This window comes from Pseudanabaena sp. SR411 (assembly GCF_002251945.1).
Classification (GTDB): Bacteria; Cyanobacteriota; Cyanobacteriia; order Pseudanabaenales; family Pseudanabaenaceae; genus Pseudanabaena.
Genome location: NZ_NDHW01000202.1, coordinates 1 through 57,671, shown reverse-complemented (window position 1 = coordinate 57,671; position 57,671 = coordinate 1). Strand labels below are relative to the sequence as shown.

The window sequence follows — 57,671 nt, the reverse complement described above, 5'->3', positions numbered from 1 at the left end:
TATATCAATTCCGCTGGTTTAAAATGAATTCAGCGATCGCTAAATCTTGCGGTGTAGTCACTTTGAGATTAGTTTCTTCACCCGTAACGATCTGTACTGCTAAGCCAACTTTTTCTAATAAAGCCGCATCATCGGTGACTTCCCATCCTAGTTCCAAGGCGGTGAGATGAGCATTTTTGATTACATCTAGTTGGAAACCTTGAGGAGTTTGCGCCGCCCAAAGATGATCACGGTTGGGGGTATCGACAATGGTTAAGCCATCGACGACTTTAATCGTATCTTTGACTGGCACAGCCGCAATAAAACCTTGCATCTTTTGCAAAGCCACATCGCAACGATCAAATAGTTCAGGTGTCACCAAGCATCTCGCACCATCATGGATTAAGACGCGATCACAATCTATCGGCAAAGCTTTTAAACCATTGAATACCGAAGCTTGACGAGTTGCTCCACCTTGAATCAGTCGAATTGGCTTAAGTTGACTGATCTCATTAAAAATCTTTTGAAACTCTGGATAGTCATGGGGTTGTCCCATTACGCCAATCCAAGCGATCGCCTCAGAAGCGATCGCTGCTTCTAGAGTCCATTGCAAAATTGGCTTGCCGAGTAAAGGTAATAGCAACTTGTTGCAATCGGCTCCCATGCGTTTGCCGCTACCCGCCGCAGGAATTAGTAGATGACAGGTCATAGATTAATCGGCAAGATGCCACCAACCAAATGCGGGACCAATAAACCGAATCGTCACCCAGATTAAGGCGGTTGCACCAATGCCATACCAAGCCGCTTGGGTAGAAACTTCGACAAATTTATTAGCCTTGTCTTTGGTTAAGAAAGGTATCCAAGATGCGATCGGCTCAGTCTTACCATAATCATCACCTAAGACCTGCTTACGGCGTTTTGATTCGCCCATAAAATATATGCTCCTAAACTAACAATTGCTCTAAAGGATCAATAATTGCTGTGATAAAGAATCATCTTTTTTGTTGCTTGGCTTTGCCAAGCAACAAAAAAGATGATTCTTTATTTTAACTGAGCGTCCCTAAATAATATCAGTAGCCAACAAAACTCAACCTAAGAACAACTTATAGACTGGATTTTGGCTTTCACCCCAGTAGCGATAACCGAGAGTATCGAGAAATGCTTGCCACTCTTCCATTTCTGATGGTGGTACTTGCACGCCCACAACAATCCTTCCATAATCTGCACCATTGTTTCGATAATGAAATAGGCTAATATTCCAGTTAGGACTCATGGAGCCGACGAACTTCATCAAAGCTCCTGGACGCTCAGGAAACTCAAAGCGATAGAGTAGCTCATTATTTGCAAGAGGAGATCGCCCGCCGACCATATGGCGTAGATGCAGTTTCGTGAGTTCATCATCCGTAATCTCGATCGCGGTAAATCCATTCTCAGCAAAAGTGGTTGCTAGATTTGCGGCATCAGCGCGATTAACAATCTGCACACCAATAAAAATATGAGCAATTTCTTGATCAGCAATCCGATAGCTAAATTCAGTTAAGTTCCGCTTACCCAACAGTTCGCAAAATTTCCGCAAACTCCCTGACTGTTCAGGAATAGTTACCGCAAAAATAGCTTCGCGGTTTTCACCTAATTCGGCACGTTCGGCAACAAACCGCAAGCGATCAAAGTTCATATTCGCACCACAGGCGATCGCTACTAGGGTTTGTCCTGCGATGCCCTCACGTTCAACATAAGCCTTTGCCCCTGCGATCGCCAAGGCTCCAGCAGGCTCTAAAATTGAACGTGTATCTTCAAAAACGTCCTTAATCGCTGCACAGGTATTATCAGTATCAACCAGCAAAATTTCATCGACATATTGCTGACAAAGCCGAAATGTCTCTTTACCAACTTCTCGCACCGCCACTCCATCAGCAAACAAACCAACTTGATCGAGGCGCACTCGATGCCCAGCCTGTAGCGATCGCGACATCGCATCAGAGTCAACAGGTTCCACACCAATAATTTTAATCTCAGGACGTAGCCGCTTCACATAGGCGGCCACACCTGAAATCAATCCACCACCACCGATCGCCACAAAAATCGCATGGATTGGCTTCTGATATTGGCGCAAAATCTCCATACCAATCGTTCCCTGTCCCGCAATTACATCAGGATCATCAAAGGGATGAATAAAAGTTAAATTCTTTTCCGCTTCCAGTTGACGGGCATAGGCATAGGCATCGTCATAGGTATCGCCATGCAAGACCACTTCACCACCGCGCATTTTTACCGCGTTTACTTTCACCTGTGGTGTAGTCACAGGCATGACAATAATCGCTTTTGTACCTAACTCGCGAGCGCTAAGAGCCACACCCTGAGCATGATTGCCTGCTGACGCAGCGATTACACCTTTCATGAGCAAATCATGGGGCAATTGCGCCATTTTGTTATAAGCACCACGTAACTTAAAGGAGAAAACCGATTGCATATCTTCTCTTTTAAGTAATAGTCGATTATTTAATCTTGCCGATAGATTGGGAGCCAATTCTAAGGAAGATTCTTGCGCGACATCATACACGCGAGCTTTGAGAATTCGTTCTAAATAGTCAGACTGCACAACGATATCAACTCAATTATTGATTTTTATAGGTTGCTGTGCCGTGAGTACTCCAACCTATAAAAATTTGTTTAGCAATCTACAATTTTACTCTCTTTTTCGCATTTTAAAGCACGAACTTACACCAAAACAGAAAATGGCTACGCCATTTTCTGTTTTAAAACCCTTACTGGGTTTGGTTATTAACTCACAAAAGTGTGGTCACTCTTTCGTGAATTAGTACTAGAATCTCTGCTAAATAGAGAACCAAATTTTTGTAGCGCGGCTCTGCCGCGCTACAAAAATTTGGTTTCTTACTATGCGTCCCTAAGCACGCACTTCAGCAAAAATCTTATTGAGAATTTCTTGAGCGCCCTTAGATTTTAAGTCGTCAGCAAGTTCTGCACCGATCGCTTCAGGATTAGTCAGATCGCCTGTTACTTCACCCCTAACGAGAGTCTTCCCATCAAGGCTCGAGACAATTCCTTTTAAAGTGAGTTTATCAGCAGTAATGGAAGTATTCACTCCAATGGGAACTTGACAACCACCTTCAAGTTCACGCAAGAAAGCACGCTCAGCGAGGCAGCGTTGTGTGGTGGGATAGTGGATAATTGGTGTAAACAAAGCCAAGATATCGGGGTCTTCAGCACGGCACTCAATTCCTAACGCACCCTGTCCAACCGCGTGAAGTGAAATTTCTCCATCAATTACCTCATGTACGCGATCGCCCATTCCCAAACGACGCAAACCTGCGGCTGCAAGAATTAGCGCATCGTACTCACCAGAATCAAGCTTTTGCAAGCGTGTATTCAGGTTACCGCGTACATCCTTAAAGGTGAGGTGAGGATAGTAATGACGTAACTGAGCTAAGCGGCGCAGTGAAGATGTACCAACTACAGTACCTGATGGCAGAGTTGCGAGGGTTTTATCCTTCAACTTTTCATGAACAACTAAGGCATCGGCAGGATCTTCACGTTCAGTTACTGCACCAAGGATTAGCCCCTCTGGTAAATGAGTTGGTAAATCTTTAAGACTATGTACTGCTAGGTCTGACTCTTTAGTCAGCATTGAGACTTCTAATTCTTTGGTAAATAAGCCCTTATCACCAATTTTGGCTAACGCTACGTCAAGGATTTTATCGCCCTGTGTACTCATGGTGACGACATCAAACTGGCGATCGGGATGTGCTTTGCTTAGTTCCGCTTGTACCCAATGCGTTTGTACCAGTGCTAGCTGACTTTTGCGAGAACTAATGCGAACTGTTGAGGATGCAACCATAGGACAGAGGGTGGATAGTAAAAAGATTAATTAAGGTGGAATTTGTAAGGTGAGATTTTTAAGACAAAAAGAAATTATAAAAATCGAAATAAAAGCACCATTTTCTATTCAAACAGGTTTTGCTGCTATTTCTATGCGATCACCTAAATATAAAATGTAAAGAATTCTTACAGCTTAAAATCTACAAGCATTCAGCCCTGCAAAGCGCCGCCATACTTTCTTAGTTTTTAGCTTTTAAATTGCCACAGGTAAATTGTCAACACTATTCTGCAATTTGCAAATGGCTTTCAAAATAGTGTTGACAATACTTGCAGCAATTTTTCTGAGGAATCAGGTTCCATCAGATGAAGTGATGGCAAGGGTTGATAAGTTGGAGATGAAGCATTTTGAGGATTTTGCTGAATATAGGAAAACTCGTAATACACTCCATTGGTAGTTAATCCCCAAACGGATTTTTGTTGTTCTAAACTTTTATAGGCGTAAGTAAGTAATTGCGGTAAACCTTCCGATGCACTGATACTGGTATTTTTTGCTTCGATCGCTAAAATCCAAAAAGCAATATCGTTAACCGCAGGACGATTCTTATTAATACAAATCAGGGCTAATCTGCCTGTGATACTAATATCTTCATCTTCAATATTAATCATTAATCCGATCTATTTCCTGTTCCATTCGCATTTTGATCGGAGCGCGATAGAAACCTGCTAGCCTAAATAATGGCATCATTGTCAGCGCCATCACCATGCCCTCTAGCACCTTCCCATCGTTAAGATAGTTTTTAAAGTCATTACGAATTTGGGTAAGTTCAGAAATCTCAAATTCTGATAATGGATCTAATTGAAGCAAAGATTTGAACGCGCCATAGGATATCTCCTGAAATTTGAGGTATTGATAAACTTGATCTACTTGATCTAAATGTCAAGGTGCTAGCGTTAAGGACAGGCATAATTTTATTTCGGCAGTCTTTTGTAAATTATATGAGATTATTCTATAACTAAAAAAATCACCGCCGAGAGGCGGTGATTTTTTTAGTTAATTGCGGACAGCTTCGATTAGACGAGAGAAATAAAATGAGGTGGCAGTAAATTCCTTACGCTTAATCGTGAAGCCTAGCTTCTGAAGAACACGGCGCACATCAGACTCTTTGTGCAGATAAGCGCGAGTTGCTTTGCTAGGACCTGGAACCATATCGCCCACTTTTTTCATCAGCAAATAGTAAGGATTTTGAGGAGCAAAACTGAGAATCAATCGGGATTTAGCAAGGGATGCGAGATGTTCGATCATCAATTCAGAATCGCGATCGGGATAGTGGATCAATACATCTAGACAAATTACAGTGTCATATTCCCCAGATAAGGCGGCTAAATCCTTGACTTCAAAGATAGGATTTTCAGGATCGGCGGCGCGTTCTTTGGCTTCACCCACCATCTTTTCGGAAATATCGCTGGCATATACTTTTGCACCCATTGCCGCGAGGGGAATGCTCAAACTACCAGTACCACAACCTGCATCACAGACCGTTTGACCTATGGCATTCTTGTCATTTTTAAACCAGTTCAAAACATAATCAACAGTTTGTTGATGTCCAGTACGGATATCGCGTTGCACTCGATTGACATCACCACCTTCGCCATAAATCCGTCGCCAGCGATCAAAACCAGTGGAATTAAAATAATCGCGAACTATTTCTTTATCTTTGGGAGATGCTTTAGCTGAGGGATTGTTGAGTGCTTTATTAGCCATGATTGTGAAGAAAGCTTACAAAAAAGCTGTTTAAATTAGTAGTTTTGTTACAGATGATGATTTTACCCCAGAAAGTATAGGCGACACGATGCACTACCTCTACTTTCTGGGTTTTATACTAAACTAAAGCAGCCGCCACAAAAATTTCCTATGCAACTTAATCGCATCATTGCTCTCGTCTTAGTCGCAATTTGTTTCATATCGGCAACTTTTGGCATCCAGCGTCGCCAAATGGATGAAGAGTTAAGTTTAAAGAAAGTACTCGATCGAGATCGCCTTGAACTAGTTTCGCTAGATGGAGTGATTACAGGAGCAAGGGCTTCAGCATCAGGGGCAATGGCAGTACGCGATCGCCTTCGTGAATTAATTGAAGACGAATCTGTCAAAGGCGTATTGCTATCGATTAACAGCCCTGGGGGAACCGTAGGCGCAAGCAAAGAACTCTACCAAGCCGTTAAGGACTTAAGTGAAGCAAAACCCGTTGTTGTAAGTATGCTCGATCAAGCGACCAGTGGCGGCTACTATGCCGCAAGTTCAGCAACTAAGATTTATGCGAATGCTGGTACATTAACAGGCAGTATCGGCGTGATTTTAAGCGGTTTCAATGCTAAGGAATTATTAGATCGGGTAGGTATTCAACCACAAACGATCAAAACTGGCCCCTACAAAGACATGTTCTCACCATTTCGTGAACTAGGTGATCCTGAGCGCCAACTCCTGCAAGATCTCCTACAAAGTACTTATCAGGAATTTATCACTGATGTTTCTAAAGGTCGAAAATTGGACTTAGATGTAGTCCGAAAGCTAGCGGATGGGCGGCTTTATACAGGACAACAGGCTAAAGATAATAAGCTGGTTGATGCTCTAGGAACATTAGATGTGGCGATCGCTGATTTGCGGAGTTTATCTAGAAAAAAATTCAATTTGCCTGAAGAAAGAGAATTACCTATTCGTAAATCTCCAGCTTCCTTTGAAAGACTATTAGATCAATTACTCAGTCAAGCTAATGTCAGCATTGCTTTGCCATTTTTTGATATTGCTGGTACTAACAGGATTTCTGGGGTGATCGCTGATCAGCTAACGTCAAAACTAACTAGTCGCAATATGCAAACAAGTAGTTACGATCCACCTATTTTATTAATGCCAAGCTGGTTTCATTAAAAAAAGGTTCTTTGCGCCTTTTTCTATGACTATGGTTTAGCTAATTTTTGCTTGACTTTGGATATGATCCCGCTAGCGATCGCACCAGCCATAACGATACCTAGCACGGGTTGAATCAATGGCTCCCATAGTTGTCTCCATAGCTCTAAGCCAAGATTTATTTTCAGGGTTTCGCCGCCGAGGGCAACCAACAACCACGCAAAAAAGAAAAATACTAAGAACAAATTGAACATCAAAAATTTGTTCGTCCAGCGACCAATGGTTTCCATAGTTCATTAAAAATAATAAATTTTTTGCTTGAAAGCGCTTTGAGAAAATCTTTCATAGCAATTCTCATTATGAAACCAATTTTGGTATTTCCAGCGCCTTCGGCGCTGGAAATACCAAAATCGTTTTTTTGAAAGCCCGCCGACGGCGGGCTTTCAAAAAAACGATTTTAATAATGAGAATTGCTGAATCTTTCAAGCGTTTTCAAAACAATCGGGGTAACGTTGCCGCTACCCCGATCGCTTATATCGTTTTTGTTTTATAAATGAGACAGTACAAACGTACAGGACGTACTTAAAAGTTTTTTATAAGTTTTTGTGATTAAGTCAAGACTTAAAATTGAAACCTATTTGAAACCAACTGCTGCTTGCCACACAAAAGCGAGTAGCAAGAAAAATACAGGAATAACGGGAAGAACGTTTACCAGTGGATCGAAAATTCTATACGCTTCAGGTAACGTTGCAATCAATAGACTAAGTGGCATTAAAAATAGACCTCCTTCAAGAGCTAAGATGAATTTTACCACGTCAAAGAAGCCATTCTTTTGTCTGAAAATTTTTTATCCAAAGGTTTATAAAATAGGTTTATTTATGGCGATCGCAAAGACTAAAAACATAAAAAAACTCCTACAGGCTTTCAATGTTGCCGTTTTATCTCTCCTACTCTGTATTTGTACCTTTGCCTTTAGCGCTGATGCTTGGGCAACTGTGCAGATAAAGCTGACTAATGTTACTTACGAAGCATGTACAGGTGATGCAGGTAAAAATATGGTGCTGGGCGGCGGCATCATGTCGGCAAAGTGTTACATGATCAAGGGAAATGCCGACAACCCATCGGGCAAAGTTGTGTACAATGCCGACATTTTTGGCCGAATCTATGATGCGAATGGTAATGATGCTATGCCTGAGAGAGCGCGATTAGGTGCAGTTGATGAGATTCCTACTGGCAAAAGTGACTTTCAAATTATGGTAGCAATTCCCGCCGAACAGCCTGAGCCTCTTGAGCTTAAGCAATTTAAAGCTTCAGGATTTGCTGGCAAAGTCAGACGTTAATCGCACTCAAGTTAAAATATATATAAACCCAATCATATAGAGGCGGCGCTTTGCGCCGCCTCTATATGATTGGGTAAAATCTAATTATAAAGTCCTCTGAATTGATATTGATCCAAAAATATGGCTGTTAAAGTTTTAATTCCCACTCCACTGCAACAATTGACCAATAATCAAGCCACTGTCGAGTGTACTGGTGATTCTGTTCAAGCAATTATTGATTCTCTCGAAACTAGTTGCCCAGGGATCAAAGCCCGCATTTGTGATGAGAAAGGTAATCTTCGTCGCTTTGTTAATTTTTATGTCAACAGCGAAGATATTCGCTTTCTTGATGGGGCTAATACAGCCCTCAGTGATGGTGATGAAGTAAGTATCATTCCTGCGATCGCGGGGGGCTAATCACCATAAAAGGGGATGCAAAGCATCCCCTTTTATTTCATGGGTTAATCAAGGCGATCGCTATTTCCATCACCCAAATTACTGATTGTTTTTTAGGATCTGGATCAACTTTGCCCTTGTCCCCCCAATTCTGGAGCCATTTTCCTAAGCCGCCCATGGAGTCACCCATCCATTGACCTACTTGGGCAAAAATTTGCTGGGGACCAACACCAGTTAATACTTGAATTGCAAAAATCACTGCAACTATCAAAAATGCAGTTTTGAAGCTAGCTTTAATGACGCTCAGCAACCACCACAACAGTAATAAAGAGACTATTAATGCGCCGATCACTAGGGGCAAATTCATAGATTTTCTAATCCCATCTCAAGTTCAAAAAGTTTATATCAAATCACAAAAGTGTGACTACACTTTTGTGATTTGAAAACCAAACCCAGTAAGTTTTTTTAAGCAAAGCAAAAAATGGCTGCTCCATTTTTTGCTTTGCTATTATTAGATTTTGGCACGATCGCGCCATTGTCAATTGGTCATCATGTCTCACGACTTACAACTTTATCAAGCTAGGCTAGATATTTCGCAAACTGAATGCGATCGCCTCTGGCAGATCCTTTCAGAGGATGAGCGATCGCGTGCTGACCGCTTCAAACGTGAATATCTCAAGCGCAATTTTGTCGCGGCAAGAGGGAATTTACGAGAAATTCTAGCGTTAAGTCTAGGCTGTGAACCAAGAACAATTCAGTTTGGTTATAGCGATCGCGGCAAACCTTACATTCAAAATTTCAACGGGCTTCATTTTAATCTATCGCATTCCCAAGATTTAGCAATCTATGCAGTGTGTAGTGATTATGAGATAGGTATAGATTTGGAATTTATTAATTTCCACTGTGATGTTGATAGTATTGCTGAGCGTTATTTCTTACCTTCAGAGCAGAAAGTTATTAGCAACTTATGCGATCGGGACAAATACTTAGCTTTTTATCGAGCATGGACTCTCAAAGAAGCCTATGGTAAAGCAACAGGGGAAGGTATTGCTAATATTCTTGATCAAGTGGATGTGTCTCCATTACTAGAGAATCCTATGGGTGAGACTTTGCGAATTCAAGACTGGAATCTAAAACTAATTGCCTCAGAATTCCATATAGATTTAAATTATTCTGCGGCTTTGTGTTTTGCTTAAAAAGAGTAATGGCGGCGCTTTGCGCCACCATTACTCTTTTGGATTGCTCGAACCTAATTCTCAATAGAAACTTCGACTTTGTCAATATCAGAGACAATTTCAGGAACTGGTAGAACTAAGCGATCGCTACACATTGATCGCAACTTATCGACAAACATTGAAGACTCAGCAAGTAAAGTCATATTTTCATAAGCGGAGCGATAAACTTCAGAATACTCAGATTCTGAAGTTGGAGGATAAACTTTTGCGGGGGCTGTCATTCCCGAAGGTGTGGTAAGCCGACTAGGATATTTTTGAGGTTTAGGATCGGCACTTTGAGGAGCAACTTTAGCAGTCTTTGCAATTCCCATCATTGAGCGTCGAGGAAATGGAAGTGGTGAATTCGATTTTTCGGTAGCTGTAAATGGAGGGATTTCAGCGATCGCCGTTTCTCGATTGGAAGTATGTGGAGGCGTATAAAAAATCCGATCTTCATAAATTACAGCCACATCACCACAGACCAAACGCTCGAATTCTCGGTTGTAGCGACAATTTGGTTCACCTTTGCGTTCCCATAGATGCAAGATTTGATCCACTGAAACCGCTTTATATCTTCCTTGAAACAGTGATTCGATGACAGCTTGGCGCACCCATTCAGATTTAAAATTTCCCCATGCACGAGTCAAGTCTCTAATGGTATAACCACCAAGATCAAAACTGTAATGCTGCAATAGGGCGATCGCAATTTCCATGAGGGCGACTTTGGAAAAAATTATGTATCATCATTCTACATTAAAACCCTAAACTTGAGTTGCTAGACTTGCGATTACAGCAATTCTAATTATAAAAATCGGTTTTTTGAAAGCCCGCCGTTGGCGGGCTTTCAAAAAACCGATTTTGGTGCTTCCAGCGCCTTCGGCGCTGGAAGCACCAAAATCGGTTTCATAATGAGAATTGTTGTTGCGATTACCTCAAGTTTAGGGCTTTATATAGCGCTCCTAAATGAGTTGTAAGATTTGGAGAGTTGTGAGAGTGCGCCCCTTCGGGACGCACTCTCACAACCCATCTAGGATTGCTATATTTGATGTGAAAACCAGATTGCAGCTTCAGTATTAGTTTTGGTAGTTAGCTGTTCCAAAGTTTTTTCTAATAATGAGACCGCTAAATTTGGTAAGACTTGAGAAAATTCACATTGTTTATAAACTCCACTTTCATCTAATTGGAACGCAAATAGTCGATAAGCGCGGACATCAATCACCCAATATTCAGAAATACCTAGTTCAGCATACACTCGCTTCTTTTCGTCCAAATCGATCGCTAAAGTCGTATCCGCAATCTCCCCTACGAGATCAGGCGATCGCCACTGCTCTAAATTAATGAAACGTGATTGTCCAGCTTTCCAAGTTGGAATGTTTTCCCCAACATATAAAACTATATCTGGTGCTGCTGCTCGAAATCCTTGTTTCTCAATCTGGCATCCGCGAAACGAAGCAATACGGCAATGAGGATTTTGCATTGCCCAAATTGCAAATATCATTTCAAACAATGCACTAAACTGTGAGTGATGAATTCCTTCTGCGCCCATTTTTATCCACAAGTGTTCCTTATAAAAAAATAATTTATAGCGATCGCCGTTATCGTCATCGCGCAGCATTACATAATCATCCCAAGTTGCTTGCTGCCATTTTTGTTGAGGTTTTATTGCCGCAATCATTGTCTAGCCCTCGTGGTGTATAGAAATCAAACCAAAACACAAAATGGCATAGCCATTTTGTGTTTTGGTATTACTTAATAGAGAAAAGGAGCGCTTAGCGCTCCTTTTCTTTTGGTAAGAAAAAACAGGCTAGTCAAAGATATGACTAGCCTGTTAATTTGCATAATTAACTCGCAAGATTGGACACCTTACTGCAAAACGAGTTTTACATTGGCATTGCTCAGTCCAGGACGCTTAACTTCAGTTAGAGCCTTGTTTACAGCATACTTCTGGTTGATCGAATTGATCAGCTCAGTCTGATTGTGCTTTTTGGCGACACCCCAAAGATCAGCAATTAGATCAAATGAGCCGTCAGCATTACGCGACCAACCCAAATCATAATCACCTTCAAGAGTTGCCACAATGTCGGCACGGATGCGTTGGCTGTTATAGCCGCGAACATCAGCTTCAGTCTTAACACTGATACCCAGATCGCGCAAAGACGACTTGAGGACTTCGGCATCAGTAATTTTTGTGCGAAGTGTGCTGAAATGAGACATAATAGTTTTGCTCCTGTAAATAAATGTGAACTTGACTGTTAACTCGAACGGGAGACATAAGAGTGTTGGTGGTTCTTACTCCTATGTTAGCTGCTAGATCGATTGTCTTTTGATAAGACATTCTTTAGAATCTAGCCTTAAACCTGCTGACTACGAAACAGCAGGATAAGCTTTTCAAAACTCCATACGCTGATATTCAGCGACTGAAGTAGCAGCGGGTCTAGCCCGCATTCTTGCCCAGTCACGCAAAGCAGCAACCTGCTCAGTCATCGTGCGTGATAAGGGAGTCGTGGATTTCACAGCCGAAATTATATCTAGCTGCGTAAACTCCCGATCTTGGGCAAAAGCCTCATACATGGCAGCAATTACTGCCTGTTCGATTTCCGCCCCCGAAAAACCATCGCTTACTTTCGATAGTTGCTCAAAATCGAACCTGTCTAATTTTTCAACATCTGGACGACGCTTACACAGATGAATTTTGAAAATATCTCTGCGTTCTTCACCGTTAGGTAAATCAACGAAGAAAAGCTCGTCAAAACGTCCCTTGCGGAGAAATTCCCCTGGTAACTTTTCGATACGATTGGCGGTTGCCATCACGAATACAGGTGATTTTTTCTCCTGCATCCATGTTAAGAATGTACCGAAGATCCGTGATGACGTACCACCATCGGAATCCGCTGAACCTGCTCCCCCAGCAAATGCTTTGTCAAGCTCGTCAATGAATAGGATCATTGGTGAAATTGATTCAGCAACTTTGAGAGCATTGCGTAAATTTGCCTCTGACTTGCCAACCGTTGAGCCATCATAAACACGTCCCATATCAAGGCGTATTAATGGTAATGACCATAACCTAGCAGTTGTCTTGGCGATTAAGGACTTTCCACAACCAGGAACACCAAGAATCAGCATCCCTTTGGGTTGAGGTAATCCATAATTTCTAGCTCTCTGACTAAAGGCATTTGAGCGCTGTTGCAACCAATGCTTTAGTTCTTCGAGTCCCCCGACAGCATCTAAATCTTCTTCATCTTCGATATATTCGAGGATGCCATTGCGGCGAATTAGTTGTTGCTTTTCTGAAAGTACAATATCGACTTCTTCTTCAGTTAGCTTGCCATTAGTGACCTGAGCTTTGCGATAAACTTTTTCTGCTTCATCTTGAGTTAAACCCAAGGTAGCTCTAACTAGCTTTTCGCGAGTTTCAGATGATACTTTTTTAGTGCGAACTTGTCCAAGTTGTTGATCGAGTACTTCTTCGATCGCCTTCATATCTGGTAGAGGAAAATCAAGTACGACGATTTCCTTTTCTAACTCAACAGGGATCACTTGAATCGGCGACATCAAAATAATTGTTTTCTGAGTGCCTTTGAAGTTAGCGATCGCATCACGCAAACAACGAACAGTTACAGGATGATCTAAGAAAGGATGCATATCCTTAAAAATATAGATAGCAGGATCTTTCTGATCAGCACGAGTAATCCATTTCAAAGCTGCTTCCGCAGATTCGGTATTGTGTTGCGCTGCCCCTGTGGTTTGTCCATACTCAACGATGCCGTGGGTCACAGTCCATGTGAACATGCGACGTACTGGCTTCAGTTCAGAGATGTTTGAAATCGCCCTTTCTGCTCTTTCTTCCTCTGGTGTATTGAGGTAGATCAAGGGATATTGGGCTTGAATTAAAATGCTAAGTTGCTCTTGCATATAGTAATACCGAGGTTTATGCCTCTGTCCTCACCTTGTCTACAGAAAAAATTCTAGGAAGTGCAGATGATTGATTTAGCTAATTGAAACTAGCTCCTCATCTGGACTGTCAGCTTTGCCAACAGTAACAGGTAAAGCTTGGATGCGATTGCCCCCGATTGCCAGCAGTTCACCATCACGGATTACAACAGTTTGAGAACAGCTCGGACAGTTGTAGGTTTGATGGGTATGCCCGATACCTGAAGATTCGACAATATCAGCATGGGCGAGGTAAAAGCTAATCGCTTTTTCGGCTAAGTCTGACATCGAATCACCATCAATAGCAGAACGAATCTTAAGCTGCTGATGTAGTCGTTCGGGGAGATAAAAAGTTACCTTTTGCTTGTCTTGCATAGTGGTTAAGAACAGTGAATACCCGGGTATGCAATCAAGTTACAGGTAGAATCTTGTGCTGTCAAGGTGTTATGCTGTTATGACAGCAATATCTTAATGTTTCTTTACACAAATGGATCGGTTTGGGAAAGGTTTAGTGTCACTCAAAAATTATTAAGTAGATGAGCATAATTAATTACAAACCCAAACCCGTAAAGTTGCGACCTGTAGGGTTCGCAACTTTACGGGTTTGGGTAATTTATTTTGTGCAAGTACTTACTCGCTAATTTTGGATTTTTGATTGTTTAGCAAAGTCGAAAAGCGCTATAAACTTGTTTTTAGGAACAAAATCAGCATCAGTCTGGTCATAATATCTAAATAAAAATGAATCCCAAATAATGCATCTAAACTAATGCATCCCACATGGAGTCAGGTATGAACGTTTCTAAGATTGGGTATTCCAATATCCTTAAGCTAGGTTGGGGAACCTTTGCAACTATTGCGGCTTTAGCGATCGCAGCTCCTAGTTTTGCTCAAAGCGCTATTTCGTTGGGGCGAAATTTTCGACCTGATCCAGCAACTTTGGCTGGAAATGGGGGTGGTAATATCAGTATTGCGAGCATTGCAGGAATTGCTGATAATTGTCGTGGGTTTGCTACCGCTCAGCCCAATCACACAATTACTTTGACTGAAACCTTTCCTGTGATGGATCTTTTGGTTTATACCGATAATATCAATGATGATCCAACTATGTTAGTTAAAGGCCCAAACGGCATTGTTATCTGTGCTGACGATGAGTCGGGTGGACGCAATCCACAAGCTAATCGCCGTATGCCTAAAGGGACTTACCAAGTTTGGGTTGCTTCTAAAAATATTAATCAATCTTTCCGCTATACGCTGTCTTTGAGTGAAATACGTCAAAAATGAAATTCTTGAAACTGCCAATTGCTTTACTGGGATTTGCTCTAGTACCAATGTTTTTGGCGGTATCGCCAACCTTGAGCCAAGAGGTACTGAAGCCAATCGCACCCAAATTTACCCCTGATCCTCAAGTCTATGCTGGTAGTGCGGGTGGAGATATTCCTTTGGCATCTATTGCTACTAGTAAAGCTAATGGACAATGCCAAGGATTGACAAAGCAAACACCAAACCATACTTTGACGGTACAGAAAAACTTTGGTTTTTTAGCATTAAGAGTATCTGGAAATCGCAATTTATCACTATTAGTTAAAGGTCCTGATGGTATTTATTGTCGTAGTGGTGATAGTCCTGAACTATCAGGCGCTTGGATTGCGGGGAAGTATGAAATTTGGGTTAGTACGTCCGATGGCGATCGCGCATCTTATCGTCTAACGATTAGTGAGACTAGCCAGTAATTACAACACTAGATAAATCATTGAAAGCACCGCTTCGCGGTGCTTTCAATATAATAATTAAGGAGCGCTTGACGCTCCTTAATTATTATTTGGAAATATTCCAGTAAGGAAGTTGTTGGTTCGGTTCGATTTTGACTCCCTGTAAACCTCTTTGAGCAAAGGCGTATTCTTTATTTTGCCAGAGCGGAATAAAGGGTACATCCTCAGCCAAGATTTCTTGGATTTTTTGAAGTATTTGCGATCGCTTAACCTCATCGCGCTCTTTACGCTGTTTGGCAATTAATTCATTCATCTCTGGATTGTTATAAAAGGAGCCTTGGAATTGACTACTACCTTTTGTACAGCGATCGCCTTCTGCTTCTTCACATTCTAAAAATGGCTTGATGTAGTTGTCGGGGTCGAGAATATCGGGAACCCAATCAAGTAAATAGGCCGGATATACACCTTTATCCAAAAAAGCATAACCAACGGTATTTTCGACACGCTCAGTTTTGATCTGCAAAATTTTACCGACGTTTTTTTGAATTGACGCACGCATCGTACTGGCGATTAAGTCACCATTGCCACCATATTTTGGAGAATACCAAATGGTAACTTGAGCAGGTTTATCGTCAGAATATCCTGCTGATTCCAGCAATTGCCGCGCTAGTTTACCGTTACCATCCCCATATTTCTGTTCAAATACAGGCTTAGATTCTTTAAAAGCACTAGGAATTAAGCTATACAGTGGCGCACGTTGATTGAAAAATATACGTGATTCTAGAAGCGGTCGATCAATCGCCGCAGATAAAGCTTGACGCACACGCACGTCATTTAGTGGAGCTTGGTGAGTGTTTAGAACCATATACAAAATGGTTGCACCTTGACCTGAGGCGATCGTCCAGCCATTTTGTTTCGCATTAGTTTCTACATTCTTGATCTGAGTGGGTGTCAGGGTCTGAAATGCAATATCCACTGCACCCGTTTTAAAGGCATTGAGCAAGTTGGAATTAGAAGAGAAAAACTGAATATCAAGCCCTTTATTGGCAGGCTTTTTACCCCAATAATCGGGAAATGTATCTAAGCGCAAGTAACTACCTTCAACAAACTGGGTAACTTGATAGGGACCAGTTCCGACTAATTTATCGGGTAAGAATAATAGCTTGCCTGTCTTTTCATCTTTAATGTGTTTGTAAACCTGTGGTGAAATCGCTGCTGCGCCTGTAAAAGCTAAGAACTTGGGGAAAAATTGTAAAGGTTGCTTGAGCTTAAAAATTAGTTCAGTTTCGCTCGGTGCAGAAATAGCTTCGATAACATCACCCAAGATATATGCTGGCGCACCTTTGGAATTTATGAAGCGTTCCAAGGCAAATTTCATCGTATAGGCGTTAAAGTTGGTGCGATCGTGAAATTTGATGCCTGTTCTTACAGGTACGGTATAAGTTAAGCCATCATCGCTAACCTTGGGCATATCCGCCGCTAATTGTGGAATTACCTCGTTGGAGCCTTCTTTGTAGGTGTAAAGGCGTTCGAGCGTATTGTAGAAAATATTACTTATAAAAAATTCGTTGGCATCGGCAGGATCAAGAGTGCGAATTTTGCTGGTTGTGCCTAAAACGATACGCTCATTAGTGCGATCGCTAATTCCCAGCCTATTAACGTTATTAGTAACTTTGCCATTGGTGCAGGCAAATAATGTGGTTAGTGTGATTATGGCGATCGCAAACCAAGCCAAAAAGCGACGCAGCAAATATCTCATTGATCTATTTATTGATTTATTAGCCGAAAACATAACTGGATTCCTTAATGCTAAATCTTCTCATAATGTCGGGTTTATGTAACGTTGTAAGCGATCGCCCGATTACGCCCCTGATCTTTAGCTGTATAAAGAGCTTTGTCCGCGTAGGAAATCAGAATTTCTATACTTTGCTCTACTGTAGGAATTAGACTCGCAACGCCCATACTTAAAGTAACGCAATCACTTACATCCGAGTTTTGATGATCAATGTTGATTTCTGCAATTGTCGCTTGGATCGTATTCGCTAATTTTAATGCTCCATCGGTCTCTGTATTGCTCAAAATCACCGCAAACTCTTCACCACCATATCTTGTTACTAAATCAGTTGGGCGTTGGGGAACTTGAGCGATCGCTTGGGCAACACGCATTAAACAATATCGCCACCTTGATGACCATAACTATCGTTATAGCGTTTGAAATAATCTATATCGATCAAGATTAACGCGAGAGGATTTTGTTCGCGTTGATGGCGTTGCCATTCTAGTGCTAGGTAATCATCAAAGCGGCGACGATTAGCTATTTGGGTTAAACCATCTAAATTAGCGAGCAATTCCAATTGATGATTGGCAAGCACTAGCTCAGCAGTGCGCTCTTCTACACGATGTTCTAAAGTCTCAAATGACGTTTGCAAATCTGTTGCCATTTGATTAAAAGAGTCTGATAAGGTTGCTAATTCTGTAATATCTTGAAATCCTAAAAAGTCTGGTTTGAGTGCCGATTTTTGCCATTCTTGTTGCGCTAAAGTTTGACTGGCTTGACTTAATTTCTGGATAGGCTTAGTAATGCGATGTGCAGTCACAACACCTATTCCCATAGCGATCACCAAGGTGAAACTACATAGAACGATTGTCCATTGAGTATTTGCCTGAATTTCTGCCATAAAATCAGACTCAGGAATAATCACAACTGTTAACCAGTCCAAATCTACTTGATCTTGAAATGGAGAAACTTGAATAAAATATTTCTTGTTATCAATAACCAAGCTAAGATTTTGGCTATTTTGAATTTGGCGAAAATCAGTAAAATATTTTTTTAAATAAGTAGCTATTTTTTTGAATACCAAGTTATTGCTATTAAGAACATTTAAACGTTCTAGCTTAGTAAGCTTATTATCTAAGTTTTGTTTAGTATTATTTAAAGATAATCTTGGAGTCCAAGGAGTTTCACTAGTGGAGCTATCAATTAGTAATCCCTCTCGATCTATAATAAAAGCCTGACCAGTTTTGCCGATTTTTAGGCTTTTTAAAAAATCTCCAAGTTGTGTTAAAGAAACGGACGAACCAACAATTCCTTGAAAGACATTATTGCGATCATAAAAAGGGATAAAATTTAAAGCAACAAAAGGAGATGTGTCAGTTTTAATGCGTTCAACATTAATGATCCAAACTAAACGATTTGCTCTTTTTACTTTTTCATACCAAGGGGATTTAGGTGGATATTTATGGGTATCAAATTTGTTAGAGCTTCTAATCAGTTTAAGTCGGTTTCCTTGATTGTCAGTAAGATAACTATTGAAGAAGAAGTTAGTTGATTGATCTCTAATGCTAATTGTCTGAGAATTATCATCATTTTTTTGTAAAATCAAAAGTTCTTTTTGTTCATTAATAATACCCAAAGAGCCAATGCCATCAAAGGTTTGTAGCTGTTGCCGAAAATATTCCTCTAAACTAGAGAAGTCTTGCCAAGGAATTATATCAAGTTTAATGGCATTAGCATTGTTTTGGATGACTTCTGTCGGTTTACGAAAGTAGTTTCTTAAGTTTTCATGAATGCGGTTTCCAACCTCATTCATCAGAGAGCCAGAAATATTTTCTACCGCTTTTTGTCCACTCTGATAAGAAAGATAACCAACTAAACTCACTACACCAACAATTTGTAAGACAAATGGAACAACTAACAATAACTTCAGAGAGATTTGACGAGGCTTTTTAAGATTTATGGTGCGATCGCTGTTCATTTAGTTTAATTATTTTGCCAAGTTAATCATATATCTAAATATCTACAAATTCCCATTTTATTATTTTTCTAAAATCTTCAAGAATTAATAATATGATTGTTGACTTTTTACTTTTGTATTGGTATAGCTAGTTTCTAGATTTTAATTTTGAAGTAAGCTAAACTTTATCGATATAAACAACAAACAGCTTAAGCAAAATGAAAAAACTCAAGTTGAAATTTCTTGGCTTTTCTAGCTTTCTATTATTTGGGTGTATGAGTTTATCTGCATATACAGCGATCGCTAATGCCGAAACTAGTCAAGATTCCCCTACACCGATTACTGTCACCCTAAAATCAAAAAAGCAACTAGCTAAAGAAATTCTAGTTGAATTGGGTATTGGTAAACAGTACGACCTATATTTTTGGAACAGTGTTGACATTTCTACTGGAAATGGTTCAAGAACTAAGTTTAGTTCTTGGTTGCAAAAAACTTTGGCACGAGTAGCTGGATGGAAGTATGTTGAATCTCAGTATGTGGCAAGATTAGAATCTGATTTTTCGGAAGTCGAACTACAGGAATTATTAGATTTAGCCAAGCATCCATTGATGAAAAAGTTATTGAGAGCAGAAATCCAAGCCTATGAGGAGACGGGAGAAAAAAGAGCAAGATTACTTTGGAAAGCATGGGATGACTACAATTCAGGCAAAATAAACGTACCTGCTCATCTATGGAAGTAATCGCACAAAACTCTATGTCACTATTAATTGATCCAGACTCCAAAGCGAATATATCTGGTGGCTGTCACTGTGGAACCGTGCGCTTTCGGGTGCATGTGAGAAAATATGAGGCGATCGCCTGTAACTGCTCAATGTGTCAAAAGAAAGGAATTTTGCATTTGATCGTTCCTCCCGAAGATTTTGAGCTGTTGCAAGGCGAAGAGAATCTCACCACTTACACTTTTAATACAGGAATTGCCAAGCATTATTTTTGTAAGACCTGTGGCATTCATCCTTTCTATCGTCCGCGATCGCATCCTGATGATTACGATGTGAATGTGCGCTGTCTAGATGATGACGCGATGGAGCGATTTACAATTGTGCCTTTTGATGGCAAACATTGGGAAGATAATATTCAGCAAATCACCTGACAAAAAAGAAGCCTCGCAATGCGAGACTTCTTTTTTGTCAGCGCAAAGCGCTGTAAATTAGCTACAAGCTACAGGTGCGCCAATCTCTTTGGGAGTAGCAAAGGAAGTTCCACAACTACAAGACTTGCTAGCATTAGGATTGCGGAAACGGAAGCCACCACCTAATAAATCTTCGGTGTAGTCAAGTTCTAAACCTTGCAACTGAGGCAAGTTACTGTTGTTGATCACAATTTTTACGCCGTTATATTCGTATTGATTGTCATCAGCTTCGAGTTGGTCAACAAAGTCCATCAAATAGGACAAACCAGAACAGCCACCTTGTTTAATGCCTAAACGCAAAGGTGCAGAAGTGGCGCGTTGGCTTTGGAGATTTCTTACGCGAGCGATCGCGGCATCAGTCAATGTAATCATCTGAAACTTTCCTATATATGAATCGTGCTAAGAGCAATATTAGTCTTCTAGTAAGACAAGCGCAATACTAGCTAGAGAAACATTGGTGTAGCCAGCAACTTTGGCGGCTTTATAAAACGGTTTGGTAAGAAAGCATTTATGTACACCAAATAGACGCACCCCTTGATCGAGAAGTAGCCCAGTTTTGAAATGAAAATTGCGATGTAGTTTGACGGCTTTGGCAAGGTTGGATTTTGTTTTACAGCAAACCATGAGTTTTCTTTGATAATTCAACAACTTACTCTATGTTATAGCAACCATGAAGGAGTTGTGAGGGTTCGTCCCTTTGGGGCGTATCTTCACAACTCCTTTTATCTTACAAATAACGCTAGTTCAGGTGAAAATAGGATGTGCAGTGCTTCGCACTGCACATCCTATTTTATATGTACTTGCTAAATCCTATGCAATTTGCCGATCGCCTTCAGCCGCTACAGTCTAATGTGTTTGCCGATATGGACATAGCCAAAAGTCAGGTCAAAGCATCTGGAATGGCAATAATTGACCTATCGCTTGGTTCCTCTGATTTGCCAACTGATGCATTTATTCTAGAAGCGATCGCCACCGCATTAAATGATCCAACTACTCACGGCTATTCGCTATTTGGTAGCACTCTGGACTTCCGCAAAACAGTAGCAGCATGGATACAAAAAAAATTTGGCGTAACGGTTGATCCTGAAACAGAAGTATTACCTCTGATTGGTTCACAGGAGGGAACAGCCCATTTGCCGCTTGCTTTACTTAATCCCAATGATTTTGCGCTCTTACAAGATCCTGGTTATCCATCGCACTATGGCGGCATTCATTTAGCTGGTGGTCAAGTGTATGGTATGCCCCTATTAGCTGAAAATGGCTTTTTACCAGTCTTTGCGGATATTCCTGAGACAGTGTTGGCGCAGTCAAAACTGATGGTGTTGAGCTATCCCCACAATCCTACGACGGCAACAGCAACTTTAGAATTTTTCCAAACTGCTGTCGAATTTTGTCAAAAATATAATCTGGCTTTAGTTCACGATTTTCCCTATGTCGATTTAGTATTTGACGGATCGACACCACCTTCGATGCTGCAAGCCGATCACGCTCTGAATGTCAGCATCGAATTTTTCACCATGTCTAAGTCCTACAACATGGGCGGCTTTCGAGTTGGGTTTGCAGTTGGCAATCGTGAACTAATTAAAGCGCTTCGCCAAATTAAAGCCGTCGTCGATTTCAATCAATATCAGGGCATCATGCGTGGTGCAATCAAAGCGCTCAATGGCGATCGCGCACCAATTGAACATGTAGTCGATACATTTCAAGCGCGGCGAGATGTGATGATCGAAGCCCTTAAAGCGATCGGCTGGGAAATCCCTAATCCCAACGCTACGATGTATCTCTGGGCAAAACTACCTGACCGATACGCCCATAATTCAGTGGGATTTTGTCTAGACTTAATTAAATCTACGGGAGTCGCATTAGCCCCTGGCTCAGGATTTGGCAAACATGGTGAAGGCTATGTCAGGTTTGCGCTGGTACATCCACCTGAAGTTTTACAAGAAGCAGCTACAAAAATTGGTGCATTTCTGCAAAACCCAAATTGAGGTTCTTCGCACCTACGGTGCGAGAAGAACCTCAATTTGGGTTTCCACAATGTGAACTGCCTACAGAAAGTGAAGTGTCAACTCTACTTTTGTAGATCTTGTTTGTTAAGATTAGCTTAAACTTTATATGCAATGAAATAATTAAAGCTTGCAAGAGTCTAGAATAAAACGCTTATTGCTATTGATTTAAGATTTGCTGATGAAAATCGTTATTTGTTAAAATCACACTAACGTTGTTGATAAGCTATGGTTTGAAATAACGTTAAATGTATCCAACTAAAATTGCGATCTAATTTTTAGAAAGCGCCTAGCGGTGCAAGCCCGAACATAATGCTGAGGATTGATTCATGGCTTCCAATAAAAATATCCCACAAAAAGGTCAAGGCGCTAACGAACCAGATAAGAAGGCTGATGCTGCTGATGTCGATTGGATGATTATATCGGATATTAGTACGCGAATTGGCGGATCTCCAGACAGCAAATCAGGATCAAATCAATCTCCAGTAAGCTCACCTTCCCAAGTATTTAGTAACCAAGCTGCTGAGAATGATCTTGAAGATTTAGAATGGTTGCGATCGCTAGGTTTAGATGAGCCAATTGAGCGCTCTATTTCTTCAAGGAATACATCCAATACCTCAAATAGTCAGGGCAGTATTCCTCCTAACAACAATGAAGTGGGCGATATTGATTGGTTGATTGTGTCTGATCTCAAGACAAGGATGGATGACTCAGATATCAAAGCCAAAGCTAACCCTTCATACCAAGATATTGGTCAATCTCAGACAACTCTTCAACCAAAGCCCGATAGTCTCAGTTTCGATGAAGAAGATCTGGGCTTAGATGGATTGGATTTTTTAGACAACTCGGATTTTGCCGATCTAGACTCTTTAGGGTTTGACACTTCAACCCCACTGAGTATTGATGGGCTACAAAGCGAGATCGATAATACCGAAGGTAAGATACAAGGACTAGCAGAACTGCTAGATGATAATGATGACTCAAGTTTCGATTTAAGTACTATTGAAAATGATAGTGACTGGGATAGTATTTCAGGAATATTAGAAGACAATTTTAATCAGCCATCTAGCGAACTCAGTCTCGATATTGTCAGTGGATCTTCTGAAACATCAACTCAAGTTTCAGAGGTTGTTGGAAATACTGTAGAGGAATTTGAAAGTATAGATCTAGTCTCTGATCAATTTGCTGAGATTAATTATTCAGATGGAATAGATGACTTATTAGTTAGTGATTTAGATCTGTCTGAAGAAATACAAGCTGAAGAAATACAATTTAATCAGCTTGTCGATGATTTTGAAATTCAAGATAATTTCCCAAGTGAGTTTCAGAATGAATTACAAAATTCACAAGATCAGGATCTACCTTTTGATGATTTTGAAGTTGGCAATCTGGGAGCAGAAGCTGCTAATACATTAGATGATGACTTTGTAGCGTCCCAGTATGAAGCATCCTTTAATCCAAACGTGATTGAAGATGAGATGTGGTCGAGTAATTCGTCAAACCTTGATTCTGCTCCCCTTGATGAATCAGTTGAAAATACATTCACTAATGATTGGGGTGAGGTTATCGAAAATGCGATCGATGATGCTGTGTGGGATAGCCCTTCTAGCATAGATAGCGAGTTGATATTATCTACTACATCTATCGATAATGCTTTTGGTACATCTGATGACTGGGCTAGTGGATCACAAGTAGACCTACCTGAAGCAGAAGAAAATATTGATTTTGAGTTAGCCAATACTCTTTATGAAGCAGAAGAATATGTTGATTTTGAGTTGGCTAATGCTACTTCTGAAGTAGAAGAAAATATTGACTTTGATCTGCCTAATCTAGAGTCTTCTGAAGCAGAAGAACCCGCTAACTTTGAGACAGCTAATGTGGATTCTAGGATAGAAGTTGTTGAGTCATTGTCTTTCGAGCCAGAGTTCGACCTTCAGACTGAAGCACCTTTTGAACAGACGTTTGAGCAAGCAAATTTTGAGCAAGCAAATAACGAACATGAAGACGCGGTTGACAATCAGAATTGGGGCGTAGAAATTGATTCTGAAGGCATAGATGTTCATAACATTAGTGCTGATGTCAGTTGGGAGGCATCGCCAGAAGATGAAATTAATTTCGATATTGGGCTTAGTGATGAAGCGAGTTGGAGTGAAAGCCTAGAAGCTGAAATTGGTATTGGCAATGAAACTGATTGGAGCGCAAGTCTAGAAGCTGAAATCAGTCGTGGTAATGATGTATGGCAGGAAGAGTTAGTCGAAACAGAAGACTATTTGTCCCCTTCAGATCAACCTTCGGAAATTTTTAATGATGATTTGCTAGGTGCAGTTGACAATAACTTCCTAGAGCAGCCTCTCAATGAAGACTTTGATTTTAGCAACAATCTTGATGAAGATGATTGGGCGATCGCTGATAATGTCAACGAACTAGCTGAAAGCGAAAGTATCAGTAATCCTGAAACTATTAATTCCGAGATTCCACAAATATATGATGATTTTAATGATATCTCAGGAAACCCAGATACCTTTGAGCAACTTCCCGACCAACAACAGTTTAACAATTTCAACGAATTTAATACTCCATCTCACGATGACATATATTCGAGTTTAGCAGACAAAGAATTTGACCATTCTGAGAACTATATTCCTCCATCGCCAGAATGGGAAAGCCTTGAATCTATGGCTGAACAAGCTACTGACTCTGACTTTGCCAATTATACAAATAGTTTAGCTGGAGAGGAATTTGCTGACTCAGGTTTAGATGATAATTTTGCTAATTATGCTGATAGTTTTAGCAATGATATAGTTCCACCAGTCAACTTTAGTTCAGAAGAATCTAATTGGAATACAAGTACTGCTCAATCAGTTGTTACAGATCCTAGTCATGCGGATGATGATTTAGAAAGTATGCTAGACGATAATTTCGATCTAGCTTCTTTTGATGAAGATAGCTTATTAGAACTTCCTGCTTCTGAGTTTAATCTTAGCAGTATTCCTACAACACTTACTCCAAGTCGTCCTGTTGCTGATTCATCCGTAGAAGATTCACTCTCTGCAGGATTCAGTCCTCATCATTCTGCTAGCAATTCTATAGATGGGTTGGAAGATAACTTAGCTGGAGCAAGTGATCCATTTGAGGAAGCTTTGGTAAATGATTTACTCAATGACAACTATTCAGAAGTAAATTTTCAGGAAGAAGCTTTAGCCCATGATTTACTCAATGGTTTTGTACCAGAAGCAGATGGTTTTAATGATTTCGTGTCAGTGAAAGATTCATCCCCCATGGCATCTCCCAATTCAAATTTAGCATCATCAAAGTTCGATCTAGATCCAAGCGATCATGACTTTTTAGATGATTTTGATCTAGATAGTTTTGACCCACTCTCTGACGATGGGTTTGTCTCTCCACAAATATCTACTGGGTTGACACCATCAGCACCACCGATCGCTCCCGCACCTCCAAGTCTTCCTCCTCTGAGCAAGCAAGAACCAACTTCTCCATCTATCAATAACCCACCACCACCACCTTTTCTTCCCCCATTACCACCAAAGCGCAATCCTACTCAAGGTAGTACGACTCCAGCCCCATCTCAGCCACATACTAGCTCTCAGCCACATACTAGCTCTCAGCCACAGCCCCAAAATAGAATGGGCAGAAAAAATGAAGATGATTTTGATCGATTTCACTCACAACCAGATCAACATAGGCAGCGTAAACCGATCACTTCAATTGATGAAGGCTGGTCAGAATTATTAGATGCTGATACGGTGCTTTCTGGAGGAAGAGCATCAACAGGATCTTCCTATGGTGATCTAACAATGCCCTCAAGTGCAGGAGCATCGGTCGGGAAAGTTCCACAAAATAGAGAACGGAAAGAGCGCAACTCTTCTAGTGTTCCTAAGCGCAAAGAAACTGGATTACCTGATTTTAACGATCTTGGCTTGGAAATTCATGATGACAATACAGATTGGTCAGGTTTACTAGATAGCGGTGATTTATCTGACAGTATCACCACGATCAGTCCTCAAAGTACACAATTACCTTCTAGGGTTAGAACTAATCCAACGGAATCTTTCCGATCTGATGTAACAGGCATAAGTGAGACTAGAGAAATTCCTCGAGATCGCCGTAAGCCAATGGCAAGTTTTGGTGATTCGACACAAGCACGTATGGGTACGCCCCCCGATCAAGTTGATTTTAATCGGTTTACTGAAGACAACTACGATGCGTATGGTGGCTATGAACAGCCAGTAGCACCACCGCCAAACACTTCTAGTAAGCCCAAGTTAACGATACCTACTGTCAGCTTAGAGTCGCTATGGCAAAATTATCTCAAACTTCCTGCGATCGGATTAGGGGTGATCGGCGGAGCTTTTCTACTTTATAGTCTTCTCAATAGACCTGTATTTGATTTAGGTTTGCGGTGGGGGCTATTTAAAGATGCCAGTGGTAAAGATTTCACAAATGCGGATTTCAAAGGAGCCAAGCTGGATAACGTTGACTTTAGCAAATCCATTCTTACGGGCGCAAAAATGCAAGATGCAAGTCTTGTTGGTGCAAATTTTCAGGAAGCAAACCTTGATGGAGTGAACTTTACTAATGCTAATTTGAGTCGAGCGAGATTAATCCAATCTAGTGTAATTTGGTCAGAGTTTAACAAGGCTCAAATGAATCTCGTTGATTTAGCGGGAGCCGATCTGACGCGCTCTAATTTTGTTGGGGCAAAAATGGAAGGCGCTAACTTGAAAGGTTCTAAAATTGGTGCTCAAGGAACAGAGAAAGCAACAAAATTTAGTGCCACAACTTTACTTGCATGGCAGATTGTCAATCAGCCTCGCGAAGGACGTAATTTAGCAAGCCAAGAGCTGTCAGGATTAAATTTGAGCTTTACCAGTCTTAAACGCGCTAATCTATCTAATGCCAAGCTCAACTATACTGACATGACTAATACAGACCTGAGTGGAGCTAATCTCACTGGTAGTCAGATCAATGGCGCTAACTGGAGTGGAGCCAAGCTTAATGGAATTAACCTTACCCGTGTTACCTTCGATAAGAACAAGCTGCCAAAAACAGATGAGGAAACAATCTGTCCTAATGGAGCGAAAGGTCCTTGTAAATTTCAATAAGCACTAAAAAACAATAGAGAACCGATTTTTTGTGGCGCGGCGAAGCCGCGCCACAAAAAATCGGTTCTCTATTAAATTTCAGAACCCTAACTTTTATGAACTATGTTGTGATTTATGACGGTAATTGTAATCTTTGTGCTAGCTTTGTCAGTCTGCTAGAAAGGTTCGATCGCGGGCATCAGTTTTGCTATATCCCCATGCAGGATGCACAGACATTAGAAATCTTTAATGTCACAACTGACGATTGTGAAATGGGTATGATCTTAATTGATCGCCAAGTTCCTACCCAAAGATGGCAAGGTAGTGAGGCTGCTGAAGAAATTACGCGCCTATTGCCTATGGGCAAAGCTTTGATATCGGCATATCGAGCGATCGCACCTCTTAAATCTCTTGGAGATTCGACCTATATTCAGATTAGAGACAATCGCTATAAACTATTTGGAAAACGCGATCGCACCTACCACACAGCTTATCCATTTGGTTGTGCGGCGAGAAAGTAGTGAGAATACTAAGCTCTCCCTCTACTTTGCTATATAATCATTTTTGCAATGTTACAAGGCAAAATTTGTGTATAAAGTTTCTTCTCAGCAAAAGCAATACCATACCTATATCTTGTCTGATGAGAGCGCAAATTCTCAAATAGAAGTTGTGCCAGAGCGCGGTGGCATTGTCACAAGTTGGCGGATCAACAACCAAGAAGTTTTCTACCTTGATACTGAACGCTTTACCCATCCTGATTTGAGCGTTAGAGGTGGCAATCCGATTTTATTTCCGCTCTGTGGTAACTTGCCCAATGATACTTACAATGTCGATGGAACTGACTACAAAATCAAACAGCATGGTTTTGCCCGTGAGTTACCTTGGACAGCAACATCACAAAGTAATGATGGTGGAGCAAGTGTAACCATTGAGCTAGGTAGCAATGAACAAACTAAAGCTGTCTATCCATTTGATTTCCATTTAGCTTTTACTTATACGTTGCGCGGCAATACCTTAGAGATTCGCCAAGAATATAAAAATCTCTCTTCTACACCGATGCCGTTCTCTTCAGGCTTCCATCCCTATTTTCTCTGCGGTGACAAAAATCAGATCGAATCCAATATTCCTTCTGGACGCTACGAGGATAATCGCACTAAGGAGAGTTTTGATTTTGATGGCAAGTTTAACTTCGATCAAGATGAGATTGACTCAGTATTTGGTAAGCTTTCCAGTCGTTCAACTTCAGTAAATGACAATGATCGCAAACTTAAAATTGCGATCGATTACGATGATTTTTATACCTATCTAGTGTTTTGGACGGTTAAGGGTAAAGATTTCTATTGTCTAGAGCCTTGGAGTGCAACTCGCAATTCTTTGAATACTAAGGAGTATTTAACTGTACTAGAACCCAATGCTAGCTGTAGTGCTACAGTAAGTATTACTGCAAACTTTTTCTAAGGAATTACAGTTCTAATAATATCAATAAGAGGAGTATTATCGTTAATTAACGATAATACTCCTCTTATTGATATTGGAATGTTAATTGCTGCTAATGGGAAGAGTTTATTTTGGAGATTACAGTTCTTACGCTACTTATGATTAAATCTGGTTGATCTACCCACACAAAATGGCTACTCTTAGAAGCATCAACCTGAAGACAATTTGTTGATTAGCTGCAAATTCAAGATGCATTTTATCTCGTAATTAGTTGATACTAAGCAGAGGGATTAAAGCAGTCCAGAAAGATGGCTTGAAGAAAGAATGGGATTTAAAATACTGACTATCAGCAATTGACAAAAATGTTTAGCAATACTTACCTGAATTGCACTTTTGTCTATATTTATAATCTCTTGACTCATGGTCATCCAGTGTTTAGGAAGACAGAAAGAGCGCTTTACGCGATCGCGTGCATCCTCAGAAAAGTTTTTTAATTCTAGCTTGATGAATTCAAATATTCTGCATAATCTCAATAGTCGAATAATTCGGCACTGGTCATTAAATTAGTGGCATGAGAAAATAGAAGCAGAGCCAAAGAGAAAGCCATGGAATGCCCCCACTGCCAAAGCCAAAAGACAATCAAAAACGGCAAACATCACCACCAAGACGGAAAAGCTGTTCAGAATTATTTATGTAAAGGATGCAACAAGAGATTTAGCGAAAGGACAGGAACGCCAATGTCAAGGCTGAGAACACCAGAAAGTGTAGTGTCCTTAGCGATGAAGATGAGGAGTGAAGGTATGGGAATCAGAGCCAGTGGGAGAGTACTGGAAAAATCCCATGTCAGCATCATGAGATGGGAGCAAAAATTGGCAGAGCATTCACAGCAATGGAGTCCATCTGCCCCAACAGGAGGAGATGTCACCATCGAAGGCGAAGAAGTTTATACTCGCGTAGGCGAGAACCTTTCCCCCCAGTGAGTCAAAAGGCTGGACAGTGACATTCATTGAGCGTAAGAGTCGCTATTGGATTGAAGCAAAAGCAGGGTTCAAAAATACTAAACTATTTGCAAAAGCAACCAAAACAGCATGGCAATGGTCAAAGGCAAGTCAATACATCCGATGGTTTACCGATGGCGAAAGACGCTATGCCCAACAACTATGGCAAATGGCAAGTGTGCGCCTCAAATCCACCGAAGTAAGTCGTGAGTATGGACATCGAAAGGTATGGCGACATGGATTAGAAGTTGCTATCAAAATTAAAAGTTCACAGGGCAATCGTCGTGTCGAATGGCTCAAACCAGAGCATCCCTATACGGCTATTAGCGATAAGAGTGACGTTCATGCCAATCACAATGAAGCAAACAATAGTGCTTTGAGAAGGAGGTGTAGCGCTTATCGCCGCAGACAAAACCTGTATGCGAAGAATACCGAAGGATTACAACGAGCAGTAACTGTGCAAAGATTAGTTCACAACTGGGTGAGACCTCATGTGGGCTTGGGTAAGAATAAGACTCCTGCTATGGCGATCAGACTTTTTCATCGTCCCGTTTCTATGCTGGAATTATTATCCTCAAGTGGATTTCATTGCCTCACTAATTAACTCACCAGTGCCAATAATTCCGAAAGCTGATCCGAAAATAGATATCAGAAAGCCTGAGAGAAAAAATAGCTTTATTGCGTTCAACTGAATAGGCATATTGAGCATTCCTACCTCATGCAATCCATCAGTCAGGATTAGCCCTACGACATTTTGGGGAAACAAATGAGCATATAGGCGCATGTTGTAGCTGCCAAAGGAATCGCCTATCAAAATGTAGGGTGGCTCGATTTGGGATTGGGTTAATAATATGTCTAGTTCCTTACTTTTCACGCCATCTCTGAAACGCTTTCTAGGCAAGAGTTTTGGCTTTATACCAAAACACAAAGAAGAGGATACAGATAGTATAAAAGAAGAGATGAAAAAGAGGAGTCAAAATGGCAAGAGTATATAGAACCCATTTGGTATCTTAGGAAGATAAGAAAAAGGAGCCAAATATGGGATATAGGAGCAACCTATTGCGATTTTCAGATGAATACGGCACGAGCTTCAGTCTCAAGGAAATAGCCAAGAAGGTCTTTTTGCTGAAGAGAAGYAAYGAAAGTAGAAACAGCAGCATCTAAATCTTTTCTAGTTCTAGGCTTAATTTTACGTAAAAAAGCCTTGAGTTTTGACCAAAGCATTTCAATGGGATTTAACTCAGGAGAATAGGTAGGCAAAAACAAGACCTTTGCGCCAACCGACTCAATTGCCTCTATAACTAATAGATTAGTATGAACATTGAGGTTGTCCATGACGACAACAGTCCCTTTCCATAGAGCAGGAACGAGAATTTCGCGAACAAAAAATAGAAAAGTCTCTGTATTTGTCCCACCCTCTGCACCTGAAGCAAGGGTTACGATTTGCTTTGCCCAAAAATATGGATGAGTTGCGGCTTTTAGTCAAGAATCGTCTCTCTGAGATGACTAAATCTGTCATTGCCTCTATTGTCGGCTGGGCTTCCATTCTTGATGCTCTATCTGTAGCCTCTCTTTTGTGATTTGGTACAACTATATTTGCAATAAGTGTTACTTAATGACAATATACAACGCTAGAATAAGGCTTGTGGCAGTAGGAATATTGGCGGTTATGCTGAAACAGCAAAATAACGGGAAAAGCAAATAAAATCTATAGATACTCCGCCCAGATATCAACTACTTCTTGAGAGCCATACCATTTACCCGATCGCGGTGAATGATACACCCCATCGATCGCCATGTTCTTCGCTCCATCCAAATAAGCCGCCTCAATCGGAATTATGCCATCACCCCATACATCACCTTGCCCAATGGTGAGTTCATAACTACTATAGGCAAGCCATTTTTTTGGTGTAGATTTTTTGCCCTGTACCGCATTTCCTGCCACACAGATATATTCAATATCATCATAAAAAGCATCAGGATAATTGTCATTGACAAAACCTAAATTTGGCAGTGACCAAGGTTCGAGACTACGTTGGGGGGTTCCTAGACAAACCAGTTTGGCAACCTTAGAACGCGCATTCCAAACCTTGTTGTAATAGGGGCGATCTCCTAGATAAATCCGTGATAGCCATCCCCCTGCGGAATGGGCAATGATATTTACTTTCGATACACCAGTTTTGGCTAATTCTAGATTTACGGTTTGATCAAGTTTTTCTAAGATCGGTGCGATCGATCGTCCGCCAAGGGTCGGAACCCAGTCCGTCCATTTCAAAGGTACGACTGTCGCCGATAAGTTTTTACTTTGTAATTTTTGGGCGATCGGGATGTAATCGGTAGCTCCCGCAAGATATCCCGCCAGAATTATATTTGGAGTGTTCATATATTCACTATCAAAGTAGAAAGGACGCAAAGCGACCTCTCTACTTTAAAGCGCAAAGTACTAAATTTCGTCAGGGCGTTGACTAAGACAACTACCTCCGCGTGCCGCATTCCGAAAAGTTTGCACTGCTTCCACTGTATTAATGTGACCGCAATAAGGGCAGTAAACCTGCTCACCAATTTGTGGCTCAATGTCCGCACGGCTCCACCATTTACGACAGCGATCGCAATGAAAGTGATAGAGAAATTCAAGGGAAACTTTCATAGGCTCTGCTGTGCTTCGCGATAGGCGGCGTATACGCCCTTGACGTTGTACCAATTTAGGAAAATTCTAGCTATTTCGAGGGCTAATTGGGGTTTACCTTGATCGATTAGCCATGTAAGTAAGGGACGCAGCGATCGCTCATTTAGCAATCCACCTAACGACAATACGCCCCAAAGCATCACATGCAACCATGTCATCTGGATCATCAATTTGACTTGCCATGTCGGATGTTTTTGGTAAAAGACCACACCCATACGTCCGCGTTGAGCTTCGACATCAACAAGGCGCGGTAATTGCTCAATTGTAAAAGCGGGATGCCAATGATAACCAACGGCTTCAGGACATTTAATTAGTTTTAATCCCAATTTTTTGAGGCGAACACCTAGCTCTAGATCTTCCCATCCATACTGACGGAAACTAGTGTCAAACTTTCCTGCCTCAATTAACCAATGCTTAGCGATCGCCACATTACCCGTCGCAAAAAAAGCAGTGGAAATATCTTGAATTTTAATTTTCTCCGAGGTGGGATGCTCAAAATTATTAGTATTAATTACCAAACCATAGGTAAAAGCGCGATCGCCATTTTTAGAAGCTTTTTCCAGAGCTTTAGCATGGGCTGACAAAAATACTGGCGTAACAACAAGATCGCTATCAATAAATACGATGGTGTCACCTTGGGCTAGATCTATGCCCGTATTTCTAGCGATCGCCGCCCCTTCATGGTTTTGCAGAAATAGACGAACGTGAGAAAATTCATCAGCATGGCTTTGCAAAAATTCTACCGTGCCATCTGTAGAGCCATCATCAACCACTACAATCTCATAGGGTTGGGTAAAATTTTGTGCTTCCATCGATTGCAAACACTTCTGCAAGATTGGTAAGCGGTTATAAGTTGGGATAACAATTGACCACATATTGACCATTATCAAAGAAGACTCTTTGCGTCGTCTATTTTAATTAAAAGTAGCAATTCTTAGTACGAAACCAATTTTATTGTTTCCATCGCCGAAGGCGATGGAAACAATAAAATTGGTTTTTTGTAAAAATAAAAGGGTGCAAAAGCACCCTTTTATTTTAGTGGCGGGATTGTTGCCAAGATTGCCAGAGGGTAAGTCCGCCGACATAGCCATAACTCACCGCATACAACACCATGAATGGCAAAGTTACATATAGTCCTTTACTAAGAGCCAATATGGCAGCGATCGCACTGTAAATACATAGGCATATTTCAATTGCGGCTGTGGCATCAAGGGGAATCTTATAAGCCTTATTGTCCCAGCGATCGCTCTTGTGTTTGATATCAAACTTGGGTGTGCGGCGAAAATTTGCCCCTGTATTTGATAACCCAGCAAATACAGCACGGCTATTGCTCCAAGAAATACCAGTACCAAGAACGGCTAATAGGAAAATCCGACCAAGGCGGCGATGCCAATATTTAGGATACAACTCTCGCTGGGCATGGAAATACAAAAATGGGGGGCCAAAGGTAGCCGGAAGCATAAAGACTGACCAAATGCTCTCAAAGGAAATCCGCATGGCGATCGCATTGTCAGGCGTAATCAGCATTAGGGGAACTGACAGCAAAACCAAGAGCAGCATCAAAGGATGTGCCGAATATCCCGTCAAATGCATTGTGGCTTGAAATTTTACAGCCAGACTCAGATCAGCTTTCCAGATTTGGGCAACTAACTTCTTGGCACATTGAATGCTGCCCTTTGCCCAGCGAAACTGCTGCAATTTAAAAGCAAGCATAGCAACTGGTAATTCCGCAGGTGCAACAATATTATTGTCATAGACAACTTGCCAGCCCTTGAGTTGAGCGCGATAGCTCAAATCCATATCTTCGGCTAGCGTGTCAGCGTGCCAACCGCCAGCATCAATAATCGCCTGACGATTCCAAATACCCGCAGTCCCATTGAAATTTAGGAAATAGCCATTGTTGGATCGAGCTTGCTGCTCGATCGCAAAATGTCCATCAATCCCTGTTGATTGCAACTTGGTTAGTAACGAATATTCAGAATTGATATGTCCCCAACGGGTTTGGACGACAGCAACCTTTGCATCGGGATTTTCTACATAATGGCGAATTGTATCCTTGAGCCAGTTTGCTGAGGGAATGAAATCCGCATCAAAAATCGCAATGTAATTACCCTGTACTAGCGGCATCGCATCTTGCAACGCACCTGCTTTAAATCCAGCCCGATTGATGCGATGCACGTATTCAATCCAAAAGCCCTGATTTTGGTATTCTTGGACAGTTTCGCTAAGAATCGCTTGGGTGTCGTCAATGGAGTCATCAAGTACTTGAATTTGCATTCGATCGCGTGGATAGTCCAGCTTACAAACTGCATCTACCAATCGACGCGAAACATAGCGCTCATTAAAAATTGGTAACTGGATCGTGACAATTGGCAAATCTTCTAAAGCGATCGCTTGATGTTCAGGTGGCTCCACTGCCAACACATAACCAGAAAAGCTATTGTTTAGCGGTTTGTCGAGGCGAAAGTTATCAAAGTTATCAAAATTATTGACAGCGATCGCACCTGAACTGGGTGATGATGTTGCGGCTTGGGCAACTTGGTATTCTCGCGCAGGATTAAGTTGCGGAAAAACAAGCTGTTTCCGCAGGGAAAGCTTAGGCTTATGGACAGCAGTGAGCCAATAAGCATTTAGCCCATAAAGTAATAGCCACATTGCTGCCACAGCATTTAGGGCGGCTAGGATCGATATTAGTATCAGAATGACTCTTGACTCCTTCTTACCACACGAAGCACTAATCTTAAAAATTGATCAAACGAGCGAAATTAGCACACTAAGAAATATTACGACGCTTGTCCTGTATTTGTAGAAAAATTTACGATTTGACGCTAAGTATTTATACACCTATCCGTAAATCTTAATAAAAAAACAAAATATGGGCGCGAAGCGCCCATATTTTGTTCATAGCTGGGACATTTGTTGTAAGGCGATCGCCGCCGCCTCCTGTTGAGCCGCTTTAATGCTTTTGCCATGTCCTTTACCCCAGCAGCGATCGTCAAACCATACTTCTACGGAAAAGAGGTTACTGGGATTGTTGGCGGCTGTGTCAACATTGCGATATTCAGGCAACCGTTTCCAGCGTCCTTGAGTTAATTCTTGCAGAGCCACCTTGTAATTACCCAATGCAGGAATCGCCAACAAAGCCTCAGCAAAACGCTGCATATGCGGATCGAGCCATTTACGGATGAAGGCTAAATCTTGAGTATTAATATATAGGGCTGCCATTAAAGCTTCGAGGGCATCCGCTAACAGCGATCGCAGAGCTTGTGAGTCATTGCGGGCTGCATTAGAAACCACAACATATTTTTGGAGATCGTAAATCCCTGCGATTTCAGCAAGAGTTTTGTCACTGACTAGATGCGATCGCAAAGCAGCTAAGTCACCCACCTTGCGGTCGCCATACCTTTCTTGCAAGAACAAACTCACTGATAAACGCAGCACACTATCGCCCACAAACTCCAACTGATCATTGTTATAGGTGTTGGAAAAACTAGGATGTACCAAAGATTGATCAATCAATAGCCAATCAAAACCTTGAGGATTAATCGCTGGAGTAATCCGTTCTAGTTTTGCTTGTTCTAGTCCCATCTGTTCTAATAAACGGACTAATTCTCTTTGACGACGTGGATCAATGGTAGATGACATGAGACTTAGCAGATACTTTGCAGATACAATTACAGCAACTTTGTAAATATGATCGTAGTCCATCGTAACCATGACTAAAAGGTTTTTCTCTACACTCTGCCTAGCCTTGCTGGCAACAGTGACAACGATTTGGATTGTGGCTTGTCAGCCCAGTACTACAGTTACAGACTCTAAACCCACCGCGAATAACACAGCACCCGTAACAGGTTCAGGATCTGGCGGCGTTAAAGATACTCTCCGTTTAGGCGCAGTTCTCCCTGCTACAGGTGACTTATCATCGATTGGCGCACCAATGATCAAATCCATTGATTTTCTGGTGGAAACCGTCAATCAATGTGGCGGTGTGCTAGGCAAACCGATCGCTTTCTTTAAGGAAGACGATCGCACCGATCCACCCGCAGGTGCAGAAGCGATGACAAAACTGGTGAAGGTTGATAACGTCGGGGCTGTGGTTGGTGCATTTGCTAGCAGCGTCTCTACGGCAGCGCTAGCGATCGCTGTTCCCAACAAAGTCGTGATGATTTCTCCGGGTAGTACCAGCCCTGTCTTTACTGAGCGTGCCAAAAAAGGCGAATTTAATGGCTACTGGTATCGCACGGCTCCTCCTGACACCTATCAAGCTTTAGCCCTAGCAAATCTTGCCTATAAAAAAGGCGCAAGAAAAGTTGCCACCCTCGTCATTAACAACGACTATGGCGTAGGCTTTGAGAAAGCCTTTGTGGAAGCCTTTGAAAAACTTGGCGGCACAATTGTCAACAAAAGCAACCCGACTCGCTACGATCCTAAAGCGACCACTTTTGAAGCTGAGGCTAAGGGCGCATTTGGTAGTAAGCCTGATGCAGTTGCTGCAATTCTCTATCCTGATTCTGGCGGTGCAGTGATTAAGGCAGCTTTTGAACAGGGCTTAACCAAAGATGTGAAAATTTTGCTCACCGATGGTGTGAAGACCGAAGACTTTCCTAAGTTAATTGGTAATACCCCCGAAGGTAAATTGATTTTGGCAGGCGCGATCGGCACTGTACCTGGTGCTGATGGCAAGTCTCTCGCCGAATTTACCAAGATTTTCAAAGAAAAGACTGGACAAGATCTAGGTGCGTTTGTGCCTCATTCCTACGATGCGGCGGCTCTAGTGGCGATCGCTGCCGAAGCTGCCAAAGACGGCACTGGTGATGGCATCAAGAGTAAAATCCGTGAAGTAGCCAATGCCCCTGGACAAGAAGTTAGTGATGTTTGTGAAGCAATCAAACTGGTCAAAGCTGGCACAGACATTGACTATCAAGGTGCAAGCGGCAACGTTGATCTGGATGAATACGGCGATGTTAAAGGTAGCTATGACGTTTGGGAAGTCCAACCCGACGGCAAAATTACTGTAATTGATCGCGTTTCACCTTAACTATCAAATCAATAAATTAGAGAGGGCGCTTCGCGCCCTCTCTAATTGAGACAAAAAATCTGCTAATCTTTCTGTAAAAATCTCCGCCTTTACCTACATATAGAGACGCAATATCTATGGCGATCGAACTTAAAGCTGCTGCTCCACAAGAAGTTTCCATCTACATGCCCTATTACCGAGAGCCAAACAAGCGTCAAGCTCTCCCCTACGCTATTTCTCTTTACAAACAGGGTGAAATCACGGGTGAACGGCATATCGAAGGAAGTCCAGCCGTTTCTTTTATGGCAGTATGGCGCGTGGCAAACTTGCCATCGGATCTCGCCTTATGTCGCTTGACCTTTGAGGGTGATGCTGACATGAGCTATGAAATGACATTAGAAAATTCAGAATTTGTTGGCTATTTAATTGATGTTGTCTCCAATATTCGTGACAAAGGCTATGTAGATTTCCCGCAAATCTTTTACAGCAAGTTATTTCGACTCAAATTAGCTAGTGCTGAAGGTAATTAAATCTTTTGCTAATTTTTGCTCACATAGCAACCCAAAAAATATCAACTCATGTATAATCCTAAGCTCAAATCTTGCTAAAAAAAACAAAGTCAGCTAAAGTCCTGATGCAGCTTTTTATAAGGCAAAAGAATAGTCAAATTTAAGGGGTTTACATTGTGTCATATGCCGCCCAACGCCTCGAATATCCAGAGCGACAGTCAGAGCCTGTAGCCAAAAAAGTCGATCCCATGATTATCAGAGCTGCTAAGCAGATTTATCGCTACTATGCTGATTCCTATGCAGCACAACTACCACGCCCCATGGGAATAGCGATCAATCGCATAGATATGAGTGGCAAACTTATTTACTCCCAACTAATTTTGTTACCACAAGAAAGCTTTGTACCAATGGAATTAATTGAGCTATCTGATTATCATTAAACTTATTTAATGCTTGTTTGATACTTGTTAAATTCAAGTGGCTTAAGTTACTTTGGCTCAAACTAATTTATAAAATATTTATAAAAATTGATTTATAAAAAACTGTATTGTGAATAAAGTCTATTGTTAAGTAATTAAGATTTTAGTTAGCTATTTGCCTTGACTCAGAAATTATTCAAATTCTTATTAGGTATCAGTTATGACGTATGCAAGTTCTTCGGTATCAGTTACAGCTACAGCGTCAGTACGTTTTCAAAGTAAGCTCAAAGAAACCAAAAACTTTGGTGATGCTTTGGTAGAAGTATTTTCTGACCTTGTGCAGTTAGAAATTGTGACTTGGGTAGCGCATGAAGGTGATACGACTCATAGAGCAGGTAATCGCTTAAAGACAACGATTAATCTGATTGATGGTGATATTGAAAATGAATTGGGAGCAGACTTTTTGCAGGGTTCTCCCTATGCAGAACTACGTGGCTTTCATGAGATTCAAGTGGAGAAAGGTGCGGAGACGATCGCCAATAATCTCAAAACTCTCGTCGATATTGGACAAAAGGTAACAGGCTTGTTAAATGCTGAAAGTGAGCCAGAGAAAGAAGATGCGGTTGATTTCAGTAGTGATCGCTTTCTCAGTCGGGTCTAGTCCTATCTAATTTATTCGACCTGTCGCGAAGGAATCTGTATGCAAGATCTGGCTGCAAACAACAAAATTAATGCCGAAAATGAGCCAACTCAGATCAAATCTGGGCGTGAAAAGCTTGCTAACAATAATCAACCTTTAACACCGATTAAAAAAGATGCTCCTGGCGAAAGTACTACCCTTAATAAATTTCGAGAAACCATCAAAGATGTTTTGGAAGAAATTACGGTACTGGAAGTCAACACGATCATTGTCAGCCATATTCCAATTGTCAGATTTGATGCAAGGCAGTTTTACGCTGATCTGCTCGAAAGCATTATGTACAAAACGGAGGAAGGGCTGCAAGACATCCGACGTTCTCTCCTTGACCGTAGTAAAGAGCTGCAAAAGCAAGGTTCAGCAGTTGCTCAAATTGAGCTTGATCGATATAACCGTGATTTAGAAATTTATAAGCGAGCGGAACGATCATTTAACAATCGCCAAAATTCGACCGATCCTAGGCAAAAAGAGCAATTTGAGATTGAACAAGCTTGTTATGAGGAACTAGCAGAAAAGGTACTGCACTTAGATATTCTTAAGGATGCTGAAGGACGAGTAATTACGGATGCACCGATGATTCGCTATTTCCGAAAGTTATGGGAATTTGAGCAATCAATTTTGAATGGTGAACGTATTTACGCTCAGACTCAATTTCAACTTGATGGTGATTTGACCAATCGATTTCTGGATGATTTGTTTGTGCCAGCTAGAAGCAAAATTGATCCAAATATGGCAAAGTTAGTTTTTGATTTGCATCATCAAGCGGTCGAAAATGCTGAGAAGCAATGGTCAGGATTGATCATAACTTGCGTCAATTTAGTCAAAGATTTGATGCAGTTCCGACCAAAATAATTATGAACGTAATTAATTGCAAACCCAAATTGGTAAAGTTTCGCCCCACAGGGGTGAAACTTTACCAATTTGGGTTTGCAAGATTGCGCCTCCTAGGGACGCAATTTTATAAGTTTGGATTTGCAAGGTTGCACCTCGGAGAGATGCAACTTTGCAAATTTGGGTTCGCACGGTTGCGCCCCGCAGGGACGCAACTTTGCAAGTTTGGGTAATTTATAGTTATGGTGGCTACGCCTGATTGGTTGGCTATTATTGATGACGAAATTAGTTTGTGGCTAAATCCAACCGTGCTTGACCAGATTGATCTGGATATTCAGGATTTAGCTAATCCTCATGAAATTATTTATCGAGTTAATAGTCGGGACTTACTGCAAGTATTAGCCTCTAGTGTGGGCATGGCGGCAAAGCAACAAGGGGCGATCGCTATTTGGACTTATTACACAGATAAAATTGGTGATTTGGGCGATTCTAAAACAGAGACATCTCCACCCATATTGCGGACTTTGATGAATATAGATGGAGATATTAGTCAAAAGGTTTGTGAAGATATCTTGTACCATCCTCGCGCCGATCGCATTTTAAAGACTCATAGTTTTCTGGTTGGTCAAATTTCGCGACAATTTTTGACGGCAATCACCGATTATGTTGAGCAAAAACTACGCCCATTTGCGATCGCCACCGTATCTTTTGCAACGACAATCACATGGTGTGATCCGTTGCAAAATCTTGGACAAAGATTTAGTTTCTCGGCAGATTTCGCAACTTATTTAGCAAATAAATGTTGGGCTATGGCGAGCGCAGCCCCGATTGTGGTCTTAATGATTTGGTGGATTTATTCTAAACTAAATCTCACCTTGCCACCTCTACCAAAATTTAGCCGAAAATTTTTCACGAATTTACTCAGGCTGCTCGAAAGTCAATTTTTGCGACTGGTGGCGATCGCTGTGGTCATCACTTTAATTTTTTGTTGGATTACCATCAAAGTTGCGATACCTATTGATGATCACGCTAATAGCTTTATCGTTACGCTTGAAGCTTTGGTAGAGCCATATTTACCCGTGGCAATCATTAGTTTACGCAAATGGATTGTTAGTACATTAGGCAAAATCTTTTTCCGTTATCCTTTCTTCGTTAAATTGATTTTTGGGCGTTTCATAAGATGATGGTGTTACGCAAAGTGGAAATTACCCGATAAAGGCAATGAAACAAGTTGAGATTTGGCGATCGCAAGCTGCCGCAACCCTTGCATTTCTAGTTCCCAAAATTGTCGGCAGTACGATCAATGATAAAGATGGAGTGGTGGACGATCTAGTGCGCGTGTTAAATAACTTACCCGCACGTCCAGAAACTCGACAGCCCTATGCAGGTATTTTGCCTGCGGCCGATTTGGCAACATGGCGCAGTCGGGCGGCGTTAACTCTTCAGGCTTCCGTGCCAAAGATTCCCGATGTTGAAGGTAGCGTTTTTGATGGGGCGATCGATGATTTGATTCGTTTTTTGCATAATTTACCAGCACGTCCGACGGGGCGATCGCCCTATGCGGGACTTTTTCCTGCGGCGGATTTAGCAACATGGCGCAAACAAGCTGCACAGACTTTAGTAGCAGCGATCGGCAATATCACTGACCCAAAACACAATAGTGCTGATGGCAGAATTGATGACTTAATCAGGGTGATGAGTGGTTTGACTTTGCGCCCCATCTTACGAAAACCCTATGAAGGGCTTTATCAAGCGCCGAATCTGACTGAGCATCGCAAATTAGCGGCGCGGCGCTTGGATCAATTGATTACTGGACTGAAAGATGATTTCAACCCCAAGGATGTATTAGTTGATAGCACGATTCGGATTCTCAATAATTTGCCCCCACGTCGTCTCGATCAAGAACCCTATGAAGGCTTATATCCTCGTACTACCGCATCTAGTCTAGCTACAACTTCTGGTTTGATTACCCAAGAGCAATTGAGTGCGATCGCTCCCTATTCCCGACGCGATCGCCTTGAGAAACTGCTGCCCCACTTGAATAACACAATGCAACGTTATGCGATCACTACGCCGCTCCGTAAAGCACATTTTCTCGCTCAAGTGGGACATGAAAGCGATGGCTTTAATACTAACGAGGAATATGCCTCTGGAGCAGACTATGAATGGCGGACTGATTTGGGGAATACGCGCGTTGGTGATGGTGTGCGCTTTAAAGGGCGGGGCTTGATCCAAGTTACAGGAAGATCCAACTATATTGATTGTGGTCGCGCATTGGGTGTGGACTTGATTAATAGTCCCCAACGTTTAGCGGATTTCGATCTGGCTTGTCTTAGTGCAGGTTGGTATTGGGATACTCGCAAACTTAATGGTTATGCAGATCGCGATGATGTCCTCACTATCACCCGCATCATCAACGGCGGCACAAATGGCTTAGCCGATCGCCAGTCCTATCTGGCTAGAGCTAAGCGAGTTTTTGGGATTTAACACTAACCCCATAGAGTTAAATCCCTAGGGGATGTAACTCTACGAGTTCGGTTTACACAAAAGGAGCTAAAACCATGTCCTACAGTGACTTTACTACACTTGATAAGGTTCAAACTACTTTTAATTTAACTTTAGAAGAAGATCGCAATTTATTTGGATTTTTAGAAAGTGTGATCCCCTCAGACTACTTGCAACAAACGCTCACAGAATATTTACCCCTAGCCACAGCCATTAATACTGAGAAATCACGCTCTGAATTTTTGATTGCTCCAATCCTTGCGGAGTTGAGGCGTTTAGCTAACTATCAAATCAGTCTCTTTTCTGGCACAGAGTTTAATGTTGATAAGGAAAAAGGATTAGCAGGCTACTGTGATTATTTGATTAGTTTCTCTAAAGAACAGTATTTTATTCGAGCGCCAATTATGGCGATCGTGGAAGCAAAAAATGAAAACATCAAGAATGGACTAGGACAATGTATTGCCGAAATGGTTGCCGCACAAATCTTTAATCAACAAGAAGGTCAGGATTATGAAGAGATCTATGGTGTTGTCTCTACGGGAACCGTCTGGAAATTTCTACTCTTAAGGGATAAACAAGTTTTCATTGATTCTCAAGAATATTATGTGAATCAAATTGGCATGATATTAGCAATTATGCTTTTACCAGTTCATAGGAAAAATCAAAATCAATGAAGGCGTTGCTTTGCGCCGCCTTCATTGATTTTGATTTTATGACCTAAGTAAACCTTGCATTGCTATAAAACCAAGATTAGTTCACTAGTGGCGGCGCTTCGCGCCGCCTTTCTGAGCTTGGAAGATTATGTTTTAATGGATGAATTATGTACAGGTTTCGGCGAGGGCAATTCCATGACTCTGCAACCTTTAATCTCTGACGAAGCAATTCCCAATGGGATGCGTACCGCCGCGCCCAATATTTTGCCAGAGATCGATTATCCTGACAGTGACGGTAATCCTATGGCTGACAATACCGAACAATATCGGTGGATCGTAATCATCAAAGAGAATCTGGAGATCATGTTCGCCGATGACCCTAATGTATTTGTAGCTGGAGATTTACTTTGGTATCCAGTGCGTCATACCCAAAAACGAGTTGCTCCAGATGTGATGGTGGCTCTAGGTCGTCCCAAAGGTCGTAGAGGATCTTATAAACAATGGTTAGAGAATAATATTGCGCCACAGGTCGTTTTTGAGATCCTGTCACCCAGTAATAAAGATCGGCACGGACAAGATTCCCTTGAAGATAAGTTTGACTTTTATCAAACCTATGGGGTTCAGGAATATTACATTTACGATCCTGAAGATTTGATCTTAGAAGGCTGGCAGCGAGTTGGCGATCGCCTAATCCAAATTCCATCAATGCTCAATTGGGTCAGTCCATTGTTAGGGATCAGATTTGATTGGGCGATCGGGCAGGAGTTAATCATCTCGCGTCCCGATGGTCAAAGATTTTTGTCACCTGTAGAACTAAGCCAGCGTTTACAGCAATCAGAAATCCAAGTTTGGCAAGAACAGCAACGCACTGCCCAAGAGCGTAGACGTGCCGAAGCACAGCAACAACGTGCTGAACAAGAAAGTCTACGTGCTAATCGCCTTGCGGAGAGGTTACGAGCTTTGGGTATCGATCCAGACGATGTTTAAACTTAATGGCAATTTGGGACTCTGTGGCGCACATCGTACTGGCAAAACCACACTAGCAATCGCGATCGCATCTCATCTTAATATCCCCTTTGTTCGTACTACGACCAGCCAAGTTTTTGCTCAACTTGGTTTAGACCCTGCGGAACCAATGGACTTTACGACAAGGCTGTTTGTGCAGAATCATGTTTTAGATGCTGCCGAACAGGTTTGGCAAAGTTCTGCTAGCCCTTTTATCAGCGATCGCACCCCAATTGACATGATTGCCTATACCCTTGGTGATATTCAAGGCAAAACTGACGTTGATATTGATTTACTAAATCAATATATAGATCGTTGTTTTGCTAGTACCAATCAATTTTTTCAAAATCTCGCCATCATTCAACCAGGTATCCCCCTTGTCTACGAGGAGGGCAAGGCGGCGCTGAATGCAGCGTATATTGAGCATATTAATGTTTTAGTAATTGGGTTATGTAGCGATCGCCGTCTCAAGGCTAATGTGTTTTGTAATGCGCGAGATGTAATCGACATTGATTTGCGAATTAGCAATATCTTAGGCTAGAGAAAGTTCTACCATCTTGAGGACGAAATCATGATTGCTGTACCTAATAATCCTAAAATCTCACCTGATGAATATTTTGAGTGGGAAGCAAGGCAAGAAATCAGATATGAGTACATCAATGGAGAAGTATTTGCGATGGCGGGCGGGACAATTGACCATAGTACGATCACCGCTAATTTGATTGCTTTATTGCGCCCGCATGTTAGGGGGCGCAATTGTCGGGTATTAGGTTCAGATGCGAAGGTGGGAATTTCTAAGAACGGTGAGTTTTTCTATCCTGATCTATTGGTGACCTGTGATGATCGCGATCGCCATTCAGCAAGGGCTGTGTTTTATCCAACTCTAATCATTGAAGTGCTGTCGCCTAGCACAGAGGCTTACAGCCGAGGTGGTAAGTTTGCGCGTTATCGACAGTTAAATAGTTTGTGTGAATATGTATTAGTTAGCTCTGAGCAGATTACTGTCGAAGCATTTCGTCTAAATGAGCGCCGTAAGGGGGAGTTAACTTCCTATGGGGAAAGTGACTTGGTACAACTTACTAGTATCGATTTTGAATGTGCGATCGCCACTATCTATGAAGATGTCGAATTTTTGGGATAAATTCCCCAAAAAGTCCATGCGCCAGCAAAACCTGTATAAGTAGCTATAGCAAAGCAAGAGATAGCTAGGACAAATCAAAACCCGTAAACTATCTCGCTATCATCATCAAAAAACTAATTTTGAGTTAGCCAAGCTAAAATCTCATCCACTATTGTCACCATTTCTGGCAGAAAAGTAGAATTATTAATCTTTAATGTTTTCAAGCGGTTTAAATGCCTAAAAAACTGGGTAACTTGATCTAAGGGCTTGGGGTAAAAGTTATCTGTAGGTACGGGAAAGTGAACTGCAAGAATTTGGAATTGGAATATATCGTCAGTTTATGGCTTCGCGATCGCCATTTTAGTAAAGCTCAAAACCAAAAAGAACAAGGCTTTACATTGATCGAGTTATTGGTGGTGATCGTTATTATTGGTTTGCTAGCAGCGATCGCGCTCCCTTCATTTCTCAATCAATCTAATAAGGCTCGCTTTGCAGAAGCCAAAGCTTTTGTTGGAACCATGAGCCGACTGCAACAAGCTTATTATCTGGAAAAACAGACCTTTGCAGATGATATAACTCGGCTGAACTTGGGCGCTAACACGTCATCAGCTAGTTTTACTTATTCTGTGATGGCAGGTGATATTAATGGCAATCCTGCTATACCGCAATTAAAACAAATCATTACAAATGTGGCAGCCCCTACTTCTCCAAACTTAAGAGCTTTTGTCGCTGTTGTGGGAATACCGGGAGTAGTTAGGATCGACACCGTATTTTGTATTGCCAATGCAGCTAATATTGCAATTCTCCCTGGATCGCTTGACTCTGCTGGTCAAACAATGGTCTGTCCTACCGACTTTACCCTCGAATAAAGACTTCAAAAACTGGGTTAGTGCTTTGTACTAACCCAGTTTTTTTGATATTTAAAAAATATTTTTGATCGGAGTGATATCATCCTGTTTTTTTGTGGGTAAGTTACTTTCACAACCCAACTAGTTAAATAACTCAGCATACACGGGAATAAAGAATTATGAAATCTGAATTCAAGACTAAGCTCATTCAACACATCCTCAACAAGAAGAATGGCGAAAAGGGCTTCACCCTGATTGAACTACTCGTAGTTATTATCATCATCGGTATTCTCGCTGCGATCGCACTTCCTTCTTTCCTTAACCAAGCTTCCAAAGCTCGTCAGTCTGAAGCCAAAACCTACGTTGGTTCCATGAACCGCTCTCAACAAGCTTACTACCTGGAAAAACAACAGTTTGCACCTAACCTGCAAACTTTGGCAGTAGGTATTGCTCTAAAGACAGAAAACTATGGATATGGAGTTGTCCGCAATGGTGGTAAAGCTGCTGCTGGTGTGCTTCAAAGTGTAAATACCTTTGGAACTCCAATTCCAAGTACTGCGACAGCTGGTACTGGAACAACCTCTGATACATTAGTTGGCAGTGCTTCTGCACCAGTTAAAGGCTACACAGGTGGTGTTAACGTTGCTACTCCTTCTGGATCTACTGAGGCTACCACTTTGGCTGCGCTCTGCGAAGCAGCCTTAGCTCCTGTTAACAGTGGTAACTCAACTGACTCTGCTTCGGGTACTGACCGATTTGTCCTTTTTGCTACCAATTCGGCTCCTACGTGCCAAAGTGCTAGTACTACAACTGGATTTGTTGCTATCCAATAGTTTTTGATTTGCAAAAACATTATTAATTAAATATCCCTCACTGTTAATTTACCGACTAGACTAAATTGCGTGAGGGATTTTTATTGTTTAGTTCTTCCCCAATCCTAATATGGGTTTTGGAACAGAGATCCCTTTGATGGGGCTATTCCAAAACCTCCAAAATTTACACATGATTTAGACTTAATATATTATATGATTATAGATTTTAATAAATTAAGAAGTATAGATACTAGGTAATTATGGTCAATAGTTGGCAGTCTTTGGGACTGAGAGATACACCCAATGAGGCAGTAGATTTTTATAAGACTGCCATCCAAACTGATACAAGCATTGAAGAGAATTATCATTACTTAGTCTTATCATTGTTGTTATGTGAACGAGAAGAAGAGGCTCAACTAATATGGCAATTAGGACTAAAAAATGCCACTTCTATCAAATTTCATAATCAGAAACTCGGCAAGATTTTGGAAGTCGAGGCTAATTATCAGGAGAAACTTAAGCATTACTTTCTAGCTTGGCTAATTCGTCAACATTTGCGAAAGGTTTTACCCCTTGACTTCAATAATTTGGTGCAAATTCTTTACTTGTCTTTGCAGTTAAAGATTTTGCATAGTGATATTTTAACTGAACTAAATTTTTGGAAATTACTAGATACAAAACCTGAGCTTGAGATTAGTGATGATTCAATTATCCAACTGCTACAAAATGTACTTGCGTCTGAGTTACCTTTTGAGGAAACCATTGAGTTTGCCTCTAGGTTGCTGCCATACCTAAAAGACAAAAAAAGCTGCTTAAATACGCTGACATACATTGCCGAGCGATCAAGTTTTAATAAAGCTTTACAAATTATTAATCGTCTCTGTCTGGTGGTTGACCCGCAAAATTTAACAGTCATAGGATGTTTGTCACAGATTCTCTCACGTCGTGGGTTGCATCAAGAAGCTATTCAACTTGCTCGTGACTTGCCCCACTCTGATAATTTATCAGAGCAAGTTGTTTCTCACCAACTGCTTTTGGGAGCACTCATGGCTGCTGGGGGACAGTGGCAAGAAGCAGAAACTATTTCTGCTGAATATGAGATGATTCTGGACAGATTAGTCGCAGAAAGTTCTTATAATCTGCCGAGTATTACTCAATCTTTTTTATGCTGCGCTTATTTTGTCTTTAGCTATCTGAGTGATAATCCACAAATTAATCATTTAAAACAAAATCAAGCTCTAAAGTTATTTCAAGAAAATGTTTGCCATTCTCATCTTGAAAAAGTAGAGCAATTTCAGATCCGTCCAAAATTTAATCATAAGAAAATAAAAATTGGCTATCTTTCTGCCTGTTTAAGACAGCATTCTGTAGGTTGGCTAGCTAGATCCCTAATTCAACATCATGATCGTGAATCTTTTGAAATTAATGGCTATTTTCCTTGGTTTGACAAATATGACTTTTTGCAGCAGTGGTACTCCACACAAATGGATAAGTCTTTTAGATCAGAGATCGATTATTGGGGCGATCATGCAACGGTAGCAGAGGAGATTTATAAAGATGAGATTGACATATTAATTGACCTAGATAGCCTGACTGTACCAAGTTCCTGTAGCGTACTAGCTCTGAAACCTGCTCCTGTTCAAGTTACGTGGTTAGGTTGGGATGCTTCGGGTTTACCAGCTATAGACTATTACATTGCTGATCCTTATGTGTTGACAGAAAATGCTCAAGATTATTATTCCGAGAAAATTTGGCGATTACCTAACACCTACATCGGCATAGATGGTTTTGAGTCTTCTTTGGCAACTTTAGATCGCCGTAGATTGGGTATACCCAATGATGCAGTTGTTTATTTTAGTTCCCAAAAAAGTAGTAAGAGGCATCCTGAAACTGTGAGATCACAGATGCAAATTATTAAGCAAGTACCGAATAGCTTTTTTTTGATTAAGGGTTTAGCCGACCAGAATAACATCCAAAACTTTTTTTATGAGCTGGCTAAAGATGAGGGAATAGAGTTAGAGCGGTTGAAGTTTTTGCCTATCTCAAGCACCGAGGCTGAACATAGAGCCAATCTAGCGATCGCTGATGTAGTTCTTGATACATACCCTTATAATGGTGCGACCACCACAATGGAAGTTCTGTGGATGGGTATTCCCATGGTAACTAGAGTGGGTGAACAATTCGTATCTCGCAATGGTTATACTATGTTGATGAATGCAGGCATCACTGAAGGTATCGCTTGGAATGCTGCTGAGTATGTTGAGTGGGGAGTTAGATTGGGGAAAGAGCCATTACTCAGGCAAGAGGTTTCTTGGAAGCTGAAACAATCTCGTAAAACTTCGCCTCTTTGGGATGGTAGACAGTTTGCCAGAGAAATGGAAAACGCCTATAGACAAATGTGGGAGATTTATGATGGAAAGTTATAAGGCTGTAGATAGAGCTTATGAACTCTTCAACGAGACTAAATATCCTGAAGCGGCAGCGCTATACGAAGAGTTGATCGAGTTAGAGCCTGATGTCAAGCTACACTATTGGTGTTTAGGGTTGTGTCTTGCACTGCAAGGACACATAGAAGAAGCGCAAATCACCTGGTGGATAACGATTGAAGAGAATGAATCTAGCAAGAATGAATTTGTGGAATTTCTTCGCAAGACTGCTAGAGAGTTTGGTTTAGATTTCAAAAGATACGATATAGCTGTAAGTATCTTAGAGGCAGGTGTTGGATTAGAACTAGAAAATATTTATTTGTTGACTGATTTAGCTCGCTTTTATTCTCTAAGTTCTCGACACGATGAATGTATAGAAATAGCCAACCAATATCACGAATTAGCTCAAGATACAGCCAACCAAATTTTTGCAAATCATTTAATTTTGCATTCTTTACTTATATTAAGTAGTCAGTGGCAAAATGCTTTTGTATTAGCAGATAGTCAGATAGAATTAATTAAGTCGCTAATTCAAGAGCAGCCAAATAATCTCACTTCTGCTGATATAAATCGTTTGTTTATTGCTACTTTCTTTTTACCTTATATCAAAGATGATCCAAGTAGAAATCGAATCTTACAAAATGAGTTGGTGAAGCTTTGTCAAGATAATTTGCAAGGTTTATCAACTCAAAAAAATATTAAGAAAAGCATTGAGAAAAAGCCTCTAAAAATTGGCTACTTATCACATTGCTTGCGTAAACACTCAGTCGGATGGTTATCTAGGTGGATTTTTAAGTATCACGATCATGAGAAATTCAACATTTATGGCTATTTCATATTCGATCAGCAAAATACAGATTCAGTTAGGGAGTTTATTGCTGACTATTGTGATGTATCATATAAATTTGGACATGATGTGGCTGCGATCTCTAGGCAAATAATAGAAGATGAGATTGATATCCTAGTTGATCTTGATAGCATCACTTTAGATATATCCTGCCAAATCATGGCGCTTAAACCTGCTCCAGTACAGATAACTTGGCTAGGGTTTGACGCTTCGGGCATACCTGCGATTGATTACTTTATTGCAGATCCCTATGTATTACCAGAAAATGCTCAAGACTATTATTCCGAAAAAATTTGGCGATTACCTAACACCTATATCGCTGTTGATAGCTTTGAAGTGTTGTTTCCCACCATACATCGTAATCAATTTAATATTCCAACTGATGCGATCGTTTATCTTAGTTCTCAGACAGGATATAAGCGACATCCTGATACTGTAAGGTTACAAATTCAGGTTATTAAATCTGTACCTAATAGTTATCTATTGATCAAAGGTCTATCCGATCAAGAAGGAATCCAGAATCTTTTTAAGGAAATAGCTGACTCTGAAGCAATAAGTAGTGATCGTCTAATATTCTTGCCACTTGTAAATAGTGAAGCAGAACATCGAGCTAATCTAGACATTGCTGATGTGATTTTGGATACCTATCCCTACAACGGAGCAACTACCACGATGGAAGCATTGTGGATGTGTATTCCAATTGTTACCAGAGTTGGAGAGCAATTTGCTGCACGTAATAGTTATACGATGATGATCAATGCAGGTATTACCGAAGGAATTTCTTGGAGCGAACAAGAGTATTTAGATTGGGGCATTAAACTTGGTACAGATGAAAATTTACGTAAACAAATATTTTGGAAGCTAAAGGAATCTCGTAAGACCTCTCCTTTATGGAATGCTGAGCAGTTTACTCGTGATATGGAATCTGCCTACATACAAATGTGGCAAACTTATAATGAATAATAAGCTTATTGACAGTGAGAGCGATACACCTACCTCATTTATCTAGTATATTTATTACCTGTTAAAATCTTTAGGCTCTAAAAGAAAACAAATGAAATTACATATTGGTGGAAAAGAAACACATCCTGACTGGAAAATCTTTGATGTTGAAAGTCGCCCAGAAGTAGATTATGTTGGGGATGCTGGAGATTTAAGTGAGTTCGAGGATGAATCAATTGAAGCAATTTATGCTAGCCATGTTCTAGAACATTTCTATCATTCTCTTTACAATGAAATGATATTTACACTAGCGGAATGGCATAGAGTCCTCAAGAAAGGTGGACAACTTATGATTAGTGTCCCTGATCTAAGAACTTTAAGTTGGCTCTATTCACGTCCAGACATTGATGTAATGACACGAATGCATCTCATGCGAATTATGTTTGGTGGACAGATCAATCAGTATGATGTTCATAAAGTTGGATTTGATTTTGATATCTTGTGTCTATATTTAGCAGAAGTTGGATTTGAAGGGTGTAATAGAGTATCTGAATTCAATCTATTTAACGACTGTAGTAATTATTATGTTTTAAATACTCCTATAAGTCTTAATGTTATTGCTACCAAATAAAAATATCAGCAATCCTAAGTAACCCAAGTTGCTACCTATGGTAACAAGAAAAAAAAGCTGCTACAAAGGACAAAAGCCGAGTAGCAGCAAGAAAAATGAATGATGAAATTGTAGCGATTTATTGCCTCTGTGACGATATTCTCCGAGCGATGAATCATCAAGGTGATATACAGCAACAGATGAGTGATGCCGAAGTAATGACCACCGCGATAGTTGCAGTGCTGTATTTTGGTGGAAATTTTGAGAAAGCCAGAAAAGAGCTCTCAGAACCACAATACATCCCCAAAATGCTGAGTCGGAGTCGCTTCAATCGCAGACTGTACAGGGTTGAACCGATGCTATTGATGTTGTTTGAGAGCTTGGGACAAGCATGGAAACAACTGAACACCGAATCGGTTTACAGCATTGATAGCTTTCCGATTGCCGTCTGTGACAATATCCGCATACCAAGGTCAAAAATCTATGACGGTAATGAGGAGTATCGGGGCTATCAAGCCAGCAAGAAACGATATTTTTACGGTATTAAAATCCATTTGATGGTCACAGCATCAAGGGAACCTGTAGAGTTTTTTCTAACTTCAGGTTCTTTTGCCGATGTTAAGGGGTTGGGGATATTTCCATTTGCTTTACCCGAAGGCAGTGTAGTTTATGCAGACAAGGCTTACAACGATTATGAAATTGAGGATTTGTTGCTTGAAGCTGAGAATATTAAGCTCTCAGCAATGCGAAAAAGCAATTCAAAACGACCTGTAACTGGCTATGTTCAGTTTCTCCAGCACCATAAACGTAAAGTAGTCGAAACCACTGGAAGTTTGATATCCCAACTTTTACCTAAATCTATTCATGCTGTTACTGCCAAAGGTTTTGAGCTTAAAGTCATGCTCTTTGTCCTTGCTCTTAGCGTTAATCTATGGGTAGCAACTTAGGTTAAGTATTAACTAATTTTGAGGTTTTAGGGACTTATACAAAATAATCGATCCCAAAAAATAGCTGCGGGCTGCGCCCGCAGCTATTTTTTGGTTTTATATGGATTGCTTTTTCCTTGGAGTTCCCTTAAGTGCGGTAGTACTTAGGGCTTACTGAAAAAGTCTACAGAGCGAATTTAAAGGCAATACAGCTTTAAAAATAGTATTTTGTTGCATATTTCCCAAATTTACCCAGCGATTTTCCACGAAAGTGCAAGGGTTTTGAGCCTCTAGACGTTATAACCTTGCACTTGTTATGGCAAAAAAAGCTTAAAGTCCTTATTTAGCAAGCTTTTGTACTTTTTCAGTAAGCCCTACTTAAAACCTCAAAATTGGTTTTGTTGAGAAAATACGATCAAGCTTGAAGTTCTAGCATTAGGTAATCTAGGCTTTCCAGAGATTTTACTGTATTTTGTACTAGCTGAAAAGCTTTTCCATGCTCTATAGGCTGCAAAGTCACAGGATCTACAGGTCTAAATTGCTTCCAACGTTCAACGAGAGAGAGCATAGTCTGTGGTGCATCCAACAAAGGTAGTAGACAGGTAGACATTGAGCTATCAAGGGTTATAACTTGCTTATGTGTTGATAGATAATTATTAAGACTAAGAATCCCACAACCTGTCACGCTATTTATTAGATCTTGTCTAAACTGAGAAGTATTCAGTTGAGGATGTAGATAAACTTTTGCAGTCTGCCAATCGACATCATTCCATTCCATAAAAGGAACGAAAGTTTGAGATTGCTGCGGATGACCACACCAAAAATCTAGTAATCGATGAATTGGATGGATTAGTTCATACATTTGTAATCTATCCTCTATCGATAGATCTGGTAAGCTCATCCCCAAGAAGACAGGTAAGTTATCTCCATCTTTAAATAAATCCCGAAAATCCCACTCCCGCCAGTTTACCATACTAATAAATTCTAGCTCCGATGATCTTAAAGCTTCAAAAAGGTTGGTGATCGTATAGCCTTTATCGCCTTGGAATAAGTGATTCATCAAGATCTCTTGCTTATTTTCTTGTGCGGTATATTTAGCGTCCCAAGTTTGAGCTTTTAGCAAAACATTGTCTTTTAAAGCTTGCATTGTCTCAACAACAATTTCTATCTCTAGATCTTCTGGATTTTCGTCCAATAGCCCCATCATTCTAAACATTTTTTGAGCACGAAAAAAATTAGTCCTCTGAATAGAACTATGCAAGTTACTGCGAATTATACCGTTAGGCTTTAAGACTGACTGCATCGATTTTAGAGCGATTGCAGGATCAGGAAAAAGATATAACATTTCGTCACAATTTATATAATCAAATTGATAGCCTAAGGAAGGCAATTCTTCAATTGATGCGACAATGAACTCTGCATTATCGAAACCATGGTGTTTTAAGCGCTGTTCTGCTAGCTTAATTGACTCTGAGGATATATCGACACCAACTACTTTTGCGCCTATGTTTGCTTCTGCTAAAATTAGAGACTTATACCCCGAACCACATCCCGCATCTAAAATAACCTTTCCTTGAGTATCAATAACCTTTTGATCTCTTAAATAGAAAGCAGTCACTAGATTATGAATATATAGGTCATTGGGATCATCTTTAGGTGATTTTTCAAGAGGAGCTCTAGGATATGGGGCACTGTCAAACTGCTGACGGATTTTATCTAATAGGTCGGCTTCACCCATACAAAAGTTATTCATGAATGATTATTTTTGAGTATTTACGTTAGCTTAATCAATGCGATCGCATTCTAACAGAATCCAGATCAAGATCAGCGATCGCCGCTTCTCACAAAAAATAGTCTGCGGAAAAGCACCTCTTCTCAACCAAACCAACCCTTGTCTAAAAATTGTTCCATGGTCGCAAGAGGGGCTTTCGGAAATGTATTTAAAGGTAAACTCGGTGTAATAGAAGCAGCTTCACTGACAACACTTGATTTTGTTTCAGTGGTTTTAACCCCACATTCCGCTCGTAATGGAAGCCTAAAAATATTTACAACGAGACAATCAGGGTTTCAGCGATTTTAAAAGGAGTTAATGATAATAAATCTTATTAGTGTGTTCTTATTGACAATATTAAAATAGTGGCTTTTTTGTGATTAAAGCTCAAAACACTTGCTGTATAAGCATTTCCTTTCTAAATATTTTTTCAGTAAAATAAGAGCGGAATGTGGGTTTAACCATTGCTCTGCATCCTTAGATTTATTAAATTATAACAATTCACAAAAGTGTAGCGAAACTTTTGTGAATTAAAAATCAAGTTCAGTAAGGTTTTAAAAAACACAAAACGGCATAGCCGTTTTGTGTTTTGGGATTACTTAGGCTATTGAATCCTATGAGCTAATCGTTGCGATTGTAGTTTGTAATAAAGCGATCGCTTGATCTCCCGAAATATGAGCAACAGGCAGACTATCAACTCCCATCGCCACACAAAGTAAGCCCAAATAGAGAATCGAATATTTGAATACCGAACGGGCAACTGTGCGATCGCTCGGTTCTTTTAATAACTGAGTCGCCTTGTAAATAAATGCACCGCCTAGCCCAACGGCTGACACTGCATAGACTAGTCCCATAACATTGCAAGGATAAACCAGTAATAACGATACAGGAATTATTAATAGGGTATAGAGCAAGATCTGATGCGCTGTTACCTCTGCACCCTTGACGACAGGTAACATTGGCACGCCCACTTTGGCATATTCATCACGAATCATTAGTGCTAAAGCCCAAAAGTGCGGAGGAGTCCACACAAAAATAATTGCAAATAAAACCCATGCCGCCCAGCTTAATTCTCCAGTGACAGCCGCCCAACCAACCAAAGGCGGGATCGCTCCTGCTGCACCACCAATGACAATATTTTGGGTACTAGAACGCTTCAGCCAAATCGTATAAACTCCAACATAGGTGGCGATCCCCGACATCGCTAGACAAGCTGCAAGAAGGTTGGCATAAATAGCCAATAACGTGAAGGAAATTATCGCTAAGGCGATCGCAAAGATTAGGGCATGAAGAGGCTGAATCCGACCCGATGGAATTGGTCGCCAACTGGTGCGCTCCATTTTGGCATCGATATCGCGATCGTATAAACAGTTAATCGCATTTGCCGAAGCAGCCGCGATCGCCCCTCCTAAAACCGTAATGAACATCAAAAAAGCATCTACCTGTCCTTCAGAAGCAATCCACATTGCTCCTGCGGTGGTGATTAGTAACAGGACGATAATGCGTGGCTTAGTTAATTCTGTGTAATCCTGAATCACATCGCGCCAGTTGCGAGTTGCTTGAGTTGTCTGATTAGTTTCAACAAATATACTTTCTGGGATCGCTGTTTCTTGCATTACGCTTAACTCCTAAAATATTTCGCAGTTATTACAGTTAGCGAATCGCAGGCTGCGCTTGATTCTGTTCTTGAGTTGAAGATTTGTCTTGTCTAGTGGCTCTAAATGCTAACACAGCAAAGCAAACAAGGGTTCCGAGCAATGCTGAACCAGTAGCTTGGTGAGCAATGGTGAGGGGTTCGACCTGTAGGTGCAGTTTATAAGTGGCATAGCCGATCGCCACTTGAGCAATTACTAATAAACCCGCGATCGTAGCCACAAGTCGTAATACGGAGGTAATCGCTTTTGATAGCCAGACCGTCACCACTAAAACGATACTAGCAAGGGTAGCTGGTATCACACCAAGGAGGTGTGCGTTCAAAACAATGCACATATCCTGTGTGGCAAAGCACTGATGTAACGCCCATTGAGAAGCGACTAATGCACCAAGAATACTTTGCAAATAAACTAAAACCGCTGCCGATAAGCCAAGCCAAGCAAGTTTTGTGGATGGGCTGCCCATGTCAACAAAACTTGTTTGATTAGTCAAAGCTGTGGCGATCGCTAGCAAACTAGAGAAAAATAATAAGCCTGTGCCTAAATGAGCTGTGACAATATCAAATCGCAGTAACTGTGTTACCGTCAGCCCACCCAAAATACCCTGAAAAATTACTAGAGATAATGATCCTGAAGTCGCCCAAGGCAACCATTTGGGCAAAGATTTACGAAAATACCAGCTTGCCCCAAATAAAACAATTGTGGCAAATCCCACAGAGGATGCAACGAGGCGATGAAACCATTCTAAAAATACTTGAAGGTTCATCTGTTCAGCAGGTAATACCGAGCCATAACATAGGGGCCAGTCAGGACAAGCCAATCCAGCATTCATCACACGAGTGGCACTACCGATCGCCATCACCATCCAAGTGGCGATCGCAATCCCAAAAGCGATGCGACGAATTAAAACAACTGGCTCTATCAATCGGTTTGTGACATCAGGCTTACTATTAGTAGAGTTTTCAGCCATTGGCAATGATTTGATTTCTGGATTGTAAGAAGATAAAGAGTCAGTCATGCAAGTTTATGAGGTTCAGGCTTTCTTTGTGAATCTTGATAAAACTCAACAGAAGTATTAGGAAGAGTTAGAAATTATATTAAGAGCAGTTCTAGATTTGGTGGGGGGATTTAACAATTTCTTCATTCTAGTATCTTTTTTCTACCACGTAAAAAAGGCGATCGCATCATTAGCGATCGCCTGAGTTAATTACTTGGTTTCCTTGTATAGCTCGTAGAAAAGCATACGGGTAACTTTAAACAAAATCCTGATGATCTTCTGTTTTCCAGAAATCTTACTTTCTTTCAAACCGTTGAGAGTCCATCCATCAGCGTGAATCTCATTTAGTTTCTTACCTAGCCATGATGTCTCGCGGCGCACTGGTAGCACTGATGTGAGAGTCCATGCATAAAGGCTAGCTCTGGTGACATCGGAACCGCCTAGGGCTTTAATTCGTTTATCCCCTGATTGCTTTTCTGTGTATCCCAGTCCTAGGAATAGTTGGAAACTCCTAAGCGATCGGTGTCGTTTCTGGGATGTTGGCACACCCTGTTTATTTACCCCGTCGTCATATGTTACCCATGGTTTCCCGTCTAGTAAAAACCTTTCAAATGGATAACATTGGCACAGCAACAGTGCTTGATTG

Annotated in this window: 58 protein-coding genes and 4 pseudogenes; 32 read left to right on the top strand and 30 right to left on the bottom strand. The window is 41.0% G+C overall.

The window, feature by feature from the left end:
- Positions 1–4: 4 nt before the first annotated feature.
- The 7 genes from ispD to bchM all read right to left on the bottom strand — a co-directional run bounded on the left by ispD (position 5) and on the right by bchM (position 5,578).
- Complete coding sequence (ispD, locus tag B9G53_RS22230) at positions 5–688, bottom strand: 2-C-methyl-D-erythritol 4-phosphate cytidylyltransferase (RefSeq protein WP_094535635.1); 684 nt, start codon at positions 686–688, stop codon at positions 5–7.
- Between the two features lie 3 nt (positions 689–691).
- Entirely contained in the window at positions 692–910 is a 219-nt protein-coding gene (locus B9G53_RS22225) for a DUF2839 domain-containing protein (protein ID WP_094535634.1), read from the bottom strand.
- Positions 911–1,066: 156 nt separating this feature from the next.
- Positions 1,067–2,578 carry a threonine ammonia-lyase, biosynthetic gene (ilvA, locus tag B9G53_RS22220; protein ID WP_094535633.1) on the bottom strand — a complete coding sequence of 504 codons (1,512 nt, stop codon included), beginning with the start codon at positions 2,576–2,578 and terminating at the stop codon, positions 1,067–1,069.
- A gap of 306 nt (positions 2,579–2,884) precedes the next feature.
- On the bottom strand, positions 2,885–3,835 hold the full coding sequence (gene hemC, locus B9G53_RS22215) for a hydroxymethylbilane synthase (RefSeq protein ID WP_094535632.1): 951 nt from the start codon (positions 3,833–3,835) through the stop codon (positions 2,885–2,887).
- A gap of 287 nt (positions 3,836–4,122) precedes the next feature.
- Positions 4,123–4,482: a hypothetical protein gene (locus tag B9G53_RS28175; protein ID WP_217901652.1), complete on the bottom strand. Its 360-nt coding sequence runs from the start codon at positions 4,480–4,482 to the stop codon at positions 4,123–4,125.
- A complete protein-coding gene (locus B9G53_RS28170) occupies positions 4,475–4,681 on the bottom strand; it encodes a hypothetical protein (protein ID WP_217901651.1) in 207 nt (68 codons plus the stop codon). The genes B9G53_RS28175 and B9G53_RS28170 overlap by 8 nt, the downstream gene beginning before the upstream one ends.
- 186 nt (positions 4,682–4,867) lie before the next feature.
- Complete coding sequence (gene bchM, locus B9G53_RS22205; RefSeq protein ID WP_094535631.1) at positions 4,868–5,578, bottom strand: magnesium protoporphyrin IX methyltransferase; 711 nt, start codon at positions 5,576–5,578, stop codon at positions 4,868–4,870.
- Between the two features lie 150 nt (positions 5,579–5,728).
- On the opposite strand from bchM, the gene sppA reads away from it, so the two are divergent.
- Positions 5,729–6,739, top strand: a complete 1,011-nt coding sequence (sppA, locus tag B9G53_RS22200; protein ID WP_094535630.1) for a signal peptide peptidase SppA — start codon at positions 5,729–5,731, stop codon at positions 6,737–6,739.
- A gap of 29 nt (positions 6,740–6,768) precedes the next feature.
- Here the strand turns inward: sppA and B9G53_RS22195 are convergent, their stop codons facing one another.
- Together B9G53_RS22195 and B9G53_RS22190 are read right to left on the bottom strand one after the other, a co-directional pair.
- Positions 6,769–7,008 carry a hypothetical protein gene (locus B9G53_RS22195; protein WP_094535629.1) on the bottom strand — a complete coding sequence of 80 codons (240 nt, stop codon included), beginning with the start codon at positions 7,006–7,008 and terminating at the stop codon, positions 6,769–6,771.
- 344 nt (positions 7,009–7,352) lie between these two features.
- Positions 7,353–7,490 carry a photosystem II reaction center protein K gene (locus tag B9G53_RS22190; protein WP_009627037.1) on the bottom strand — a complete coding sequence of 46 codons (138 nt, stop codon included), beginning with the start codon at positions 7,488–7,490 and terminating at the stop codon, positions 7,353–7,355.
- Between the two features lie 106 nt (positions 7,491–7,596).
- Here B9G53_RS22190 and B9G53_RS22185 point away from each other — a divergent pair, with 106 nt between their 5' ends.
- Positions 7,597–8,058: a hypothetical protein gene (locus tag B9G53_RS22185; protein ID WP_094535649.1), complete on the top strand. Its 462-nt coding sequence runs from the start codon at positions 7,597–7,599 to the stop codon at positions 8,056–8,058.
- A gap of 120 nt (positions 8,059–8,178) precedes the next feature.
- Positions 8,179–8,454, top strand: coding sequence for a MoaD/ThiS family protein (locus tag B9G53_RS22180; RefSeq protein WP_094535628.1), 276 nt, complete (start codon positions 8,179–8,181; stop codon positions 8,452–8,454).
- Between the two features lie 37 nt (positions 8,455–8,491).
- Here the strand turns inward: B9G53_RS22180 and B9G53_RS22175 are convergent, their stop codons facing one another.
- Positions 8,492–8,800, bottom strand: coding sequence for a hypothetical protein (locus B9G53_RS22175; protein WP_094535627.1), 309 nt, complete (start codon positions 8,798–8,800; stop codon positions 8,492–8,494).
- A gap of 184 nt (positions 8,801–8,984) precedes the next feature.
- Here B9G53_RS22175 and B9G53_RS22170 point away from each other — a divergent pair, with 184 nt between their 5' ends.
- A complete protein-coding gene (locus B9G53_RS22170) occupies positions 8,985–9,629 on the top strand; it encodes a 4'-phosphopantetheinyl transferase superfamily protein (RefSeq protein WP_094535626.1) in 645 nt (214 codons plus the stop codon).
- 53 nt (positions 9,630–9,682) lie between these two features.
- Here B9G53_RS22170 and B9G53_RS22165 read toward each other — a convergent pair whose 3' ends face one another.
- The 5 genes from B9G53_RS22165 to B9G53_RS22145 form a co-directional block, all read right to left on the bottom strand.
- Positions 9,683–10,360 (bottom strand): hypothetical protein, encoded by a 678-nt coding sequence (locus tag B9G53_RS22165; protein WP_094535625.1) that lies wholly within the window; start codon positions 10,358–10,360, stop codon positions 9,683–9,685.
- Positions 10,361–10,683: 323 nt separating this feature from the next.
- On the bottom strand, positions 10,684–11,322 hold the full coding sequence (locus B9G53_RS22160) for a Uma2 family endonuclease (RefSeq protein ID WP_094535624.1): 639 nt from the start codon (positions 11,320–11,322) through the stop codon (positions 10,684–10,686).
- Positions 11,323–11,510: 188 nt separating this feature from the next.
- A complete protein-coding gene (locus tag B9G53_RS22155) occupies positions 11,511–11,861 on the bottom strand; it encodes a DUF1257 domain-containing protein (RefSeq protein ID WP_094535623.1) in 351 nt (116 codons plus the stop codon).
- A 174-nt stretch (positions 11,862–12,035) separates the two neighbouring features.
- Positions 12,036–13,559, bottom strand: coding sequence for an AAA family ATPase (locus tag B9G53_RS22150; RefSeq protein WP_094535622.1), 1,524 nt, complete (start codon positions 13,557–13,559; stop codon positions 12,036–12,038).
- Between the two features lie 75 nt (positions 13,560–13,634).
- A complete protein-coding gene (locus tag B9G53_RS22145; protein WP_094535621.1) occupies positions 13,635–13,952 on the bottom strand; it encodes a hypothetical protein in 318 nt (105 codons plus the stop codon).
- A gap of 414 nt (positions 13,953–14,366) precedes the next feature.
- Here B9G53_RS22145 and B9G53_RS22140 point away from each other — a divergent pair, with 414 nt between their 5' ends.
- Both B9G53_RS22140 and B9G53_RS22135 read left to right on the top strand, forming a co-directional pair.
- Positions 14,367–14,858: a hypothetical protein gene (locus B9G53_RS22140; protein WP_094535620.1), complete on the top strand. Its 492-nt coding sequence runs from the start codon at positions 14,367–14,369 to the stop codon at positions 14,856–14,858.
- Complete coding sequence (locus tag B9G53_RS22135; RefSeq protein ID WP_094535619.1) at positions 14,855–15,307, top strand: hypothetical protein; 453 nt, start codon at positions 14,855–14,857, stop codon at positions 15,305–15,307. Before B9G53_RS22140 ends, B9G53_RS22135 begins: the two co-directional genes overlap by 4 nt.
- 85 nt (positions 15,308–15,392) lie before the next feature.
- Here the strand turns inward: B9G53_RS22135 and B9G53_RS22130 are convergent, their stop codons facing one another.
- On the bottom strand, positions 15,393–17,045 hold the full coding sequence (locus tag B9G53_RS22130) for an ABC transporter substrate-binding protein (protein ID WP_094535648.1): 1,653 nt from the start codon (positions 17,043–17,045) through the stop codon (positions 15,393–15,395).
- Between the two features lie 74 nt (positions 17,046–17,119).
- Positions 17,120–18,876 (bottom strand): annotated as a pseudogene (locus tag B9G53_RS29175) (diguanylate cyclase).
- A gap of 419 nt (positions 18,877–19,295) precedes the next feature.
- Between B9G53_RS29175 and B9G53_RS22115 the strand changes: the two are divergent.
- Together B9G53_RS22115 and B9G53_RS22110 are read left to right on the top strand one after the other, a co-directional pair.
- Positions 19,296–19,760 (top strand): DUF2059 domain-containing protein, encoded by a 465-nt coding sequence (locus B9G53_RS22115; RefSeq protein ID WP_141211852.1) that lies wholly within the window; start codon positions 19,296–19,298, stop codon positions 19,758–19,760.
- Between the two features lie 14 nt (positions 19,761–19,774).
- Positions 19,775–20,170: a GFA family protein gene (locus B9G53_RS22110; RefSeq protein WP_094535647.1), complete on the top strand. Its 396-nt coding sequence runs from the start codon at positions 19,775–19,777 to the stop codon at positions 20,168–20,170.
- Between the two features lie 57 nt (positions 20,171–20,227).
- Here B9G53_RS22110 and B9G53_RS22105 read toward each other — a convergent pair whose 3' ends face one another.
- The gene (locus B9G53_RS22105) at positions 20,228–20,581 is read right to left on the bottom strand and encodes an iron-sulfur cluster assembly accessory protein (protein WP_094535617.1); all 354 of its coding nucleotides are present in this window, start codon (positions 20,579–20,581) and stop codon (positions 20,228–20,230) included.
- Between the two features lie 39 nt (positions 20,582–20,620).
- The gene (locus tag B9G53_RS22100; protein ID WP_094535616.1) at positions 20,621–20,833 is read right to left on the bottom strand and encodes a hypothetical protein; all 213 of its coding nucleotides are present in this window, start codon (positions 20,831–20,833) and stop codon (positions 20,621–20,623) included.
- 188 nt (positions 20,834–21,021) lie between these two features.
- Here B9G53_RS22100 and B9G53_RS22095 point away from each other — a divergent pair, with 188 nt between their 5' ends.
- The 6 genes from B9G53_RS22095 (at position 21,022) to B9G53_RS22065 (ending at position 30,356) form a co-directional block, all read left to right on the top strand.
- Positions 21,022–22,197 carry an LL-diaminopimelate aminotransferase gene (locus B9G53_RS22095; RefSeq protein WP_094535646.1) on the top strand — a complete coding sequence of 392 codons (1,176 nt, stop codon included), beginning with the start codon at positions 21,022–21,024 and terminating at the stop codon, positions 22,195–22,197.
- A gap of 347 nt (positions 22,198–22,544) precedes the next feature.
- Positions 22,545–27,338, top strand: coding sequence for a pentapeptide repeat-containing protein (locus tag B9G53_RS22090; protein WP_094535615.1), 4,794 nt, complete (start codon positions 22,545–22,547; stop codon positions 27,336–27,338).
- Positions 27,339–27,433: 95 nt separating this feature from the next.
- Positions 27,434–27,838, top strand: coding sequence for a thiol-disulfide oxidoreductase DCC family protein (locus B9G53_RS22085; RefSeq protein ID WP_094535645.1), 405 nt, complete (start codon positions 27,434–27,436; stop codon positions 27,836–27,838).
- A gap of 67 nt (positions 27,839–27,905) precedes the next feature.
- Entirely contained in the window at positions 27,906–28,775 is an 870-nt protein-coding gene (locus B9G53_RS22080; protein ID WP_094535614.1) for an aldose epimerase, read from the top strand.
- A gap of 399 nt (positions 28,776–29,174) precedes the next feature.
- Positions 29,175–29,321: a hypothetical protein gene (locus B9G53_RS27615; RefSeq protein ID WP_176453310.1), complete on the top strand. Its 147-nt coding sequence runs from the start codon at positions 29,175–29,177 to the stop codon at positions 29,319–29,321.
- Between the two features lie 38 nt (positions 29,322–29,359).
- A protein-coding gene (locus B9G53_RS22065; protein ID WP_094535613.1) for an IS1 family transposase occupies positions 29,360–30,356 on the top strand; the annotation gives its coding sequence in 2 pieces (ribosomal slippage) (positions 29,360–29,722 and positions 29,724–30,356; 996 coding nt in all).
- A gap of 12 nt (positions 30,357–30,368) precedes the next feature.
- Here B9G53_RS22065 and B9G53_RS22060 read toward each other — a convergent pair.
- Positions 30,369–30,617, bottom strand: a pseudogene (locus B9G53_RS22060) (alpha/beta hydrolase); the annotation flags it as partial.
- 326 nt (positions 30,618–30,943) lie between these two features.
- A pseudogene (locus B9G53_RS28735) lies at positions 30,944–31,126 on the bottom strand (transposase); the annotation flags it as partial.
- Between B9G53_RS28735 and B9G53_RS28730 the strand changes: the two are divergent.
- Positions 31,086–31,220 (top strand): hypothetical protein, encoded by a 135-nt coding sequence (locus tag B9G53_RS28730; protein ID WP_254923770.1) that lies wholly within the window; start codon positions 31,086–31,088, stop codon positions 31,218–31,220. The pseudogene B9G53_RS28735 and the gene B9G53_RS28730 sit on opposite strands and share 41 nt — an antisense overlap.
- Positions 31,221–31,460: 240 nt before the next feature.
- Here the strand turns inward: B9G53_RS28730 and B9G53_RS22050 are convergent, their stop codons facing one another.
- The 5 genes from B9G53_RS22050 to rnc all read right to left on the bottom strand — a co-directional run bounded on the left by B9G53_RS22050 (position 31,461) and on the right by rnc (position 36,155).
- Positions 31,461–32,135 (bottom strand): triacylglycerol lipase, encoded by a 675-nt coding sequence (locus B9G53_RS22050; protein ID WP_094535611.1) that lies wholly within the window; start codon positions 32,133–32,135, stop codon positions 31,461–31,463.
- Positions 32,136–32,195: 60 nt separating this feature from the next.
- On the bottom strand, positions 32,196–32,399 hold the full coding sequence (locus B9G53_RS22045; protein ID WP_009625027.1) for a hypothetical protein: 204 nt from the start codon (positions 32,397–32,399) through the stop codon (positions 32,196–32,198).
- Positions 32,396–33,322: a glycosyltransferase family 2 protein gene (locus B9G53_RS22040; RefSeq protein ID WP_094535610.1), complete on the bottom strand. Its 927-nt coding sequence runs from the start codon at positions 33,320–33,322 to the stop codon at positions 32,396–32,398. The genes B9G53_RS22045 and B9G53_RS22040 overlap by 4 nt, the downstream gene beginning before the upstream one ends.
- A gap of 151 nt (positions 33,323–33,473) precedes the next feature.
- Positions 33,474–35,093: a glycosyltransferase gene (locus B9G53_RS22035; RefSeq protein WP_094535609.1), complete on the bottom strand. Its 1,620-nt coding sequence runs from the start codon at positions 35,091–35,093 to the stop codon at positions 33,474–33,476.
- Between the two features lie 246 nt (positions 35,094–35,339).
- Positions 35,340–36,155 carry a ribonuclease III gene (gene rnc / locus B9G53_RS22030; protein ID WP_254923769.1) on the bottom strand — a complete coding sequence of 272 codons (816 nt, stop codon included), beginning with the start codon at positions 36,153–36,155 and terminating at the stop codon, positions 35,340–35,342.
- Here rnc and B9G53_RS22025 point away from each other — a divergent pair.
- The 17 genes from B9G53_RS22025 to B9G53_RS21945 all read left to right on the top strand — a co-directional run bounded on the left by B9G53_RS22025 (position 36,154) and on the right by B9G53_RS21945 (position 52,626).
- Complete coding sequence (locus B9G53_RS22025) at positions 36,154–37,476, top strand: ABC transporter substrate-binding protein (protein ID WP_094535608.1); 1,323 nt, start codon at positions 36,154–36,156, stop codon at positions 37,474–37,476. The two genes, rnc and B9G53_RS22025, sit on opposite strands and share 2 nt — an antisense overlap.
- Positions 37,477–37,592: 116 nt before the next feature.
- Positions 37,593–37,985, top strand: a complete 393-nt coding sequence (gene ebsA / locus B9G53_RS22020; RefSeq protein WP_094535607.1) for a type IV pilus biogenesis protein EbsA — start codon at positions 37,593–37,595, stop codon at positions 37,983–37,985.
- Between the two features lie 155 nt (positions 37,986–38,140).
- A complete protein-coding gene (locus B9G53_RS22015) occupies positions 38,141–38,404 on the top strand; it encodes a hypothetical protein (protein WP_094535606.1) in 264 nt (87 codons plus the stop codon).
- A 199-nt stretch (positions 38,405–38,603) separates the two neighbouring features.
- Positions 38,604–39,044, top strand: coding sequence for a hypothetical protein (locus B9G53_RS22010; RefSeq protein WP_094535605.1), 441 nt, complete (start codon positions 38,604–38,606; stop codon positions 39,042–39,044).
- A gap of 39 nt (positions 39,045–39,083) precedes the next feature.
- The gene (locus B9G53_RS22005) at positions 39,084–39,932 is read left to right on the top strand and encodes a hypothetical protein (protein WP_094535604.1); all 849 of its coding nucleotides are present in this window, start codon (positions 39,084–39,086) and stop codon (positions 39,930–39,932) included.
- Between the two features lie 221 nt (positions 39,933–40,153).
- On the top strand, positions 40,154–41,095 hold the full coding sequence (locus B9G53_RS22000) for a hypothetical protein (protein ID WP_094535603.1): 942 nt from the start codon (positions 40,154–40,156) through the stop codon (positions 41,093–41,095).
- Between the two features lie 37 nt (positions 41,096–41,132).
- On the top strand, positions 41,133–42,398 hold the full coding sequence (locus tag B9G53_RS28165; protein WP_094535602.1) for a glycoside hydrolase family 19 protein: 1,266 nt from the start codon (positions 41,133–41,135) through the stop codon (positions 42,396–42,398).
- 74 nt (positions 42,399–42,472) lie between these two features.
- Entirely contained in the window at positions 42,473–43,090 is a 618-nt protein-coding gene (locus tag B9G53_RS21990; RefSeq protein ID WP_094535601.1) for a hypothetical protein, read from the top strand.
- Between the two features lie 219 nt (positions 43,091–43,309).
- Positions 43,310–44,056: a Uma2 family endonuclease gene (locus B9G53_RS21985; protein ID WP_094535643.1), complete on the top strand. Its 747-nt coding sequence runs from the start codon at positions 43,310–43,312 to the stop codon at positions 44,054–44,056.
- The gene (locus B9G53_RS21980; RefSeq protein ID WP_094535600.1) at positions 44,049–44,615 is read left to right on the top strand and encodes an AAA family ATPase; all 567 of its coding nucleotides are present in this window, start codon (positions 44,049–44,051) and stop codon (positions 44,613–44,615) included. Before B9G53_RS21985 ends, B9G53_RS21980 begins: the two co-directional genes overlap by 8 nt.
- A gap of 30 nt (positions 44,616–44,645) precedes the next feature.
- The gene (locus tag B9G53_RS21975) at positions 44,646–45,215 is read left to right on the top strand and encodes a Uma2 family endonuclease (protein ID WP_094535599.1); all 570 of its coding nucleotides are present in this window, start codon (positions 44,646–44,648) and stop codon (positions 45,213–45,215) included.
- Between the two features lie 278 nt (positions 45,216–45,493).
- A complete protein-coding gene (locus B9G53_RS28860) occupies positions 45,494–46,063 on the top strand; it encodes a type IV pilin-like G/H family protein (protein WP_141211851.1) in 570 nt (189 codons plus the stop codon).
- A gap of 158 nt (positions 46,064–46,221) precedes the next feature.
- The gene (locus B9G53_RS21965; RefSeq protein WP_094535598.1) at positions 46,222–46,875 is read left to right on the top strand and encodes a type IV pilin-like G/H family protein; all 654 of its coding nucleotides are present in this window, start codon (positions 46,222–46,224) and stop codon (positions 46,873–46,875) included.
- Between the two features lie 239 nt (positions 46,876–47,114).
- A complete protein-coding gene (locus B9G53_RS21960; protein WP_094535597.1) occupies positions 47,115–49,280 on the top strand; it encodes a hypothetical protein in 2,166 nt (721 codons plus the stop codon).
- Positions 49,264–51,090 carry an O-linked N-acetylglucosamine transferase, SPINDLY family protein gene (locus B9G53_RS21955; protein WP_094535596.1) on the top strand — a complete coding sequence of 609 codons (1,827 nt, stop codon included), beginning with the start codon at positions 49,264–49,266 and terminating at the stop codon, positions 51,088–51,090. The genes B9G53_RS21960 and B9G53_RS21955 overlap by 17 nt, the downstream gene beginning before the upstream one ends.
- Positions 51,091–51,181: 91 nt before the next feature.
- Positions 51,182–51,700, top strand: a complete 519-nt coding sequence (locus B9G53_RS21950) for a methyltransferase domain-containing protein (RefSeq protein WP_094535595.1) — start codon at positions 51,182–51,184, stop codon at positions 51,698–51,700.
- A gap of 95 nt (positions 51,701–51,795) precedes the next feature.
- On the top strand, positions 51,796–52,626 hold the full coding sequence (locus B9G53_RS21945; protein ID WP_094535594.1) for an IS982 family transposase: 831 nt from the start codon (positions 51,796–51,798) through the stop codon (positions 52,624–52,626).
- Between the two features lie 394 nt (positions 52,627–53,020).
- Here B9G53_RS21945 and B9G53_RS21940 read toward each other — a convergent pair whose 3' ends face one another.
- The 4 genes and pseudogenes from B9G53_RS21940 to B9G53_RS21925 form a co-directional block, all read right to left on the bottom strand.
- Positions 53,021–54,358 carry a class I SAM-dependent methyltransferase gene (locus tag B9G53_RS21940; RefSeq protein WP_254923768.1) on the bottom strand — a complete coding sequence of 446 codons (1,338 nt, stop codon included), beginning with the start codon at positions 54,356–54,358 and terminating at the stop codon, positions 53,021–53,023.
- Positions 54,359–54,990: 632 nt separating this feature from the next.
- Entirely contained in the window at positions 54,991–55,992 is a 1,002-nt protein-coding gene (locus B9G53_RS21935) for a heme o synthase (RefSeq protein WP_094535593.1), read from the bottom strand.
- A 37-nt stretch (positions 55,993–56,029) separates the two neighbouring features.
- Entirely contained in the window at positions 56,030–57,046 is a 1,017-nt protein-coding gene (locus B9G53_RS21930; RefSeq protein ID WP_176453308.1) for a heme A synthase, read from the bottom strand.
- Between the two features lie 189 nt (positions 57,047–57,235).
- Positions 57,236–57,671, bottom strand: a pseudogene (locus tag B9G53_RS21925) (hypothetical protein); the annotation flags it as partial.

Coding starts and splice junctions, on each gene's coding strand:
- ispD (WP_094535635.1), bottom strand. CDS start 688: ATGACCTGTCATCTACTAATTCCTGCGGCGGGTAGCGGCAAACGCATG.
- B9G53_RS22225 (WP_094535634.1), bottom strand. CDS start 910: ATGGGCGAATCAAAACGCCGTAAGCAGGTCTTAGGTGATGATTATGGT.
- hemC (WP_094535632.1), bottom strand. CDS start 3,835: ATGGTTGCATCCTCAACAGTTCGCATTAGTTCTCGCAAAAGTCAGCTA.
- B9G53_RS28175 (WP_217901652.1), bottom strand. CDS start 4,482: ATGATTAATATTGAAGATGAAGATATTAGTATCACAGGCAGATTAGCC.
- bchM (WP_094535631.1), bottom strand. CDS start 5,578: ATGGCTAATAAAGCACTCAACAATCCCTCAGCTAAAGCATCTCCCAAA.
- sppA (WP_094535630.1), top strand. CDS start 5,729: ATGCAACTTAATCGCATCATTGCTCTCGTCTTAGTCGCAATTTGTTTC.
- B9G53_RS22195 (WP_094535629.1), bottom strand. CDS start 7,008: ATGGAAACCATTGGTCGCTGGACGAACAAATTTTTGATGTTCAATTTG.
- B9G53_RS22190 (WP_009627037.1), bottom strand. CDS start 7,490: ATGCCACTTAGTCTATTGATTGCAACGTTACCTGAAGCGTATAGAATT.
- B9G53_RS22185 (WP_094535649.1), top strand. CDS start 7,597: ATGGCGATCGCAAAGACTAAAAACATAAAAAAACTCCTACAGGCTTTC.
- B9G53_RS22180 (WP_094535628.1), top strand. CDS start 8,179: ATGGCTGTTAAAGTTTTAATTCCCACTCCACTGCAACAATTGACCAAT.
- B9G53_RS22175 (WP_094535627.1), bottom strand. CDS start 8,800: ATGAATTTGCCCCTAGTGATCGGCGCATTAATAGTCTCTTTATTACTG.
- B9G53_RS22170 (WP_094535626.1), top strand. CDS start 8,985: ATGTCTCACGACTTACAACTTTATCAAGCTAGGCTAGATATTTCGCAA.
- B9G53_RS22165 (WP_094535625.1), bottom strand. CDS start 10,360: ATGGAAATTGCGATCGCCCTATTGCAGCATTACAGTTTTGATCTTGGT.
- B9G53_RS22160 (WP_094535624.1), bottom strand. CDS start 11,322: ATGATTGCGGCAATAAAACCTCAACAAAAATGGCAGCAAGCAACTTGG.
- B9G53_RS22155 (WP_094535623.1), bottom strand. CDS start 11,861: ATGTCTCATTTCAGCACACTTCGCACAAAAATTACTGATGCCGAAGTC.
- B9G53_RS22150 (WP_094535622.1), bottom strand. CDS start 13,559: ATGCAAGAGCAACTTAGCATTTTAATTCAAGCCCAATATCCCTTGATC.
- B9G53_RS22145 (WP_094535621.1), bottom strand. CDS start 13,952: ATGCAAGACAAGCAAAAGGTAACTTTTTATCTCCCCGAACGACTACAT.
- B9G53_RS22140 (WP_094535620.1), top strand. CDS start 14,367: ATGAACGTTTCTAAGATTGGGTATTCCAATATCCTTAAGCTAGGTTGG.
- B9G53_RS22135 (WP_094535619.1), top strand. CDS start 14,855: ATGAAATTCTTGAAACTGCCAATTGCTTTACTGGGATTTGCTCTAGTA.
- B9G53_RS22130 (WP_094535648.1), bottom strand. CDS start 17,045: ATGAGATATTTGCTGCGTCGCTTTTTGGCTTGGTTTGCGATCGCCATA.
- B9G53_RS22115 (WP_141211852.1), top strand. CDS start 19,296: ATGAGTTTATCTGCATATACAGCGATCGCTAATGCCGAAACTAGTCAA.
- B9G53_RS22110 (WP_094535647.1), top strand. CDS start 19,775: ATGTCACTATTAATTGATCCAGACTCCAAAGCGAATATATCTGGTGGC.
- B9G53_RS22105 (WP_094535617.1), bottom strand. CDS start 20,581: ATGATTACATTGACTGATGCCGCGATCGCTCGCGTAAGAAATCTCCAA.
- B9G53_RS22100 (WP_094535616.1), bottom strand. CDS start 20,833: ATGGTTTGCTGTAAAACAAAATCCAACCTTGCCAAAGCCGTCAAACTA.
- B9G53_RS22095 (WP_094535646.1), top strand. CDS start 21,022: ATGCAATTTGCCGATCGCCTTCAGCCGCTACAGTCTAATGTGTTTGCC.
- B9G53_RS22090 (WP_094535615.1), top strand. CDS start 22,545: ATGGCTTCCAATAAAAATATCCCACAAAAAGGTCAAGGCGCTAACGAA.
- B9G53_RS22085 (WP_094535645.1), top strand. CDS start 27,434: ATGAACTATGTTGTGATTTATGACGGTAATTGTAATCTTTGTGCTAGC.
- B9G53_RS27615 (WP_176453310.1), top strand. CDS start 29,175: ATGGTCATCCAGTGTTTAGGAAGACAGAAAGAGCGCTTTACGCGATCG.
- B9G53_RS28730 (WP_254923770.1), top strand. CDS start 31,086: ATGACGACAACAGTCCCTTTCCATAGAGCAGGAACGAGAATTTCGCGA.
- B9G53_RS22050 (WP_094535611.1), bottom strand. CDS start 32,135: ATGAACACTCCAAATATAATTCTGGCGGGATATCTTGCGGGAGCTACC.
- B9G53_RS22045 (WP_009625027.1), bottom strand. CDS start 32,399: ATGAAAGTTTCCCTTGAATTTCTCTATCACTTTCATTGCGATCGCTGT.
- B9G53_RS22040 (WP_094535610.1), bottom strand. CDS start 33,322: ATGGTCAATATGTGGTCAATTGTTATCCCAACTTATAACCGCTTACCA.
- B9G53_RS22035 (WP_094535609.1), bottom strand. CDS start 35,093: ATGTGGCTATTACTTTATGGGCTAAATGCTTATTGGCTCACTGCTGTC.
- B9G53_RS22025 (WP_094535608.1), top strand. CDS start 36,154: ATGACTAAAAGGTTTTTCTCTACACTCTGCCTAGCCTTGCTGGCAACA.
- rnc (WP_254923769.1), bottom strand. CDS start 36,155: ATGGTTACGATGGACTACGATCATATTTACAAAGTTGCTGTAATTGTA.
- ebsA (WP_094535607.1), top strand. CDS start 37,593: ATGGCGATCGAACTTAAAGCTGCTGCTCCACAAGAAGTTTCCATCTAC.
- B9G53_RS22010 (WP_094535605.1), top strand. CDS start 38,604: ATGACGTATGCAAGTTCTTCGGTATCAGTTACAGCTACAGCGTCAGTA.
- B9G53_RS22005 (WP_094535604.1), top strand. CDS start 39,084: ATGCAAGATCTGGCTGCAAACAACAAAATTAATGCCGAAAATGAGCCA.
- B9G53_RS22000 (WP_094535603.1), top strand. CDS start 40,154: ATGGTGGCTACGCCTGATTGGTTGGCTATTATTGATGACGAAATTAGT.
- B9G53_RS28165 (WP_094535602.1), top strand. CDS start 41,133: ATGAAACAAGTTGAGATTTGGCGATCGCAAGCTGCCGCAACCCTTGCA.
- B9G53_RS21990 (WP_094535601.1), top strand. CDS start 42,473: ATGTCCTACAGTGACTTTACTACACTTGATAAGGTTCAAACTACTTTT.
- B9G53_RS21985 (WP_094535643.1), top strand. CDS start 43,310: ATGCGTACCGCCGCGCCCAATATTTTGCCAGAGATCGATTATCCTGAC.
- B9G53_RS21980 (WP_094535600.1), top strand. CDS start 44,049: ATGTTTAAACTTAATGGCAATTTGGGACTCTGTGGCGCACATCGTACT.
- B9G53_RS21975 (WP_094535599.1), top strand. CDS start 44,646: ATGATTGCTGTACCTAATAATCCTAAAATCTCACCTGATGAATATTTT.
- B9G53_RS21965 (WP_094535598.1), top strand. CDS start 46,222: ATGAAATCTGAATTCAAGACTAAGCTCATTCAACACATCCTCAACAAG.
- B9G53_RS21960 (WP_094535597.1), top strand. CDS start 47,115: ATGGTCAATAGTTGGCAGTCTTTGGGACTGAGAGATACACCCAATGAG.
- B9G53_RS21955 (WP_094535596.1), top strand. CDS start 49,264: ATGATGGAAAGTTATAAGGCTGTAGATAGAGCTTATGAACTCTTCAAC.
- B9G53_RS21950 (WP_094535595.1), top strand. CDS start 51,182: ATGAAATTACATATTGGTGGAAAAGAAACACATCCTGACTGGAAAATC.
- B9G53_RS21945 (WP_094535594.1), top strand. CDS start 51,796: ATGAATGATGAAATTGTAGCGATTTATTGCCTCTGTGACGATATTCTC.
- B9G53_RS21940 (WP_254923768.1), bottom strand. CDS start 54,358: ATGAATAACTTTTGTATGGGTGAAGCCGACCTATTAGATAAAATCCGT.
- B9G53_RS21935 (WP_094535593.1), bottom strand. CDS start 55,992: ATGCAAGAAACAGCGATCCCAGAAAGTATATTTGTTGAAACTAATCAG.
- B9G53_RS21930 (WP_176453308.1), bottom strand. CDS start 57,046: ATGACTGACTCTTTATCTTCTTACAATCCAGAAATCAAATCATTGCCA.